The organism is Micromonospora sp. CPCC 206060 (assembly GCF_036906895.1).
GTDB lineage: Bacteria > Actinomycetota > Actinomycetes > Mycobacteriales > Micromonosporaceae > Micromonospora.
The window spans coordinates 1-57,671 of sequence record NZ_JBAKHU010000031.1 but is presented as its reverse complement, the minus strand read 5'-3'; the positions used below and the strand labels follow the sequence as shown (position 1 = coordinate 57,671).

Here is a 57,671-nt window from a genome sequence, read left to right as displayed (position 1 = left end):
GGTGGGGTGCCACTCTACGAGGGTTACGGGCTGAACGAGACCTGCATCGTGTCGAAGAACCATCCGGGCGCTTTCCGCATCGGCAGCGTGGGCCGGGTGCTACCGAACAAGAGGATCCGGTTCGACCGGGACGGCGTTCTGATCGTCGGTAGCAGGGAGCCGGTCAACTGCCGCTACACCTGGTGCGCCCCGGGTGCGAACGAACGGACCTACCTGCCGACCGGCGAGGTGAAGACGTACGACATCGGCTATGTCGACGAGGACGGCTTCCTCTACGTGCAGGGCCGGGTCGACGACATGGTCACGTTGAGCACCGGGTACAACGTGCTGCTCACGCTGGTCGAGGAGAGGATCCGCGAGCATTCCGACGTGCACGACTGCGTGCTCTACGGCAACGCCAGACCGTTCCTGACCGCGGTCATCTCGCCGGCCTCCCCGGATCTGGATGCCCGGTCCCTGGGCCAGCACCTCGGAAAGCTCAACGTGGAACTGCGTAACGAGCAACGTATCCATGCCCTGGTGGTGGCCGACGAGCAGTTCTCACCCGACAACGGCCTGCTCAACGCGCAGTTCAAGCCGATGCGTGGAGACATCTACCGCCGGTATGCCGCGGAGCTTGACAGGATCTACCAGCAGATAGACGGATACCGGGTCGACCCGCAGGCGGCGAATCCGTTTGTGATGAACGCCGGAAAGGCCGCAGGCCAGTGAAGCATTGGAGCGAGAAGTGAGCTGGAACGCCCTGAAGGACCTGACCCTGACCAATGACCGGGTCGTGCTCCGCCGCGTCCGGATCGGGGACCTGGCGGAGTTCGGGCAGATCGCGTACCACGAGGACATCTGGCGTTACTTCGTGAGCCGGATCGCGACGCCCGCAGACCTGGATCAGTTCATCGAAACCGCAGTCCACGACACGCTCAGCGGCAGCCGGATCGTCTTCGCGATCGTCGACCGCGAAACCGGTCGGATCGCCGGCAGCACCGCGTACGGCAACATTTCCGAGTCGGAGCGACGGCTGGAGATCGGCTGGTCATGGGTGGCTCCGGCGGCCCGGCGGACCGGCCTCAACCGGGCCACCAAGCTCGCCCTGCTCGACCACGCCTTCGACGTCCTCGGTTGCGAACGTGTGGAGTTCAAGACCGACGTGCTCAACGTCGCCGCGCGGGCCGGTCTGGCCGGGATCGGGGCGCAGGAGGAGGGCGTACTGAGGAGCTTCAACTACATGCCGGGCGGACGGCGCCGCGACGTCGTCTACTACAGCATCCTGCGGGACGAATGGCCGGCTGTGCGGCGGGAACGGTTCGCTGCCCTGACGGCGGAGCCCGCACGCTGACCGCCCGCCGACAAGCAGAGAGAGCTGGAGTGTTGGAAACCGAGGATTTCGTCTTCACCGTGCACGAGCAGCGACTGGCGGCGACGAAGATCTATCCCCCGGACCGCAGCGAGCCGACCGTGCTCCACCTGCACGGCCTCGGCAACACGGCGAGCCGGCACACCATCCGGTACCTGTTGGAGCCGCTGGCCATGGACGGACACGGGTCCATGACGTTCGAGTTCTCCGGCAACGGCGACAGTACCGGGGTGATGGAGGAGTCCTCCCTGCGCCGACGGCGGGATGAGACCCTCGCCGCGGTCGCGCAACTGGGCACGGATGAGCCACCCGTAATCATCGGCACGAGCATGGGCGCCCACCTGGCCGCCTGGACCGCACCGGAGGTCCGACCTCGGGCGCTGATCCTGTTCTGTCCGGCGGCATATCCGGAACACGCCGACGATCTACGTTTCGACGGCAGTCTCTCCCGTCCCGGAAACTACTCCCATTCACCGGCCTATGCCGGACTCCGGAACTTCACCGGGGACCTGCTGATCATCGCTGCGGAAAACGACACGGTGGCCCCCCGGCAAATCACCGAGGGCTACCTCGAACACGCGCGCCATGCCCGCTCCACAAAGGTTTTGTGGCTCGACTGCTACGATCACTTCGTCCATCGGCGACTACCGGATGACGAAGAACTCAGGACCACGGTACTGGCAGCAATCCTGCATGTGGTCAATTCGAAGCCCGAGAGCCGCTGAGGGGAAGGAACCCGAAATGGCACACGAGGAGAACATCCTGCGTCGGCACGACCTGGCCAGTCTCACACTCGTCGAGCAGGGCTTTCACAGCGGGCCGCTCGCCGAAGCCGCGAAAGCGGCACCGAGCGTCGAACGGCGCAGCGACATCACCCCGGAGCAGTTCAGGCAGGAGTACCGCAGGCAGAACCGGCCGGTGGTCCTGGAAGGTTACGCCGCCGACTGGCCGGCGGTCCGGACCTGGTCCTTCGATCACCTCGCCGAACGCTGCGGATCGGTTCGGGTGATAATTGACAGCTACAACAGCAAGGCGGCCCGTGAGGCAAGCCTGGCCGAGTTCGTGGAGATACTGACGGCGGGGCGGGCGGCAAACCGTTCGCCGGTGTACCTCCAGGAGTGGTACTACAAGACGAGTTGTCCGGAGCTGGCCCGGGACATGCCGGAACTCGATATCGCCCAGTACGACTTCCGCCGCAATCTGTACGGCGATTCGGCATCCACCAACCATCAGCTCTGGCTCGGCCAGCAGGGTGGCATCACCCGACTGCACCAGGACTCGTACATGGTGGATGTCATGCACGCGCAGATCGTCGGCGAGAAGCGTTGGCATGTCATGGGTCCGAAGGCGGTGCTACACAGCGACGACCGTGGTGAGCCGGACCTCGCAGCACTGTGCGAATCGCCGGACACCCAGCTCATGCAGTCCGTGCTGAAGCCCGGCGACGTGCTCTTCCTCCCGGCCATGTGGTTCCACCGCATCGAGCTGCTGACCGACTCGATCGGGCTGGGCAGGAAGTGTCTGGACGAGGCCAATCTCCAGATGCACATGCACCAGCGGATGGCCGAGCTGCTGGCGCTGGCACTGAACTACGACGAGGTGAAGCAGAGCCACCCCGAGCTGGTCGATGTCGTGATGACCCGGAACCGGGTGTGGGCCAACCGGATGAACATCGATCTAGCCAGGCTGCGCCCCTGATCTCGGGCCCACGTCAGGTGTCGTACCAACCGGCCGCCGGGACCCCGTCAACCGATCGGGGTCCGGGCGGCCTCCACCGTCGGATATGAGGACAGGTTCCATGACATCGCAGCACGTTCTGGTGGTCGGCGGGCCGAGCTTTCCCCTGGACAAGGTGGACAGCCTCGGGTTGCGCTACTCCATGGTGCAGATCCCGGAGCTGGTACGGGAGCGCGACCTCAGTGGCGCGGTGCGCTACGCCGTGATCGACTATCGGAAGATCGACGAGGTGTCGGCCATAGCGCGGGCGTGGCACGGCATCGATCCGTTCGACGCGGTCATCTCGTTCACCGAGTACGGCCTGTACCCGGCGGCGCGGTGCGCCGCCGAGCTCGGGATACCGGGCGACAACGTCGAAGCGGTCGTCCTGACCCGCGACAAGCGGAAGACGCGGGACCTGCTCGACCGCCACGGGCTGAGCCCGGTGCGGCACCGCACGTGCGGTGATGTCGAGGAGGCCCGCGCCTTCCTCACCGAACTGAACGGCGCACCCGTCGTGTTGAAGCCCTGCGACGGGGGCCTCAGCGAGGGCGTCTTCATCGTCGAGTCGGAGCACGAGCTCGCCCAGCGCTGGGCCTGGACCCGCGCCGCCACCAGCGGCCCGGTGCTGGTCGAGGAGTTCCTGAGCGGGCCGGAGTACAGCGTCGAGGCGATCTCGATCGACGGCAAGCACGAGATCGTGATGATCACCGAGAAGGTCACCACCGAACTGCCCCGGTTCGTCGAACTCGGCCACCAGGTCCCCGCCCGGCTGACCGACCCGGATCGTGCCCGGATCGAGGAACTGGTGATCCGGTTGCTGGAACTCGTCCGGCAGAAGACCGGGCCGACGCACACCGAGGTCCGCCTCACCCCGTCCGGCCCCCGGATCATCGAGTCGCAGACCCGGATCGGTGGCGACCAGGTGTGGGAGCTGTGCGAGATGGTCAGCGGCGTCGACCTGATGTCCGAGGCCATCGCGGCCATGGTGGGTCTGCCGGCACCGGAACGCGTACCGGTCGCGCAGGCCGCGGCGATCCGCTTCTTTTCGTACGAGAACGTGCGCATCCTCGCGGTCGACAATCTCGCGGCGGCGGCGCAGGCCCGTGGGGTGGTCCGGTTGGAATGCTCCCTGGCGGCCGGGCAGGAGTACGGCGATCTGGCCTCGTCGACGTCCCGCCAGGGCTACGTGCTCTGCACCGGCGCCACGACCGCGGACGCGGTCACCAATGCCGAAGCAGCCCGCGACCTGGTGGCCGTCACCTGGGAACCGATCGCCCGCTAGACCGTCCGGCACGTCGGGTCACGCTCACCCGGCGCACATCCGACCAAGCGCTGAGGAAGCCATGAGCACAGCTACGTCGGCCAGGACCACCGGCTATGTCATCTCGCACTATCTGCTGACCTATCTGGGCTACTACGGCCTGGTCGCCACCCTCGTGGTCACGCTCACCGCGGCTTCCTTCACCGGCCCGCAGGTGGCGCTGCTGGTGATGGTCTTCACCCTGACGAACAAGGTCGCCAACATTCCGCTGGCGCCCTGGCTGGAGCGGATCCCGGCCGCGAACTCGGTACTGCTCGGCTGTCTCATGGCCGCGTCGGGCTTCGTCTGCCTACAGTTCGCCACCGGGATGCCGCTCACCATCTTCTCGCTGGCGTTCGCCGGGGTGGGCATCTCGATCAACGCCCTGGCGAGCAAGCAGTTGGCCGCCGCCGCCAGCGACCGGACCGGTAATCGGGCCCGGCTGTTCTCGCTGGTGAGCATCGCGGTGAACACGGCGGCGGCGGTCGCGGCGCCGGTTGCGCTCATGTTCATCGAGCGGGAACAGCAGGGTTCCGTCCTGTGGGCGGTGGCCGCCGTGTACTGCCTGGCCGGAATCGTGACGTTCTCCCGACGCGCCATCCTGGAACTGGCGGACCGGAAGGGTCCAGCCGCCTCGCCCAGGGTCTTTCTGACCATCCTCCGGCTGCCCGGGGTGCGGTCCTTTCTGATCATCAACTTCTTCTACTGGTTCCTCTACGGCCAGTTGTTCAACGTGCTCGCGGTCCACGTCTCCAAGACGCTCGACTCGCCGGGCCGGCTGGGCTGGCTCTACGCACTGAACGCACTGATGGTGGTCTTCCTGCAACTTTCGGTGACGCATCTCGCCCAGCGCTGGACCAGCGGCCAGGAACTCCTCACCGTGGTCCGGGCATACGCCCTGTTCGTGGTCTCTTTCATGATGGTCTATCTGATCCCCGGATACCTGGGCGCGGTCGTGTTCGTCGTCGTCTTCACGATCGCCGAGATGATGTTCGTGCCCAGTGCGGACGTGCACTTCCTCGGGCTGATCGGCCACGGCAACCGCGCCGTCGGGTACAGCGTCTTCGCCATCAGTACCGCGCTTGGCGAGGCGCTGGGCGGTGGAGCGGGCATCGCCGCCCACCGCTGGCTGACCGATCACGGCTTCGGGCACCAGTTCTGGCTCGGTACGGCCGTGGTGGCTCTGCTCTTCACGCTCCTGACCCAGGGGCTGCGCAGGTCCAGCACCGGCCTGGTGCACGCCGCACCCGGCAGGGTCCGGGTGGGTGACTGACCGGCCACCCGAACAGGCCACCTCACTCTGCGTCAACCACGATCCGCCAACTCCGACACCAATCCCCCCACAAACGGCGGCCCACCCTTCGTTCCGCCGGTCCCCCGCTGCTAATTCGTATTAGTGGCGGGATTTTTCTCGCCCGAAACCTTGACAACACCCGGGTGCAACCGCCAGGCTCCCTCCAACCGCTCCGACTGATACGTATTAGCAGCTCGCGGGAAAGGACCTCTCGTGACCCCACCGGCACCGAGACGAGTTACTCAACGTGACATCGCGCGCCTGGCCGGCGTCAGTCAGGCGACCGTCTCGCTGGTGCTCAACAACCGGTCCGATGCGGACGTGCGGATCGCGCCGGAGACCCGCCGTCGGGTGCTCCGGGCGATCACCGAGACCGGGTACGTCGCCGATCCGGTGGCCCGCCGGCTGGTCTCCCGGTTCAACCGGATCATCGGTGTGTTCACCTACGAGCCGGCCTTCCCCAGCGGCAGCCGGGACTTCTTCCACCCGTTCCTGCTCGGCATCGAGGAGTACGCCGAACGGGTCGGCTGCGACCTGCTGCTGTTCACCAGCGCGCCGGTCGTCGACGGCCGGCGCAGGGTCTTCCACCAGGACAACCGGCTCCGGCTGGCCGACGGGTGCATCCTGCTCGGCCGGGAGATCGACGGTACGGAGCTGCGCCGGCTCAACGAGGACGGCTTCCCGTACGTCGCCGTCGGGCGCCGGGACGACGCGGGCGGACCGGTGCCGTACGTCGGCGCCGACTACGCCACCGCCGTCGGGCAGCTCGTCGAGTTCGCCCTGGCCCGGGGACACCGGCGACTGGCCTACCTGCGCATGGGGCTGGACGCCGAGTCCGCCACCGACCGGCAGGTCGGCTTCGCCCGGTACGCCGGCACCGCGGAAAGCGCCCGGCAGTTCACCACCACCGGGCAGGACGCCGACCTGCTCCTGGACAACCTACGTGCCGACCGGACCACGGTCGCCCTGGTGGAGGACTTCGGCATTGCGGTGGCGCTGGAGCTGGCCGCCCGGCGTCGCGGGCTGACCGTCCCCGGTGACCTGTCCATCGTGACCCTCGGCGACCCGACCGTCCCGGTACCCAGCGACCTCACCTTCACCGGGTTCCTCATCCCCCGCGAGGAGATGGGCCGGCAGGCGGTCGAGGTGCTCACCACCGTCGTCGACGGCAGCGCGGACGACGTCCCGCAACGGCTCCTGCCCTGCGTACTGGTCGAGGGCGAGACCCTCGGCGCCCCCGATCCGGCGGTCGACCGCAGCTGAGCGGCACGACCCCGCAACCTGGAAGGAAACAAGTGGCACAGATGCGTGCGGACGTCCTCGTCGTCGGTGGCGGGCTGGGCGGGGTGGCAGCGGCACTCGCCGCCGCCCGGTCCGGCCGGTCCGTCATCCTCACTGAGGAGTTCGACTGGCTCGGCGGACAGCTCACCAGCCAGGCCGTGCCCCCGGACGAGCACTCCTGGATCGAGCAGTTCGGCGCCACCGCGAGCTACCGGGCCCTGCGCAACGGGATCCGGGACTTCTACCGCCGGCACTACCCGCTGACCGAACGGTCCCGGGACTGGACCGACCTGAACCCGGGCGCCGGCTGGGTGAGCCGGCTCTGCCACGAACCGCGGGTCGCCGTCGCGGTCATCGAGCAGATGCTGGCGCCGTACCGGGGCTCCGGCCGGTTGACCGTGCTCCAGCCGTACCGGCCGGTCGCGGCGGAGACCGACGGGGACCGGGTGGTCGGGGTGACCGTGGCGCACCGCGACCGGGATGTCCGGATCGACATCGTCGCGCCGTACATCCTGGACGCCACCGAGACCGGTGAGCTGCTGCCGCTGACCGGCACCGAGTACGTCACCGGGTTCGAGGCGCAGTCCGAGACCGGTGAGCCGAGCGCCCCGGCCGAGGCCCAGCCGCTGAACATGCAGGCCGTCTCGGTCTGCTTCGCCCTCGACCACGTCGACGGCGACCACACCATCGACCGGCCGGCGAACTACGAGTTCTGGCGGGACTACAAGCCGGACTTCTGGGGTGACCGGCTGCTCTCCTGGCGGTCGCCGCACCCGCGCACCCTGGAGATCGTCGAGCGCAGCTTCACCCCGAACCCGGACGACGATCCGCTGGCCGTCAACGCCGATCAGCGGCTCAACCCGGGGGACGGCAACCTCTGGACGTTCCGCCGGATCGCCGCCCGGCGCAACTTCACCGAGGGTGCGTACGCCAGCGACATCACCCTGGTCAACTGGCCGATGATCGACTATTTCGAGGGTCCGGTCATCGACGTACCGAACGCATCCTGGCACCTGTCGCAGGCCCGGGAGCTGTCGTACTCGGTGCTCTACTGGATGCAGACCGAGGCGCCCCGGCCGGACGGCGGCACCGGCTTCCCCGGCCTGCGGCTACGTGGCGACATCACCGGCAGTGCGGACGGCCTCGCCCAGGCGCCGTACATCCGGGAGTCGCGCCGGATCCGGGCCGAGTACACCGTGGCCGAGCAGGACCTGTCGCTAGCGGTACGTGGGGACCACGGGGCCGTGCACTACCCGGACTCGATCGGGTTGGGGATGTACCGCATAGACCTGCACCCTTCGACCGGCGGGGACAACTATATCGACGTCGGCTCCTGCCCGTTCGAGATCCCGCTCGGCGCGCTCATCCCGCAGCGGGTGGAGAACCTGCTGCCGGCCGGCAAGAACATCGGCACCACACACATCACCAACGGCAGCTACCGGCTGCACCCCGTCGAGTGGAACGTCGGCGAGGTCGCCGGCCTGCTCGCCGACTTCTGCCTGGCCCGGGGCTCCTCGCCCCGGGCGGTCCGGAACGACCCCCGACTCCTGGCCGACTTCCAGGACCGCTGCACGGCGGCCGGCGTAGAACTGCGCTGGCCGGAGATCGCTGGTTACTGAACGACACCTTCCACCATCCCCCGATGAGGAGAACGTTGTGAGAACAGGAAAGGGCGTGCGCGGCCTCGCCGTCGCACTGGCCGGTGTACTCGCACTGACCGCCTGTGGAGGCGGCGAGGAGGCCGGGCAGGACGGTCCGGCCAGCCTGCGGATGACCATCTGGAGCGCCAACGAGGCGCACCTGAAGCTGTTCAACGAGATCGCCGACGAGTACAAGAAGAACAACCCGGACGTCGCTTCCATCACGTTCGACCCGCTGCCGTTCGAGAACTACACCACCACCCTGACCACCCAGATCGCCGGCGGGAACGCACCCGACCTGGCCTGGGTGTTCGAGAACTCGGCCCCCGACTTCGTCGCCTCCGGCGCACTGCTGCCGCTGGACGACAAGCTGAAGAAGGTCGACGGCTACGCCTACGACGACATCTCGCCCGCCACCACCAAGCTGTGGCAGAACGACGGCAAGCTGTTCGCGTACCCCTTCTCCACCTCGCCGTTCGGTGTCTTCGTCAACACCGACCTGCTGAAGAAGGCCGGGCAGAAGACCCCGGCCGAGCTGATCGCCGCGGGGCAGTGGAACTGGGACAACGCGTTGGCCGCCGCCGCCGCGACGCAGAGCGCGACTGGCAAGGCCGGCCTGGTGATCCGCGACTTCGACTACAAGGGCTGGGACAACCTGTCCACCTTCTGGACCGGTTGGGGCGCCCAGGCGTGGAGTGCCGACGGGAAGTCCTGCGGCTTCGCCGCCCCGGAGATGGTCGAGGCGATGACCACCCTGCACAAGGCGATCTTCACCGCGAAGGCGCTGCCCGGCCCCGGTACCACCGCCGACTTCTTCGCCGGTGACGCGGCCATGACGGTCACCCAGATCTCCCGCGCCTCGTTGCTGAAGGACGGCGGCTTCGGCTGGGACCTGGTTCCGCTGCCGGCCGGCCCAAAGGGGAACTACTCGGTGGTCGGTCAGGCCGGTATCGGCGTGATGAAGAAGAGCAAGAACGCCGACGCGGCGGCCGACTTCCTCGCCTTCCTGACCAACCCCACCAACTCGGCGAAGCTCGCCCAGTTCTTCCCGCCGCCGCGGCAGTCGCTGCTGACCGCCGAGACGCTGGCCAAGACGAACCCGAAGCTCAAGCCGGAGCAGTTGCAGAAGGTCGTCATCGACGGCATCACCAACGGTGTGGTCAAGCCCAGCCACGCCGGGCAGGCCGAGCTGAGCCAGCAGGTACGTGCCTCGCTGGACCCGCTGTGGAAGGCGGACGCCGACGTCAAGGCGGTGCTGGAGGGCGTCTGCACCAAGATCCAGCCGCTGCTGGCGAAGTAGGGTAGCGGCGATCATGTCCCAGACCGACACCAGGGTGGGCCGGGTCGAGTCCCGGCCCGCCCTGGGCCGGGCGCGGCCCTACTGGACCACCCATCGCCGCGACCAGCTCACCGGTTACCTGTTCATCGCGCCGCAACTGCTCGGCAGCGCCGTCTTCGTGATCCTGCCGCTGATCCTGGTGGTCTGGTACAGCCTGCACGAGTGGAACGTGCTGGCCGGTACGTTCGACTTCGTCGGCGGCGAGAACTACGCGGCCCTCGCCGAGGACACGAACCTCGGCTCGGTGCTGCGGGCCACCGGCCTCTTCTCGGTCGGCCTGGTGGTCTTCAACCTCACCCTGGCCCTGCTGCTCGCCGTACTGCTCAACCAGAGACTGCGCGGGACGATCCTGTTCCGCACCCTGTTCTTCTCGCCGGTGGTGGTCTCACTGGTCGCCTGGACGATCGTCTGGGGCTTCCTGCTCCAGGACAACGGCGGGCTCAACGGCCTGCTCGACACGATCGGCGTGGACGGGCCGAACTGGCTACGCGGTGAGACCACCGCGATGATCTCGGTCGTCGTGGTGCAGGTGTTCAAGAACGTCGGCCTGAACATGGTGCTCTTCCTGGCCGCGCTCCAGGGCGTACCGGGCGAGCTGTACGAGGCCGCCGAGGTGGACGGGGCGAGTCGGCTGCGCCAGTTCTGGCGGATCACCGTACCGATGATCAGCCCGACCATCCTGCTCACCTCGATCATCACGGTGGTCGGCTCGTTGCAGGTCTTCGCGCAGATCGCGGTGCTCACCCAGGGCGGGCCGGGCACCTCGACCACGGTGCTCGTCTACTACCTCTACCAGCAGGCGTTCCAGTTCCACCACTTCGGCTACGGCGCCACCCTGTCGATCGTGCTGTTCGGCATCGTGCTCGCGCTCACCGTGCTGCAGTGGCAGATGCGTAAGAGGTGGGTCCACCATGAATCGTGACGTGTCGCGCCGGACCAAGCTGGTGCTCTACGGGGTGCTGATGGTCCTGGCGGTCCCGTTCGTCTTCCCGACCTGGTGGATGGTCACCTCGTCGCTGAAGCCGGTGGCGGACATCTTCGCCTTCCCGCCGAAGCTGCTGCCGGTCGACCCGGAGCTGGACGCGTACCGGCGGGTGTTCGAGTTGCAGCCGTTCGGTCAGCAGTACCTGAACAGCCTCTACATCGCGCTGGTGGTCACCGTCGGCACGCTGGCGGTGTCGGCGCTGGCCGGGTACGCCTTCGCCCGGATCCGCTTCCGTGGGCAGAACGTGTTCTTCCTGGTGATCCTCGCCGGTCTGCTCATCCCGAGCGAGGTGACGATCGTGCCGCTGTTCCAGATGTTCTTCAAGCTGGGTCTGGTCGACACCCACTGGCCACTGATCCTGGTGCCGATCCTGGGGGCGCCCAGTGTGCTGGCCACGTTCATCATGCGGCAGTTCTTCATCAGCCTCCCCGGCGAGTTGGAGGAGGCGGCCCGGGTGGACGGGCTGGGCCGGATCGCCACCTTCTGGAAGATCGCCCTGCCGCTGTCCCGGCCCGCGCTGGGTGCGGTGGCCATCTTCACCTTCCTGCACAGCTGGAACCTCTATCTGGAACCGATCGTGTTCATCTCCTCGCCGGACAAGTTCACCCTGCCCCAGGCGCTCACCCAGTTCGTCGACGCGTACGGCGGTCCGATGTGGAACGTCCAGCTCGCCGCCGCCTCGATGACCGCGCTACCGGTGCTGGTGGTCTTCGTGATCGCGCAGAAGCAGTTCGTCGAAGGTCTCGCCCACACCGGTCTGAAGGGGTGACCGGGTCGGCAGTCGGCATCGACATCGGCGGCACCAAGACGGTTGCCGCGCTGGTCGATGCCGCCGGCACCGTGCGGGAGCGGCGGCAGGCGGCCACCCCCGCCGGGGCGGGGCCGGCCGCCGTGCTGGACACCGCCGCCCGGCTCGCCCGGGAGCTGCTCCCGGCAACCGGCGGCGGTGCATCCGGACCGGTCGGCGTCGGGAATTCCGGGTCGGGGCCGGCGCCGGCGGTCGGAGTGGGCACGGCGGGCACCGTCGACCCGGTGGACGGCACCATCCGGTACGCCACGGACAGCCTGCCCGGCTGGGCGGGTACCCGGGTGACGGACGAGCTGGCCGGGCGGCTGGGCCGGCCGGTCCGGGTGGTCAACGACGTGAACGCCGCCGCGCTCGGGGAATGCTGGGTCGGCGCCGCCCGGGGCCGGCGGGACGTGCTGCTGGTGGCGGTCGGCACCGGGCTGGGCGGCGCGCTGGTCCGGCACGGCCGGATCGAGGCCGGTGCCCGGGGTGGTGCCGGCGAGGTGGGGCACCTGCCGGTGCCGGGCGCCGAGCGGCTGCGCTGCGGCTGCGGCCGGTACGGGCACTTGGAGGCGATCGCCTCCGGCACCGGCCTGGCCGCCGGGTACGCGCTGCGGACCGGGGAACGGATCACCGGGCGGGTGGTGGCCGACCGCGCCGCAGCCGGTGACCCGGCGGCCCGGGAGGTGGTGGATGCCGCCGGTACCGCGCTCGGTGCCGCCCTGGCCGGGCTGGTCGCCCTGCTCGACCCGGAACTGGTGCTGGTGGCCGGCGGGGCGGCCGGTGCGCTGCTGCCCGCCGCGGTGCTGGCGTTCGCCGCCGAACTGCCGTCGGCCTGGGCGGACGTACCGCTGCTGCCGGCCGGGCTGGGCACCGACGCGGTGGTGGTGGGTGCGGCCCGACTGGGGATGTCACCGATGGAGGAAGCATGAACGTGCTCGACGAGTTGGCCGGCGGGCTGGTGGTCTCCTGCCAGCCGTTGCCCGACGACCCAGGTGATCCGATGCGGGACGCCTACGTGCAGGCCCGGGTCGCCGCTGCGGCGGTACGCGGTGGGGCGGTGGCGGTCCGGGCCAACGGGCCGGCCGATGTCGCCGCCATCCGTGGCCTGGTGGACGTACCGGTGATCGGGCTCTACAAGCACGGCACGACCGGAGTGATGATCACGCCAACCGCCGGGCACGCCGTGGAGGTGGCCCTGGCCGGCGCGCAGATCGTCGCGGTGGACGCCACCGACCGGCCCCGGCCCGACGGGTGCAGCTTCGCCGACACGGTCCGGGCGGTCCACGACCGGACCGGAGCGCTGGTCCTGGCGGACATCTCGACCGAGGCCGAGGCGGTACGGGCGGTGGCGGCCGGCGCGGACGCGGTGGCCACCACCCTGTCCGGGTACACCCCGGACAGCCCGCCGACCGACGGACCGGACCTGGCGTTGGTGGCCCGGCTCGTTGACGTGCTGGCGGTGCCGGTGATCGCCGAGGGCCGGTACCGCAGCACCGAACACATCGGGCTGGCGTTCGCCGCCGGGGCACACGCGGTGGTGGTGGGCAACGCGGTCACCTCGCCGCTGTGGATCACCCGCCGGCTGGTGCCGGCCACCCCCCGGGACGGTCAGTCGGGCTGAGCCGCGCCACGTCGTCCCACGGGCTGAGCCGCGCCACGTCGTCCCACGGGCTGAGCCGCGCCACGTCGTCCCACGGGCTGAGCCGCGCCACGTCGTCCCCCCGGGCGGTCAGCCGGGCTGTGCGGACCGGCGGCCGGCGGGTACCCGGCCGGGGGCCGGGGGCCCGGCGGTGGTGCCGGGCACGACGGTGCAGGCCAGGGTGCGCTGGAGCGCGGTGGCGCCCAGGGTGGTGGGGCTGACCAGCTGATCGAAGAGGAGCTGGACCGCAGCGGCGCCCATCTGCTCGCGGGGGATCCGGAACCCGGTCCAGTCGATGTCACCAGGGCTGCCGTCCTCGACGTCGCCGAGCTGGGCCAGCGACAGGTCACCGGGTACGGACATCCCCCGGGCCAGCGCTGCCGACCGGATCTGCGGGGCCAGCCCGGACGGCCAGACCACCGCTGCGGTGAGTCCGTTGTCGCCGAGCAGGTCGAGCGCCTCGCCGCCGGTCAGCCCGGTCCCGTCCAGCACGACCGGGCGGCGCCGGGCGGCGCGTACCGCCTGGTGGTAGCCCGACGCCCGGTCTACCGACGGCTCGTCGTGGCGGAGGTCGCCGAGGAAGCCGACCCGTTCGTGGCCGAGCGCGAACAACCGCTCGACCACCTCCCGGGTGGCGGTCACGTAGTCGGCGCCGACGTACGGCACGGTGCCGGCGTCGGACTCCCGGCGGCCGATGAAGGCGAACGGGAAGTCGCGGCTGAGCAGGTCGGCCAGGTCGCGTTTGTCGTCGTGCCGGCCGAGCAGCACACAGCCGTCGGCGATGCCGAGCCGACGGGAGCCGTCACCAAGCAGGCGCCGCCCCTGCGGTGACGGGGTGCCGGTGAAGAAGAGCAGGTCGCAGCCGAGCTGCTCGGCCTGCGCCTCGACCCCGATCAGGAACGGGTGGTAGAAGTCCCGGCTGTCGCGCGGGAAGACCGGCTCGTAGGTGAAGACGCCGATGATCCGGGCCCGTCCCCCGGCCAGCCGCTGGGCGGCCGGGTTCGCGACGTACCCGGTCATCCGGATGGCGTCGAGCACGCGCTGCCGGGTCTGCTCACCGACCCGCCGGCGGCCGGTGTCGCCCCCGTTGAGAATCAGCGAGACAGTCGCCTGGCTGACCCCGGCGAGCCGGGCCACGTCGGCCTGGGTCGCCCGGCCGTTGGCGCCTGGCATGGTTGATCACCTCCGTGTACCGGCCGTGGCCGGTGGCCCGCTCCCGGGCCGTTGCCCCGGCTGGTCATGCGCATGACCACACGATCGCGCACGGCAACGTCTCGGGAGCGGGTTGCCGTGAATGATCGGCCGATGAGCCGAACATGTCAATGTTACGCAGCGGTTTCAGGTTTCTACCGCCCCGGCCCTTGACAGGCCGGGCCTGCGAAAACATTCTGGTTATGCGCATGACTACATGGTCGCCGTCCCGGTCCCGTCAGGGGCAGGAAAGGCGTACCGATGATCGAACCTCCACCCCGGCGGGCAGCCGGCCGCCGACCCGCGCCGGGCCGGACCCGGGTCGGCATGCTGGTCGGTTCCCTCCTCCTGGCCGCCACGGCCGTGGCGCCCGTGGCCACCTCCGGACCGGCGGCGGCCACCACCGCACCCCCCTCGACCTCGGTCTACCGGAACATGCCGACCGACCCGACCGCGGTCGTCCTCGGCAGCGCACAGTTCCCCGTACACGGCGACGGCATCGGGGACGACACCGCCTCGGTGCAGGCCGCCATCGACGAGGCCTCCCGCCGGGGCGGCGAGAACTGGCTGGGCAACATCGTCGGCGGGGCCCGCAACGTCACCGTCGGGGACGGTGGCGGTGTGGTCTTCGTACCCCAGGGGCGTTACCGCCTCACCCGGCAGGTGGACCTGCATGCCTCGGTGCGCCTGGTCGGGTTCGGCGCCACCCGGCCCGAGTTCGTCCTCGGCGCGGCCACCCCCGGCTTCCAGGAGGGCAACCAGTCCTTCCTGTTCGCCGCACTGCGCCGGCCGTACCAGCCGGACACGACCCCCAGCTTCGGCAACAACGACACCTTCGGCACCGGACTGGTCAACCTGGACATCCGGATCGGGCCCGGTAACCCGGCCGCCGTGGCCGTACGCTTCAGCGGCGCGCAGATGTTCGTCCTTGCGGACCTCGACATCCACGTGGGGGACGGGTACGCCGGGATCGACCACAACGCCAACCTGATCCAGCGGGTCAACGTGTACGGCGGCACGGTCGGCATGCTGGCCTTCGCCGCCTCGCCCGGCTGGCAGACGACCCTGCTGGACACCACCTTCAGCGGTCAACGGGAGGCGGCCGTCAAGCTGCACACGGACAGCAAGCTGAGTCTGATCCGCAACCGTTTCGTCGACTCGCCCACCGGCATCGTCGCCACTCCCAACCAGACCCAGCGCCTCTACGTGCAGGACTCGGTCTTCCAGGACATCAGCGGGTCGGCGATCACCCTCAACGACAGCGAATCCGTCGCGGGCGGCAGCGAGCCGGACCTCGTCCGCGCCCAGAACCAGCTCAACGTGGTCAACACCGGGGTCACCGGGACCGGCGCGCTGCTGACCACCGTGCCCAGCGGACGCACCTGGACCGGCCCCGGCCCGTCGTACCTGGTGCAGGACGCCACCCTCGGACTCCGGGTCGACGACGCGCTCGGCGACACCGAGCGGCGGACCGACGGCGTCCTGGTCTCCGCCACACCGGCCGCACCGGCGAGCTTCCAGCGGCTGCTGACCTCCGACGCGCCCCTGCCGCCGGCTACCGGCGACTGGGTCAACGTGGTCGAGTACGCCGCCGCCAGGGGCGTCACCGTCGGCACCGGTACCAGCGACGACCACGCCATCTTCCAGCAGGCCATCGACGAACACGACACCGTGTACGTGCCGATGGGGCAGTACCTCATCGGGGACACCCTGCGGCTGCGGCCCCAGAGCAACCTGATCGGCCTGCACCCCCGGCAGACCTGGCTGAAGCTGCCGGACAACGCCCCCGGGTTCACCGACCCGGAGAAGCCGAAAGCGATGATCCAGACCCCACTCGGCGGGACGAACCAGGTGACCGGCCTCGGCCTGGACTCCGCGCAGCAGACCGCTGGCTCGGTACAGGTGCACTGGCGCTCCGGCGCGCAGAGCTACCTCGCCGACATCGCCACCCAGTTCGTGAAGTGGCACCCGGAGCAGACCGCGCCCGGTGACCCCGGCGCCGGTGATCCCGGCTACCAGTACCGGGGCAGGCACCGGTACAGCTTCTGGGTGCAGGGCGGTGGCGGGACCTTCGCCAACATCTGGAGCGTCACCGGCTGGGCCGACAACGGCTTCCTGATCGAGGACACCTCGGTACGCGGCCGGATGTACGAGGTCTCCGTCGAGCACCACGAGCACCGTGAGGTCGTACTGCGCCGGGTGTGGAACTGGGAACTGCACGCCCTGCAGACCGAGGACCACATCTACGGCTGGCGCTCGCAGGCCGTCGAACTGGACGACGTGCACGACGTGCTGCTCGGCAACACGGTCTTCTTCCGGGTGGCCACCGTGCAGGGCCCCTACCCGTACGCGGTGGGGCTGCACAACAGCAGCGGGATCGTGATCCGGGGTACCCGGGGCTACCGTCCGGACAACGTGGCCAACACCCGATGGGGTGCCACCGTCGCCGACGTGTCGACCGGCCAGACCGTACCCGAGATCGAGGTGGCGTACCTGGGGGTCGGGGTGACCGGCCCGGCACCCGCCCCGGCCGGCGCCCACGTCGCGTTGGACGCCCCGGAGATCCGGGCCCTGCCCGGCCGTACCGGCGGCACCGTGCTGCGGGTACGCAACGACGGCCCCGGACCGGTCACCGGCCTGGCGCTCGACGTCCAGGCACCGGACGGCTGGCAGGTACAGGCGCGCCCGGACGCCACGGTGCTGCCGGCGGGCGGTATCGCCACGGTCTCGGTCGCCGTGCAGGTCGCCGCCGATGCGGTGAGCGACGGCACGGTCGGGTTGACCGTCGCGTTCACCCGGGGCGGTCACCGGCAGGAGATCCCACAGGCCCTCCGGGTACGGGTGGCCGGCGAGAACCTGGCCCGAGGCGCCGCCGTGCAGGCGAGTTCCACGCTCTCCGGCAACATCGCCGGCAACGCGGTCGACGGCGACCGGGCCGGGGCACGCTGGATCTCCGGGTCGGCCGATCCGGCGCCCACGCTCACCGTTGACCTCGGTGCGCCGGCGGACCTGCAACGGCTCGACCTCTACAGCGGAGTCGCCGGCTCGACCGGCCTGCGGGTGCGGGCATTCCGGGTGGAGGCCCTGGTCGGCGGGGCCTGGACGACCATCGGGTCGGTCGAGGCGAACACCGCCAGCCCGGCCCGGGTCGACCTCAGCGGCGCCCCGGCCGGGATCCGGCAGGTCCGCGTGGTGTTCACCGAGCCCAGCCCGACCGACGGGCTGGCCCGGGTCTTCGAGGTGGAGATTCATGGCAGCCGTTGAATCGTGGCAATCGCGCCGGGTGGGCCGGCGGACGGTCGGCCGGGGCCTGCTGGCCGCCGGACTGGTCGCGGGGGCATCGGCGCTGCTGCCAGCGGCGCCGGCCATCGCCGACGGGATCGCGCCGGACCCCGCGCCGGGCGGGTTCGACCCGGCGGGGACCGTTCCAACATCGGTCGACCCGGCGGGGACCGTTCCGGCATCGGTCGACCCGGCGGAGGTGGTTCCGGCGGCGTCGATCGTGCCGGCCGCCGGGGCGCTCTTCGGCGCCTTCGTCAAACATGATCCGGACCGCGACCCGGGGATCTCCGAACCGGAGGCGCTGGAGTCGGTGACCCATGAACTGCTCGGCATCGACCACTCCTTCCAGCACTGGGGGCAGGCGTTCCGCGCCGACCGGCTCACCGACGACATCGCCCGGGGACGTACCCCGTTGCTCTCCTGGGGGGCCGGCCCGCAAAGCGTGCTGGCCGCGACCGCGCAGGGTGCCAACGACGAACTGGTCCGGCAGCAGGCGAGGTGGCTGCGGGCCCTGCGGCGGCCGGTGCTGCTCCGCTTCACCTGGGAGATGGACCTGCCGCAGCGCGGCTACACCCCGGCCGCCTTCAAGGAGGCGTGGCGCCGAGTCCGGACGATCTTCCGGGAGGAACAGGCCGACAACGTCGCGTTCGTCTTCTGCCCGACCTGGTTGGCCTTCCGGACCGGACGGGTCTCGTCCTTCTGGCCGGGCGACTCGATGGTCGACTGGGTCGGCGCGGACGGGTACGCCCGCCCGAGCAACAACCATGCGCCGTTGACCGAACTGTTTCCCTGGTTCTACGACTTCGGCATCCGGCACGACAAGCCGATGATCCTTGCCGAGGTCGGCGTCAACGACACCGCTCCCGGGGTGCAGGCGGACTGGCTGCGCCAGGCCGGTTCGGACCTCCGGACGGAGTTCCCGCTGATCCGGGCGATGGTCTACTTCGATTCCCGGGGCAGTGGCGAGACCGACTGGGTGCTCCCGGGCAACCCGCGCACCGAGGCCGCGCTGCGCCAACTGGTGCACGATCCGTACTTCCTGCCGCACCCGGGCGTCGGCCGGTAACCGGGCCGGGTCCCGCGCTACGGGGCGGCGCCGATGTCGGCGCCGCCCCGTAGCGGCGTTCACGACTGCTGCGCGTCCGGTCCTGCGTGCCCCGGTCGTCGAGTTGGCGCGTACCGCTGACGCCGTCGAGCGTCTTCGGCGGCATCGCCGCCCGCGACCACGGGGAAGCAGTCGTCCTGCTCGACGAGCGGATCGCCGCCAGCGGTCCCGAGTGCCGGTTCACCGTACTGCTCGGGCCGGCCGCCCTGGGACAATTCGGGCGGTCACCACTACCGCGGACCGACGGACTGACCGGGCCGGCAGTGTTAACCGGGGGCCCTTCCTATACCGAAAGCGATAAGAAGGGGCCCTTCCTTACTCGCTAGCCTGGGGTGCGTGGACCGTGACCGTCGCCCCGACCGTGACCGCGACCAGGGTGGGCGGGCGCGGAACGCGCGGCCGAGGGATGCGCTGGGCCGTCCGCTGCCGCACGGGGCGCCGGGGGTACCCACCATGCCGGAGGTGCCCCTGCCGCCGGAGCAGGCGCTGGCCGAGGCGGAACGGCTCCTCGCCGCCGGTCGACCGTTCCATGCGCACGAGGTGCTGGAGGGGGCCTGGAAGGCGGCCCCGGACCCCGAGCGCGAACTGTGGCGCGGGCTCGCCCAGTTGGCGGTGGGACTGACCCACGCCGCACGGGGCAACGGGGTCGGCGCGTCCCGGCTGCTGCTGCGGGCAGCCGACCGGATCGCCCCGTACGCGGGTGCGGCACCGCACGGCGTACCGGTCGCTGCCCTGACCACCTGGGCCCGGGAGCTGGCCGGACGGATCGACCGCGAGGACCCCGCCGGACTGCCGGCGAGCGTGCTGGCCCCCCGGCTGACCGGCTGAGCGGACCCCGGCTGCCCGCTGAGCCGACCCCTGCTGAGCCGCTGAGCTGCCGCAGGGTCGGCCGGTAGACTCGGCCGTTGCAGTGGCGACCTGAGGGGCGACAGCTTGATCAACCTGGACGACGGGCTCTCCGGCCTGCTCGCCGCCGTGGCCGATGCGGTGGGGCTTCAGGAGGGTGAGGTCGGGGTCGAGCGGGTGCTCCGCGCGATCGGACAACTCGAACCGGCCTCCACCAGAGCGGTCAGCCGGCATGTCGGGCTGCCCCTGCCGCTGGTGGCGGCGGTCAACAACGAGCTGCGGGCCCGGGACGTACTGACCCGGGACCGGCCGAGCCGGCTGACCGCGTACGGCCGCCGGCTGCTCGACGATCTGGACGTGGACCCGGTCGAGGTGGGCGGGTGCACCTGCTGCGCGGGCCACTCGGTGGTCGTACCGGCCGAGCTGACCCCGGTGGTCGACCGGCTCGCCCGGCTGATCGAGGCGGGTCCCGAGATCGATCTGACCCTCGACCAGTCCTTCGCCACCGCCGCCACCAAGGTCCGCCGGGTGCTGCTGATGATGCGGTACGGGCTGCTGCCCGGCCGGTCGGTGTTGCTGGTCGGGGACGACGACCTGATGTCGGTCACGATCGCGGCGGTCGGTGCGGCGCTGGGCCGCCGGCTGGTGCACCACCTGGCGGTGGTGGACATCTCCCCCACGCTGCTGGATTTCATCCAGAACCAGCTCGGCGAGCTGGGCCAACCGGCCGAGCTGCGGCAGCACGACCTGCGCCGGCCGCTGCCGGAGCGGTTCCACGGCGCGTTCGAGCTGGCGATGACCGATCCGCCGTACACCACCGACGGGGCGGCGCTCTTCCTCTCCCGGGCGGTGGAGGGGCTGCGGCCGGGGCCCGGCCGGTCGGTGATCTTCTCGTTCGGCCCGAAGGGCCCGGACGACACCCTTGAGGTGCAGCGGACCGTCGCCCAGCTCGGTCTGACCGTGCAGGCGATGCACCGCAACTTCAACGAGTACCTGGGGGCCGGCGTCATCGGTGGGGTGAGCCATCTGCAACACCTGGTCAGCACCGCCGAGACCGCACCGATGCTGGCGGGTGACTACACCGGCCCGCTCTACACCGCCGACCAGCGCACCGCGCCCCGGCAGTACGCCTGCAACGGGTGCGGTAGCCGGTACCTGGTCGGGCAGCACGAGCAGTGGACCACCATCGCCCTGCTCAAGCAGGCCGGATGTGCGCAGTGCGGCGGGGATCGGTTCCGTCCGTTGCAGTTGGTGAAGGGGCGGTGACCGGCGTGACGTACGCCATCCGGACGGCGACCGAACGGGATCTGGACGATCTGGCGGCCTTCGAGGTGACCATCGCGGAGATCTCCTTCGGCGACGAGGCCGTGGTGGACCCGGCGGTGCACCGCAAGAAGCTGGCCAAGGCACTGGACCGCGACGCGGACGGCATGATCGTCGCGGTGGACGACGCGGACCGCCCGGTCGGCTGGCTCTGGCTGGCGGTCAACACCAACTTCCTGACCGGGGACCGGTACATCAACTTCCGTTCCCTGGCGGTGCGACCCGACGCCGACCGGGAGCGGGTGGGTGAGGTGCTGATGGACCACGCCCTCGACTACGCCCACCGGGCCGGGGTCACCGAGATCGTCGGCAAGGTGCACATGGCCAACCAGCAGATGCGGGTGCTCTACCGCCGGTTCGGGTTCGAGCCGGCCCACCTCACGCTCCGCCGCCGGATCGGCGCCGACAGCCGGAACGGCGCCGACGGGTGACGGTCAAGTGCGTGGTCTGGGACCTGGACGGCACGGTCTGGCCCGGGGTGGCGATCGAGAACGCCACCCGGGAACTGCCCGAGCCGTTCCCCCGGGCACTGGCCGCGATGACCGCGCTGGAGGAGCGGGGCGTGGTGAACAGCGTGGCCAGCCGGACCGATCCGAGCATGGCGGAGCTGCTGGCCGCCGATCCCGGGCTGGGAAAACGGTTCGTGGTACCGCAACTGAGCTGGGGCGACAAGGACCGGGCGATCCTGCGGATCGTCGACGAGCTGGGCATCTCCCCCTCGGCGACGGTCTTCGTCGACGACAATCCGTTCGAGCGGGCGCAGGTCGCCGCGCTGCTGCCCGAGGTCCGGGTACTCGCCCCCGACGAGCTGTACGCGCAGCTCGACGCCGGCACCCTGGTCCCCGCGCCGGCCACCGAGGAGGCCCGGCGCCGGGTCGACCGGTACCGGGAGGAGCAGGCCCGCCGGGCTGCGGAGCAGGAGTTCACCGGTTCCCGGGAGGAGTTCCTACGCGCCTGCGGGATGGTACTCACGGTCGGCACCGCCGGGCCGGGTGACCTGCCCCGGATCGGGGAGCTGACCGAGCGGACCCACCGGTTCAACACCACCGGCGAGCAGTGGCCGGCGGACCGGCTGGCCGGACTGATCGACGATCCGCGCTGGTTCGTGCCGGTGGCCCGGTTGACCGACCGGTTCGGCGACTACGGCCTGATCAGTACCGCGCTGGTCGAGCGGGGCGACCCGGCCCGGCCGGGCAACGTCGCGCCGGGCGGGCCGGAGGGCGCCGGGGCCGGGCCGGACCGGGCGGCGGGCGCCGGGTCGGGCGGGAACGGCCGGTCGGACTGGCGGCTGCGGCTGTTCATGTCGTCCTGCCGGGCGGCCGGCCGGGACGTACCCGTGGCGGTGCTGGCCTGGATCATGCGGGAGGCGCGGGCGGCGGGCGCCGCCCGACTGCTCGTGGACATCCGCACCGACCTGGCCAATCTTGAGCTGCGGGTACTGCTCCGGCGTACCGGCTTCGGCCGGGTGGCGGTGACCGGTGAGCACGGGCTGCTGCTCGGCCGGGAACTGGCCGGGGAGCTTCCGGTGGTCCCGCATCTCCAGGTGGTTCCGCAGGATCGGGTGGTTGCGCAGGATCGGGTGGTTGCGCAGGATCGGGTGGTGCAGTGATGGATGTGGTGGAGACCGAGATCCGGGCGATGCTGGCCCGCGTGCTGGACCGCGATCCCGCACTGGTCGCCGGTCTGCCGGCCGGTACCGAGCTCTTCGGTCCGGAGCTGAACCTGACCTCGCTGGCCGGTGCCCGCCTGCTCGCCGGGGTGCAGGAGCGGTTCGGCGTGGACGTGGCCGCCGAGGACTGGGCCCTGGAGTCACTCACGTCGATCGGCACGCTGGCCGACTTCGTCCGGCGGGCCGCCGGCTGAGCTGGCGGTAGACTGGTCGACCGGCACGGGCTGCGCACGGCGGCGCACCTGCCCTCCTCCGCCCCGGCCCCTCCGCCCCGGCTGGGCGGTCTTCCTTCCGAAGGGTTCCCCATGAGCAGCGACAGTGCGGCACCGGCCTGCGTGCCCGTCGCCGACGAGATGTGCTCGTACGCGATCGACATGTGGGTCACCGATCCGGCGATCCTGACCGACGAGGCCGCCCTGCTGGCCGTGATGGACGAGGCGGCCCGGGCCGGGCACGCCGAGGTGCTGGGCCGGTCGACCCACCGCTTCCCCAACGGTGCGGTCACCGCCGTGCTGGTGCTCTCCCAGTCCCACCTGTGCGTGCACACCTGGCCGGAGCACTCGCTGGCCAACTTCGACCTGCTCACCTGCGGTCGACTCAACGGCGAACTGATGATCACCTATCTGGAAAAGGCGCTGGAGACCAGCCGGGTGAACATCACCCGGGTGATCCGGGAGGTACACGCGTAACCGGCGCCGTGCCGGTACGTCCCACCACCGTCCTGCCGGTCTGGCGAACGGTTGCCAGGTTTAGCCCGCTGTCGATCTCTCCGCCCTATCGTGGGCTCGGCCAGCCGTCCAGTGGGTGGCTTCGGCCAGCAGTCCCGGAAGCGCTCCCCAGCCGTCCGGGTAGCCAGCAGGAGCCGGAGGAGAGCCCATGTCACGACGGCGAACCAGATCAACCTTGTTGGCGGTGGCGCTGGCCGCGCTGCTGCCCGTACCACCATTGGTGCTGACCGGTGGCGGCCCGGCCGGCGCCGAGGAACCGGCCGCCCCGACCGGCCACGCCGAGCCGTGGCTGACCCTGGTCACCGGTGACCAGGTCCTGATCCGGCCGGAGGCCCCGGCCAACCAGAGCCTCGTCGTCCGTCCCGCCGCCGGACGGGAGAAGACCCGCTTCCACCGGTACGTCCAGGCCGGTGAGGTGCACGTGGTCCCGGCCGACGCGCGGCCCCTGGTCGCTGCGGGCGTGGTCGACGCGCGGCTGTTCAACGTCAGCCGGCTGCTGGAACTCGGGTACGCCGACCGCGCCGACCGGGACCTGCCGCTGATCGTCACCGCCACCGACCACACCCGCGCGGGAAGCCTGGCCGGAGCCGGGGGCGCGACCGTCGAGACGGCCCTGACCAGCGTCGACGGTGCCGGGGTACGGCTGGACCGGGCGCGCGCCGGGCAGTTCTGGTCCCGCCTGGTGACCGCCCCCGCCGCCCGGGCCGACGGTGCCCCGGCGCTCGCCGGTGGTGCGACCGGCATCTGGTTCGACGCGCCGGTCGGCGCGAAGGCGGCCGGCCCGGCGGCCGGCGCCTCGACCGTCAGCCGGGTCGCCGCCGGTTCCGAGTCCCGGCTGATCGACGCCCTGGAGACCGCCGCCGCCCGGCGGGACCGCATCGTGCAGGTCGACGCCGAGCAGGTGTTCCCGGCGAACGGGCCGGGCCTGGTCCGGTCGGCGCTGGCCGACCTGGGTAACTCGACCGGTCCGCTGTTCCTGACCGCCGACGATCCGGCAGCGGCGGGTCCGGTCGCCACCGCCGGGTCCGCTGCCCGCCGGGCCGACGCCGGGGCGGCCGTCCTGGTCACGCCGGACGTCGCCACGGCCGCCCGGACCGCCGACCGGTTCGCCCAGCGCTACCCCCGGTGGACGGCGACCGACCTGCGGTCGGCGCTGCTCGGCAGCGCCGGCGGGACCGCCGAGGAGACCCTGCGGTACGGGCTGACCACCGCTCCGGCGAGCGTGGACGTCGGCGTGCTGCGCTGGGATGCGCGGAAGTCGGGCGCCCGTGGCACGGTGACGTACCGCAACGCCGCCGCTGCCCCGGTCACCATCGACCTGGCGGTCGCGGGCGGCACCGGCTTCGCCGTCCAGCCCCGCCGGCTCACCGTTCCGGCGGGCGGTACCGCCTCGGCCACGGTGACCGTGGACGGTGCGAAGGTCTCCCCCGGCCGGGTGACCGGCTCGCTGGTCGCCAGCGTCGCCGGCGCGCCCGCCCTGCGTACCCCGGTGGCCGTCGAGGTGGAGGCGGAGAGCTACGACCTGACGATCACCGCGACCGACCACGACGGCGCCCCGGCCGCGAGCTGGAGTGCGCTCATCAACGACCTGGACCGGGAGTACGCGGTCACCGTGACCGACCCGGCCGGTACCGCGGTGCTCCGGCTGCCCCGGGGCAACTACTACCTGGAGTCCCACGTGGACACCGCGCGGGCCGACGGGAACCTGAGCACCTGGGTGGTCGAACCGCTGGTCGTGGTCGACCAGAACCGGACGATCTCGCTGGTGGCGACCGAGGGTCGCCCGGTCGGTGTCACCGTGGACCGGTCGGACGCCGCGTACGGCGAGGTCGCGGCGATCTTCGCCCGGATGACCAACGACGGCCGGTACCTCGGTTCCGACGCCCACGGCCCGAACTTCGACGGCCTGCTGATCCGCCCGTCGACCAGCGCCACCACCGGTGGGGCGTTCACCTTCTACGTCGCCGGCCGGCTGGCGAAGCCGGACGGTCGGGGCGGCTTCGCCGGCAGCCCGTACATGTACCACGTGCAGTGGATCGAACCCGACCGCGTCCCGTCCGACCTGATCCGGCACCTGCCGGACTCGGAACTGGCCTCCGTGCAGGCACGGCTGGCCTCGGCCCGGCCGGGTCGGATCGGGCAGAAGGACTACCTGGTGTACGCCCCGCTGCCGTTCACCATCCAGGAGTACTACATCCCGGACACCCCGTGGCTGGCGGCGATCGGCACCTTCGCCGGCGAGCCGGACGGCAACCCGGAGACCATGCTGAACAGCGCGGACCGGCACTTCACCGTCGGTACGCACACCGTCGAGCGGTGGAACGTGGGGGTCTTCGGGCCGTCGTTCCCGCGGGACTGGCCGTGGAAGTGGACGAACGCGGCCCGCACCGGTGACCAGATCGGCGTCGAGCTGCCGCTCTTCACCGACCAGGGCACCCACCGGGAGGCCCGCTCGGCGGTGACCGGCACGTACACCAGGCTCTACCGCAACGGTCGGCTGGTCGGGCAGAACGACCTGGCGGCGACCGGTACCTTCACCGTCCCGTCCGGTTCGGCCGTGTACCGGCTGGAGAGCCGGGCCACCCGCAGCGCCGAGTTCGCCGGTGCCACCTCGGTGAAGGTGGCGTGGACGTTCTGCTCGGCCACGCCGGCCAACGGGTCTACGGTGCGGCTGCCGCTGGCGGCGGTCCGGTTCGCACCGCAGCTCGACGACCACAACCAGGCGCCGGCCGGTGGCACGTTCGCGGTGCCGGTGTCGGTGCAGTGGCAGGACGGTGCCACGCATGGTACGACCCGCTACCTGTCGGTGGAGGCCTCGTACGACGGGCGGAACTGGCGCCAGGTGCGGCTGACCGGATCCGGGGACGCCACGGTGGCGCACATCCCGCACCCGCACGGTGTGCAGGAGGTGTCGCTGCGGGCGCGGCACGTGGACTCGACGGGCAACGTGGTCGAGCAGACCATCACCCGGGCGTACCAGGTCCGCCGCTGACCGTACCGGCGGGTTGAGCAACGGGTCCGCGTCACCGGGGTTGTGCCCGGTGACGCGGACCCTGGTCGTCGGTGGATCAGAGCCGGGCGAGGATCTTGTTCATCGTGTCGATCTCCGCCTGCTGGCTGGTGATGATCGTCTGCGCCAGTGCCTTCGCCTCGGTGTTCTCCCCCGAGGAGATCTCGTCCCGGGCCATGGTGAGCGCGCCCTTGTGGTGCGCGACCATCATGGTCAGGAACCGCCGGTCGAAGTCCGTGCCGGAGGCCGCCGCCAGCTCGGCCATCTCGGCGTCGGTCATCATGCCCGGCATCCCACCGTGGTGCATGCCCGGTCCGCCGCTCATGCCCGGCATCGCGGTGGGTCCGCCGCTCATGCCCGGCATCGCGGTGGGCCGGCCCCAGGCGGTCAGCCAGCCGGTCATCTTGTCGATCTCCGGCTGCTGGGCGGCCTTGATCTGGGCGGCCAACTGCTTGACCTCCGGGTCGGTGGCCCGGGTTTCGGCCAGCGTGGACATCTCCACCGCCTGCTGGTGGTGCGGGATCATCATCTGGGCGAACATCACGTCCGGGCCGTTGAACCGGGCCGTTCCGGTCGGGGTGTCGGCGGTCGACGCGCCGGCCGGGGTGCCGTGGCCGTCACCGGTGCCGTGCATCGGATCGTCGGAGCCGCAGCCGGCCAGGGCGACGGCGGCGGCCAGGGCGGTGCCGGCCAGGGCGGCGCGGCGCAGGATCGTACGGGTGCTCACAACTGGTACCTCTCGTGTTCGGTACGAACGTGGACGGGAAGCGTCGGCGGGACACCGGGTACCGGCGCCCGCTGGGCGTCCTATCTCCGTCGCACCGACACCCGGGCCAGGGTGAGCCCGATCGGCCCGGCCGGTGGTGGGGCACGGGAGCCGGCCGGCAGGGTCCGACCGGACGGACCGGCCCCCGGACCGACGAGGGCGGCGAGCAGCAGAACGGCGAGGAGCGCGACTGCGGCGAACGCGCCGAGCACGGCGGCGCAGACGCTCCACCCTGACGGGTGACCGCCCCGGCCACCATCGGCCGGGGACGCCACCGGTAGGTGGCCGCCGGGTCTGTCCGTCGCGTGCCGACCGGCAGCCGCCGGCACCGGGCCGGCAGCCGGGACAGCCACGTGCGGGTCCGCGGCCATCGCAGGCTGGTCCGCAGCCGCCGCCGGATGCGGCTCGCTGGTCATCGCCATCGCCATCGCGTGCGGGTCGGCGGACATCGCCACCGGGTGCGGACCGCCGCCGTGGCCCAGGCTGTGCATCATGGCCAGCCCGAACAGGGTGGCGGCGAGCAGCGCCAACCGGGCCAGTCGCCCGGTCAGCGCCGCTCCCATCGTCCGCACGGTCCCACGCTAGCCGGTCACCGGGTGGCGACCGGGCGGAAGCCCCGCAACCGCAGGCTGTTGCCGACCACGAAGACCGAGGAGAAGGCCATCGCGGCACCGGCGATCATCGGGTTGAGCAGCCCGGCCGCCGCCAGTGGCAGGGCGGCCACGTTGTAGGCGAAGGCCCAGAACAGGTTGCTCCGGATGATCCGCAGGGTCCGCCGGGACAGCGCGATCGCATCGACGACGGCGGTCAGGTCACCGCGGACCAGGGTCAGGTCGGACGCCTCGATCGCGACGTCGGTGCCGGTGCCCATGGCCAGGCCCAGGTCGGCCCGGGCGAGGGCGGCGGCGTCGTTCACCCCGTCGCCGACCATGGCCACGGTACGACCCTCGTCCTGCAACCGCCGGACCACGTCGACCTTCTCCGCCGGCAGCACCCCGGCGATCACCTGGCCCGGATCGATGCCCACCTCGGCGGCGACCCTGCCGGCGACCGTGGCGTTGTCCCCGGTGAGCAGCATCGGGGTGAGCCCGAGGGCCCGCAGCCGGGCGATGGCGGCCCGGCTCTCCGGCTTGACCACGTCGGCGACGACCAGCGCGCCACGTACCTGGCCGTCCCAGCCGACCAGGACCGCGGTACGCCCGCCCGCCTCGGCGTCGGCGACCGCGCGGCGCAGTTCCTCGGGCAGTTCCAACCCTCGGTCGGTGAGCAGCCGTTCCCGGCCGACGGTGACGGTCCGGCCGTCGGCCGTACCGCTCACCCCGAGCCCTTCGACGTTCGCGAACCCGGTGACCGGCGGCAGCGCCCCGGTTCCGCCAATGGCCTGGGCGGCACCGGTGGCGATGGCCCGGGCGATCGGGTGCTCGGAGGCGTGTTCCAGCGCACCGGCCAGTCGGAGCAGCTCGTCCCGGTCCTGGCCGGCGGCGGGCAGCACGTCGACCAGGGTCATCCGGCCGGTGGTGACCGTGCCGGTCTTGTCCAGCACGACGGTGTCCACCCGCTTCGTCGATTCGAGCACCTCGGGGCCCTTGATCAGGATGCCGAGCTGGGCGCCCCGGCCGGTACCCACCAGCAGGGCGGTGGGGGTGGCCAGCCCGAGGGCACACGGGCAGGCGATGATGAGCACCGCCACGGCTGCGGTGAACGCGGCGGTCAGCTCGGCGCCGGTACCGATCCAGTAGCCCAGCGTGCCGACGGCGAGGACCATGACGACCGGGACGAAGATCCCGGAGACCCGGTCGGCGAGCCGCTGGACGGCGGCCTTGCCGGTCTGGGCCGCCTCGACCAGGCGGGCCATCTGGGCGAGCTGGGTGTCGGCGCCGACCCGGGTCGCGGTCACCACCAGCCGGCCCCCGGCGTTGACGGTGGCCCCGACCACCCGGTCGCCCGGGGAGACCTCGACCGGTACCGACTCGCCGGTGAGCATGCTGTTGTCGACCGCCGAGGAGCCGTCCTCGACGATCCCGTCGGTGGCGATCTTCTCGCCCGGCCGGACCACGAACCGGTCCCCGACGGCGAGCTGGTCGACCGGGATCTGGACCTCCGCGCCGTCCCGCAGCACCGCAACGTCCCGGGCGCCGAGTTCGAGCAGGGCACGCAGCGCGGCCCCGGCGGTCCGCTTGGAGCGGGCCTCGAAGTACCGGCCGGCGAGGATGAACGTGGTGACCCCGGCGGCGGCCTCAAGGTAGATGTTGCCGGCACCGTCGGTACGGGTGATGGCGAGCGTGAACGGGTGCGTCATGCCGGGCATCCCGGCGGTGCCAAGGAAGAGCGCCCAGACCGACCAGCCGAACGCCGCGACGGTACCGAGGGAGACCAGGGTGTCCATGGTCGCGGCACCGTGCCGCAGGTTGACCCAGGCCGCCCGGTGGAACGGCAGTCCACCATAGACGACGACCGGGGCGGCCAGGGTGAGGGAGAGCCACTGCCAGTAATCGAACTGCCAGGCGGGCACCATGGCCAGCGCGATCACCGGCACGGTCAGGACCAGCGAGACGAGCAGCCGGGTACGTGCTGCCCGCAGCTCGTCGACCGGCTCGGCGGTCTCCGCCGGGGTGGCTGCCGACCGTGGCGGTGGCGGCAGCGCGGCGGTGTACCCGGTCTTCTCGACCGTGCCGATCAGGTCGGCCGGGGTGAGGGTGTCCGGGTAGTGGACGGTCGCCTTCTCGGTGGCGTAGTTGACCGTGGCGGTCACCCCGTCCAGGCGGTTCAGTTTCTTCTCGATCCGGGCGGCACAGGAGGCGCAGGTCATGCCGCCGATGTTCAGCTCGATCAGGTTCGGTGCCGTCTGCAACGGCCGGGTGTCGGATGCCATGGGACGCCTCCTGGGTCAGCTGTGCCCGTGACCGGGCTCGCCGTGGTCCGGCGTGGCCGGGACGGAGGTCGGGGCGCTCGGGTGGGTCGCCGGGGTCGGGCGGGTGGCCGGGCCACCGGCCGTGGTGGACGCCCCGGTGGGCGGTCCGGCGACGGCGGTGAACTCGGCGGTGCGGACCTGCCCGGCGTGCTGGAAGTCGAGGTAGAGCCGGTAGGTGCCGGCCGACGGGACCTCGGCGAAGAAAGTGATCTGCGGCCCGGCCGGGGTCTTCCCGTCACCGGGTACGCCGTCCGGGTGCACGTGCAGGTAGGCCAGGTCCCCCTGGCGCAGGGCGACCAGGTGGCCGTACGCGCCGAGGTAGGGGGCCAGGTCGGTGACCGGGGTGCCGTTCCGGCTGACGGTCAGGGTCAGCCGGGAGGCGGCCCCCGGCGTCAGGTCCCCGGCGAGGGTCACGGTGTACCCGTCGACGGTGGCGGTCCGGGTCGGCGTGGGCAGCGGCTCGGGGGTGAACGAGCCCGGCACGGCGATGTCCACACCGAGGGTCAGCGCCTCGGCGCCGGTCGGTTTGAAGTCGGCGAACGCCCGCCAACTGCCGGGGTCACCCAGCGGCGAGGTGACCCGCCAGGTGCCGTCCGGGTCCATCTCCGGGTGGACGTGCCGGAATCCGGAGAGGTCGCGGCGGGCCACGATCAGGTGCATCCGCTTGTCGTGCTCGACGTCGTACCCGGTGACCGGGTTGCCGTCCGGGCCGGTGATCCGGAAGGCGAACTGCCCGGCCGGGGCGGGGGTGGGGACCAGGGTGTAGCCCTGGTCGGAGACCAGCAGGCCACCGGGCAGGTAGCCGTCGGTCGATTCGTCGTGGCCACCGGCATCGTGCCCACCGGCGGCGTTGTCGTGGCTGGCTTCGACTGCGGGAGCGCCGGGGCCGGCCACCTGGCCGACCCCCCACGCCGCGCCGAACACCGCCACGAGCCCGAGCGCGAACCCGCCCAGCTTCGTCGCCACGTTCATCGCGTTTCCTCTTTTCCGTCCGGTGGGCCGCCGGGCTCAGGCGTCGACGAGTTCATAGCCGGCCTCGTCGACGGCCGCCCGGACCGCCGCCGGGTCCAGCGCGTCGGCGCTGGTCACGGAGACCTGCCCGGAGGCAAGCTCGACCTGTACGTCACTGACCCCCGGCAGGGCGCTGAGCTCGCTGCTGACCGCGCTGACGCAGTGGCCGCAGGTCATGCCCTTGACGTGGTAGGTGCTGGTGACCATGGGGTGGCTCCCTCTCGTAATACCGATACCCAGTGGGGGTATCTCTCAGTCCGGACCCTAGCATACCCCTCGGGGGTAAGCTACCCTTGCCCTCATGACGACGCCCACCCCTACCCCGACCAGGGGCTACACCGCCAGCAAGGATCAGCTGCTCGCCCGGCTCCGTCGGGTCGAGGGGCAGGTACGCGGCATCAGCCGGATGGTCGAGGACGACCGCTACTGCATCGACGTGCTCACCCAGATCTCGGCGATCCAGGCCGCTCTGGACAAGGTGGCACTGGGGCTGCTCGACGGGCACGCCCGGCACTGCATGCACGAGGGCGCCGCCGAGGGCCGGGCCGACGAGATGGCCACCGAAATGATGGCCGCCGTCGGCCGGCTGATGAAGCGCGGCTGACCGAGCAGGGCTGACCGAGCAGGGCTGACAGCGCACGGCTGACAGCGCACGGCTGACGGAACACGGCCAGAGGTGCGGACAGCCGCAGTTCCCGGCGCCGCAGAAGGAAGACACCGACACGGACGTGCGGACCGACGCTCGCCGGTCCGCACAGTCATCGTCGCCGCGTGGACGACCGCCAACCCGTCAGAGGCGTACCGCCTCGACCGCCCAGGCCGGCAGCGCGACGCGCCCCTGGTCGTCGAAGTCGACCGCCAGACCCTGCTCGCGGAAGAAGTTGCCGGCGTACTGATTGACGAGGAAGGTGTCCCGGCGCAGGTCGGTGATCCGCCAGCCACCCCCGCCGATGTCGTCGCGAAGTATCTGCTCATCGATCCGGTACACCCCCGGGAGATCACCGGGCACCAAATCGGAGAGGCAGTAGAGGGTGAATCTGGCACCCGGCCGGGCGGCCCGGCACAACGCCGCGATGTAGCGTTTCCGGAGTTCCGCGTCGAAGCAGTCGTAGACCCCGCTGTCGAGGATCGAGTCGAAGCTGTCCTCGTAGCCGTCGAGTCGGGTCACGTCGGCGACGGCGAACTCCGCCGGCACCCCCTGCGCCCGTGCCCGCTTCCGGGCCCAGTCGATCGCCGTGGGCGCACCATCCACGCCGAGCACGTCGTGGCCGAGGCCGGTCAGGTAAATGGTGTTGTCACCGAGACCACAGCCGGAATCCAACACCCTGCCGGCGAACCGCCCGGCCCGCGCGCTGTCCACGACCCGTGGCTGCGGCTCCCCGATGTCCCAGGGCAGGGCGGCGAAGGTCATTCCATCCACCGGTGACCTGCCGTTGTAGAACGCCTCGAAACCCGCGATCAGGCTTTCATCTTGATTGATGCTGGTCATAGCCGCTCCTTATCTGGAATTCGACTTCCTTCTTTTAGCGTTGTACCGCAGCCAGACAGTCCAAAAGGGATGGTTGACAGAATTACGTTGAGCAGGGGGAATCCATCCGCTGCACAACCACCGCTACGGCGCCATCCGGGCGAAAGGATGGGTTTTCCACCACCGCGCATTCCCCGGAATGATCGCGGCCAGAAGATCGAATTGAGCTCAGAATGATCGGAGAACCTCGTAACAGCTCAGAATCTGAATCATGGGGAGAGCTGCCGGCAATGCGGGCCCGATTCTCGATCTTCGAATCCCTGGCCTGGAATCCGGATCGGAGAATCAGGGCGTCAGGCGTACCCGGCGGAGCAGTTGGGCGTTGAGCGCCACCACGATGGTCGAGGCCGACATCAGCACCGCGGCGGCGGCCGGGCTCAGCGCCACCCCCGCGCCGGCCAGCACCCCGGCGGCCAACGGCAACGCGACCACGTTGTAGCCGGCCGCCCAGCCCAGGTTCTGGAGCATCTTGCGGTAGGACGCGCGGGAGAGCCGGATCACCCCGGCCACCCCGCGCGGGTCGGACGAGGCGAGCACCACCCCGGCGGACTCGATGGCCACATCCGTACCGGCGCCGATGGCGATGCCGACGTCGGCCCGGGCCAGTGCCGGGGCGTCGTTGACCCCGTCGCCCACCATCGCCACCCGCAGGCCACGCCGTTGCAGGTCGGCCACCGCCCCGTCCTTGTCCGCCGGCAGCACCTCGGCGAAGACCTCGTCCACGCCGGAGATGAAGCCCAGGTCCGCGGCGACCGCCTCGGCCACCGGCCGGGCGTCCCCGGTGATCATCACGATCTTGGGTACGCCCTGCGCCCGCAGCTCGTCGACCGCCTTTCGCGCCTCGGGGCGTACCTGGTCGGCCAGGGCGATGACCCCGCGTACCTCGGCGGCCCCGCGCCCGTCGTAGCGGAGCAGGTGGAGCACGGCGGCACCCCGCCCGGACCACTCCCGTACCCGCGCGTCGAGATCGTCGGGGACCCGGGCGCCGGCCTCCCGCAGCAGCGCCGGCCCACCGACCGCGTACCCGGTGCCGTCGACACTGGCCCGGACCCCCTGGCCCGGCATGGTCCGGAACCCGGTGGCGGTCAGCGGCGCGCCCCGCCCGGCCGCCGCCGCGACGATCGCCCGGGCCAGCGGATGCTCGCTGTCCGCCTCCACCGCGGCGGCCAGCCGCAGCACCCCGTCCCCGTCCGTCTCCGGGGCGACCCCGACGACCGTGTGCTCGCCCCGGGTCAGCGTGCCGGTCTTGTCGAAGAGCACCGCGTCCACGGTGCGCATCCGCTCCACCGCCAGCCGGTCCCGGATCAGGATGCCGGACTTCGCGGCGAGCGCGGTGGAAAGCGCGATGACCAGCGGGATCGCCAGCCCCAGGGCGTGCGGGCAGGCGATCACCAGCACGGTGACCGTCCGCACCACCGCCTGGTCCGGGTCACCCAGGACCCACCACACCAGCAGGGTGACCGCCGCCGTTGCGGTGGCGATGTAGAACAGCCAGGCCGCGAAGCGGTCCGCCAGTACCTGCGCCCGACCCCGGGAGCGCTGCGCCTCGGCGACCAGCCGTTGGATGCCGGCGAGCGCGGTGTCCCCGCCGACCGCCTCGACGCGTACCCGGATCGCCGAGTCGGTGGCGACGGTCCCGGCCACCACCCGGTCGTCGACGCCCCGGGACACCGGGCGGGACTCCCCGGTGACCATCGACTCGTCCAACTCGGCGATGCCGTCGACGATCCGCCCGTCGGCCGGTACCCGGGCACCGGGGCGGACCAGCACGACGTCGCCGACCTGCAACTCACCGATCCGCACCCGGGCCGTCGATCCGTCCCCGGTCACCCGTTCGGCGTCGTCGGGCAGGAGCGCGGCCAGCGCGGAGAGCGCCCCCCGGGCCTGCCCGATGGCCTTCATCTCCTGCCAGTGGCCGAGCAGCATGATGGTGACCAGGGCGGCGAGCTCCCACCAGAAGTCCAGGTCGAACAGGCCGACGCTGGTCGCCACCGAGGCCACGTACGCCACCGTGATCGCCATGGCGACCAGCAGCATCATGCCCGGCGCCCGGCCCCGTACCTCCCGGACCGCGCCGACCAGGAACGGCCAGCCGCCCCAGAGGTAGACCACCGATCCGAGTACCGGTCCGACCAGTTGCCGGCCCGGGAAGTCGGGCAGCCCGCCGAACCACTGACCGACCAGCTGGCTGGTGGCCACGATCGGCACGGTCAGTACCAGGCAGACCCAGAACCTGCGCCGGAACATCGCGGGATCGTGGCCAGCGTGCTTGTCCTGGCTGTGCTGCTGGTGGTCCATGCCGGCCTCCTCCCGGCGACGGTACCCCCGCCAGGTATCCGACACGGCCGGATCGACCCGAGAGGCAGCCCATCCCGGCCTGCCTGACTCATCCTGTTTGCGCAGCTCGGCGTGGGGTACCGAAGGCGGTTGACGCACCGATCAGGGAGGTTCCCGTGTCGACCGATGCCATTGTCCTGCTCAAGGAGGACCACAAGGAGATCCGGCGCCTGTTCAAGGAGTTCCAGGGTGCCGGTGAGAACGCCACCGCGCAGAAGCGGAAGCTCGTGGCGCAGATCCTGGAGGCCCTCACCGTGCACACGTACCTGGAGAACGAGTGCATGTACCCGGAGATCCGCCGGCTCCTGCCGGACCTTGAGGACGACGTGCTGGAATCCTACGAGGAGCACCACGTCGCCGACGTGCTCTGCTTCGAACTGGCCGCGATGGAGCCCGACGACGAGCGGTACGACGCCAAGGTCACCGTGCTGATGGAGAACGTCCTGCACCACGTCGAGGAGGAGGAGCAGGAGTGGTTCCCCAAGGTCCGCGACGGCCTGGGCCGTAACGAGTTGCAGGAGATCGGTGCCCGCATGATCGAGATGCGGAGGGACGCGCCGCGTACCCCGACGGAGCCGCTCGCCCTGAAGAAGGCACTCGACGCCGTCACCGCCTGACCCACCCCGCCCCGGCGACCGCCGGTCCGGCCGGATCACGTCGTCACCGAGCGACGTTCCGGACCGGACCGGCGGGGAGTCCGGATGGTCGGCGCCCCACCATGCGGCCCCTGTCGAGCTGCCCCGGATACGCGCTCAGCTCCCGCCACAGCACCGTGTGCCGATCCGTTCCGAACATCCGGGAATCTGCCGGCACCCCCTCCGGCCGGACACCCTCATCGGCAGGGACACCGTTCGTGCGGACAGGAGGTCACCATGACAGGAGAACGTCTACCCTGGGCCGGCCCGACAGCGCCCGCCCCGACCGACCGGCCACAGTGACCCGCCGCCCCACCGGACCACCCGCTGCCGCCGCCAAGGGGTCGCTCCCGGCGCGTCGTACGCGGGGACCCCTCACGGCTCCGGGGCGATCAACCGGTGGTCGTCGGCGTCCCGCACGGTGATCGCCTCCATCGGACACGAGTCCGCCGCGTCGATCACCGGGCCGGCCGGATCGACCACGTTCAGCACCGGCCGGGAGAGCCCGTCGACGAGGACGAAGTGGTCGGGTGCGGCGCCGGCGCAGATCCCCGTCCCGATACAGCGACGGGGGTCGACGTCGACCCGCCAGGTCCCGCTCACCAGGTCACCGGCAGCATGGTCAGGCCCCGCACGATCAGGCCGCTCTTCCAGGTCAGCTCCTCCTCGGGTACCGCGATCCGCAGGCCGGGGGTGCGCTGGAGCAGGGCCCGCAGAGCGACCTGGAGTTCCATCCTGGCGAGTTGCGCGCCGATGCAGTGGTGGACGCCGTGGCCGAAGCCGAGATGCGGGTTGACCGGACGGTTGAAGTCCAACCGGTCCGGATCCGCGAAGACCGACTCGTCCCGGTTGGCGGAGGAGATCGAGCCGATCACCGGCTCGCCGGCCCGGATCAGGACACCACCGAGTTCCAGGTCCTCGGTGGCGTACCGGGCGAAAGCGGAGGCCACCCCGAGCGGGATGTACCGCATCAGCTCCTCGACCGCCGACGGCACCAGCCCGGGATCGTCCCGTAGCCGGTCCCACGCCCCAGGTGTGGTCAGCAGGACGTACACGAAGTTGGGCAACTGGGTGACGGTGGTCTCGTGCCCGGCGGCGAGCAGCCCGGCGGCGAGCTGCACCACCTCCAGCTCGGTGAGCCGGTCGGCGTTCTCGTCCCGGGCCCGGACCATGGCGCTGAGCAGGTCGTCGGTCGGTTCCCGGCGGCGCCGCGCGATCAGCTCCCCCATGTACGCGTACAGGTTGTCGATGTACTCGTCGATCCGCTCGGGAGGCAGGGAGGTGGTCGAGACGATCGCCTCCGACCAGGCGTGGAACCGGTCCTGGTCGGCGACGGGCACCCCGAGCAGCTCACAGATCACCCGGATCGGCAGCGGCGTGGCGACGTACTCGACGAAGTCAGCCGGCGCCCCGGCGGCCAGCATGGCGTCGAGCAGCTCGTCGGCGATCCCGGTGGCCCTGGGACGCAACTGCTCGACCCGGCGCGCGGTGAACGCCTTGGCCGCGAGCCGGCGCAGCCGGGTGTGCTCCGGCGGGTCCATGGCCAGAATGCCCGCGTCGAGCTGGCGGGGCGTGATCCGGGGCTCGTCGCGACCGACGGCGGCGGCCCGGCTGAACCGGGGGTCGCCCAGCACGGTCCGCACGTCGGCGTACCGGGTGGCCAGCCAGGCCGGCTCGCCGTACGGCAACCGGACCCGGGTCACCGGTTGCTCGTGCCGCAGCCGGGCGTAGAGCGGATCGAGTTCGAGCCGGTCGGGGGCGTGGAACGGGTAGCTGCGCGTGGTCGTGACGGGGGGATTGTTCGACACCGGAACTCCCTGTCGTAGGCAGACGCGGGGTGGCCGGATCGGGTCGGCGGCCAGCGGTGAATCCGCTCGGGCGCGACACCGGACCGAGCCAGGAGTCATGCGCTGATTGCGGATCGTAGCGAACCCGTTCGATCCTGACCACCCGCATCCATCCGCCTACATCCGGTGACAGTTCCGGTTCGACGGTGCTGAAGTGTTAGGAAGGGCCCCCTCCGCTACCGAAAACGATAAGAGGGGGCCCTTCCGTGCACCTGGGTGTCAGCGGGGTGACTGGTCACCCTCGCCGGTACGTCGCTGGGCCATGTCGACGCCCTTGTCGATCTGCTCGTCGTACCTGCCGCCGGTCCGCCGGTCGGCCGCCTCGCCGCCCTTCTCCAGCCCCTGGTCGACCTGCTTCTCGTGCTGGTCGGCGAACTCCTTGGCCTTGTTCATGAAGTCGCTCATCCGTACCCTCCTCGGCTCGTCTCCCGTTAGTCCCTCGGCTCGTCTCCCGTTAGTCGTTCCCGTCGGCCGGATGGGCAAACGGAGCAGCCCGGGGCGGCCCCCGGACCCACCCCGGCCCGGGCGCCGGCGGGCCGGAACAGGCCGGCACACCGCCAGTGCCGGGCCGGGACAGGCCCGGGGCGGGTGTCGCGCTCGATGCCTTCGGGTACGACCCGGACACGGGGACCATCCGGTGAGCGGAGGCAGTGACGATGACGGAGCCGACGGCGGTGACACCGCCCCCAGCGGGGATACGGCAGACCTGGGAACGGATTCCCTGGCTGGTGCGGTCGGCGGTGGTCTGGAGCGCCTGCCTGGTGGTCGTCGTCGCCGGGCTGTACGTGCTGGGCAGGATCGCGATGCTGCTGGCACCGCTGGCCATCGCGCTGGCGGTGACCCTCTTCCTGACCGCGCTGCTCGACCCGGTGACCCTCGCCCTGCGCCGGCTACGGCTGCCGGCCGCGCTGGCCGCGCTCGTCTCGGTGCTGCTCCTGCTCGCGGTACTGGCCGGGGCGGTGACGCTCTTCTGGACCCTCACCGCCGACCAGTTCGCCGACCTGTCCCGGGAACTGGACGAAGGACTGAAGCGGACCCGGGAGTTCCTGACCTCGGGCGGCCTGCCGATCACCGCCGAGCAACTCGACGAGTGGACCCGCCGCGCCACCGAAGGGCTGCGGCAGGGCTCCCCCGATCCGGTCGCCGGCGCTCGCACCGCAGCCGAGGTGCTGGGTTCGGTGCTGCTGGTCGTGGTGCTGCTCTTCTTCCTGCTCAAGGACGGCCGCTCGATGTGGCGCTGGGCGTTGGGCCGTACCGCTGAAGGCTCCCGGCCGTTGCTGGCCGCCGCCGGTCGTAACGGCTGGCACACGCTGACCGCGTACAGTCGGGGCACGATGATCATCGCGGCGATCGACGCGATCGGCATCGGTGCCGCGTTGCTGCTGCTCGGCGTACCGCTGGCGTTCCCCCTCGCCCTGATCACCTTCCTCGGCGCGTTCATCCCGATCATCGGGGCCACCGTGGCCGGGAGCGTCGCCGTACTGGTCGCCCTCGCCGCCAACGGCCCGACCACCGCCCTGCTCGCCCTCGCCTCGGTGATCGCGGTGCAGCAGATCGAGGGGAACCTGCTGGAGCCGCTGGTGATGAAGCGGCAGGTCCGGCTGCACCCGGTGGTGGTACTGGTGGCGGTGACCGCCGGCACCCTGCTCGCCGGGATCGCCGGCGCGTTCGTCTCGGTGCCGGTCGTGGCCGTGTTGTACCGGATGGTGGACACGGTCTGGCGGGCCCGCCGGGCGGCCCGGGACCGGACGACCGGGGCCCAGACGTCAGCGGTACGCGGGAACCCCGAGTCGGGCCCGTAACGCCGGACCGGGCAGGTCGGCCAGCCAGGCCGGTCCGCCCGGCTGCTGCCGGCGCCCACCGCCGGCCAGGTCGCCCGAGTCGACCGGATCGAACCCGAACTGTTCCATCAGGTCCTCGACGGCCCGCTTGGCGTCGTTGTCGTCCGAGGCCAGTGGCATCCCGTACCGCTGGAGGGCGCCCGCCTCGTGCCCGTAGTCGCGCAGATGGTCCCAGCGCATCGTGTTGAACGCCTTGACCAGCCGTACCCCGCCGAGCCGGTCCCGGACCAGTTCGCTGGAGGTGGTCCGGCCGGTCTCCAGCTCCGGCCACGGGCCGTCCACCGCCGGCAGGTAGTTCATCGCATCCACCACGATTTTGCCGGCCAGTCCCCCGCTGGGCAGCTCCGGGTGCCGGTGGAACGGTACGGCGAGCAGGACCAGCCGGTCCGCCAACTGGGCCACCTCACCGGCCCGGACCGCCACCGCCCCGTCGACCAATGACCGGACCAGCGGGGTGAGCGTCCCGGGATCCCGGGAGTTGGCGATGACCACCTCGTGCCCGGCGGACGCGCAGTGCCGGGCCAGGGCGCCACCGAGTCGGCCGGCGCCGATGATGCCGATGCGCATGGGTCCGGCTACCCGTACCGGCAACCGGCAAACCGGCGGGCGTACCGGCAACCGGCAAACCGGCGGTCGGCGAGCGAACCGGCGGCGGGCGACCGCAGCGGGTCACCGGCCGGGCATCAGCTGCCCGGGGACGAGATGTCCCGCGAACCAGGTCGAGGCGGCGTGCGCGACCTCCTCCAGAGCGCCGGGCTCCTCGAACAGGTGGGTGGCGCCGGGCACCACCCGCAGCTCGGCGGTGTCGGGCAGCGACCGTAGCGCCTGCTCGTTGAGTTGGCGGACCTGCTCGTCCCGGCCGCCGACGAGCAACAGGGTCGGCGCCCGTACCTGGCCGAGCGCCGGGCCGGCGAGGTCCGGCCGGCCACCCCGGGAGACCACGGCGGTCACCTTGCCGGGCCGGGCCGCGGCGGCGGCCAGGGCCCCCGCCGCACCGGTGCTGGCCCCGAAGATGCCGATCCGGGCGTCCCGCAGCGAGGGTTGTGCGTTCATCCAGTCGACGATCCCGACCAGTCGACCGGTGAGCAGTCCGATGTCGAAGCGCAGCTCGGCGGTGCGCGCGTCGATCTCCTCCTCGGCCGGGGTGAGCAGGTCGACCAGTACGGTCGCCAGGCTGTCCCGGTTCAGCACGTGCGCGACGGCCATGTTGCGGGGACTGCGTCGGGAACTGCCGCTGCCGTGGGCGAAGAGGACCACCCCGGTGGCCTCCTCCGGTACGGACAGGTCGGCGGGGAGTTCCGCCCCGTCGACCGGGATCAGCATTTCACTGCTCTCTGCCCGTATCACCGCAAACCTCCCGTCGGTGGCTGCCCGCCACCCGGGCGACCCCGGCGCGGACCCATGTGATCGTTCCGCCCCGGTTTACCCTTCCCGGACTCCGGCATGCCGCCGACCGGCGGCCGGACCGGAACCGGACCACCGACCGGCACGGTTTGCCGGACCGGGGTCCGGGTAGCCGGGCGGTGACCGGACGACGCCGCACCGCCCTGGCCGGCGGGGGCGTCGACACCCCGCTGCCCGCCGGCAGCGTCGATCCGTCACTGGTCGGCAGCAGCGACCGACACCGATCGCGAGGTGCGTCATGGCCCGTCAGGACCGTACCCGGAAGTCGACCACGAACAACACGTCGGCCACCAACAACGCCGAGCGCCGCGCGGAACAGGACCGTCAGCGCGGGGACTGGGCCGACGAGGCGGCCATGGCCCGCACCGCGGACGACCCGCGCGCGATGGCGCCCCGGGACCGGGCGGGTCGTCCGTCCACCGGCGACACCCGCTGACCGCCGTCCGTGGTGGGCCCACCCCGTGCCGGGCCCACCACGGATGCCGGGTCAGCCAACCGGGGTGGCGTTCCGGGCGAACGCCTCCGCGAGCGGGCCGTGAGGCCGGCCCAGTCACCAGCACCACCCGCTGTTGGGCGGGAAGCGCGCGGAGCGCGTCGAGCACGAGACGCGCGGTGTCGTCAGGCCTCCGATGCAGGTGGTGTCACCCCTGCAAGGACATCGACCGCCCGGACGGGTTCCACAGCCTAGGGTTCGATTTCCTCCACCCTGCGCAACGGGGCCCGCCCGGGTGGCTGCTCAGGCGGCGGGCCGACCGACCGGGCCGGTGGGTTCGGCAGGGTCACCGGTTCACCCCAGACCACCTGGACCGTCTCCCCGTGGTGGAGCAGTTCCAGGCTGGCGCTGTCGGGGCCGTCACGCAGTTCGTACCTCGTCTCGTGCGGCCGGACCTCGACCCGCAGCCGCATGCCCCGCCAGGTCAACGAGAACTCCAGCCGGCCCAGGCGGCTCGGCAACCGGGGACAGAACAACGGAATGTCGCCGTGGTCCCGGAAGCCCCCGAACCCGGCCACCAGGGCGATCCAGGCACCGGCGAGGGAGGCGACGTGCACACCGTCCCGGGTGTTCTCGTTCAGGTCGTGCAGGTCCATCAGCGCGGCTTCGCGCAGATAGTCGTGGGCCAGTTCGAGGTAGCCCACCTCGGCGGCGATCACCGACGCGGTGCAGGCCGACAGCGACGAGTCCCGGACGGTACGCCGCTCGTAGTAGAGGAAGTTGCGGCGCTTCTCGTCGGCGTCGAACGCGTCGCCCCGCCAGTGCATGGCCAGCACCAGGTCGGGCTGCTTGACCACCTGCTTGCGGTACAGGTCGAAGTAGGGGTAGTGCAGCAGCAGCGGGTACCGGTCCGGCGGGGTGTCCCGGAACTCCCACTCCTGGAGCCGGGTGAAGCCCTCCGCCTGCTGGTGCACCCCGAGTTCGGGGTCGTACGGGATGTTCATCGCGTGGGCCGCGTCCCGCCAGGCCGCCGCCTCCTCGTCGGTCACCCCGAGGTGGAACGCCTCGTCGCGGTAGCGCGTCACCGCGTCGGCGGCGGTCAGCAGGTTCCGTTGGGCCATCAGGTTGGTGTAGATGTTGTCGTTCTTCACCGCGGTGTACTCGTCCGGGCCGGTCACCCCGTCCAGATGGAAGACGCCGTGCCGGTCGTGGTGGCCCAGCGACCGCCACAGCCGCGCGGTCTCCACCAGGAGTTCCAGCCCGACCTCCCGCTCGAACTGGGTGTCCTCAGTGGCCTGGACGTAGCGCCGGACCGCGTCGGCGATGTCCGCCGCGATGTGGAAGGCCGCCGTGCCCGCCGGCCAGTACGCCGACGACTCCTGGCCCCGGATGCTCCGCCAGGGGAAGGCCGCTCCGGACAGGTTGAGGAGCTGGGCCCGCTCGCGGGCCAGGTCGAGGGTGGAGTGCCGCCAGTGCAGGGCATCGGCGACCGCCGCCGGCAGGGTGTACGTCAGCACCGGCAGCACGAACGTCTCGGTGTCCCAGAAGGCGTGCCCGTCGTACCCCGGTCCGGTGAGCCCCTTGGCGGCGATCGGCCGACGCTCGGCCCGGGCACCGGCCTGGAGGACCTGGAACAGGCCGAACCGGACCGCCTGCTGTACCTCGGGATCACCCTCGACCCGCACGTCGGACGCGTCCCAGAAGGCGTCGAGGTACTCGCGCTGCGCCCGCCGCAGTCCGGTGAAGCCGTCCAGCCGGGCGGCGGTCAGTGCCCCGCCGACCTGGTCCCGCAACGCCGGCAGGGACCGTTTGCTGGACCAGCCGTACGCCAGCAGTTTGGCCACCCGTAGTTCCTCGCCGGGACGCAGGACGCAGCCGATGCTGGTCCGGATCCAGTCCTGGTACCCCTCGGTGGTGATGGTGGTGCGGTCCGGGCCGTGCACCTCGTGGTCCATCGCGGCGGCCACCCGCAGGCCACTGACCTTGGTCCGGTGGATGAGCAGGCCGCCCGCCTCCCGGCTCAGCTCCTCCTCGGGCTGGAGCGGGGACTCCAGGACAGCCGCCACCCGGGGGTCCCGGCTCTGCGGCGGCAGGGCCTCGTTGGCCACCAGTTCGGACTGGACGATCACCCGGAGCGGCCCGTTGACCGGTTCCACCTCGTAGCTGATCGCGGCGACCGCCCGCTGGGTGAAGGAGACCAGCCGGGTACTCACCACCCGGACCTCCCGGCCGGCGGGCGAACGCCAGTGCAGCGTCCGCCGCAGGGTGCCGGACCGCAGGTCGAGTACCCGCTCGTGGGCGAGCACCTCGCCGTAGCGGACGTCCAGCGGCTCGTCGTCGACCAGCAGCCGGATCAGCTTGCCGTTGGTCACGTTGACCACGGTCTGGCCGGACTCGGGGAACCCGAACCCGGCCTCGGCGTACGGCAGGGGACGCAGCTCGAAGAAGGAGTTCAGATAGGTGCCGGGCAGTCCGTGCGGCTCACCCTCGTCGAGGTTGCCGCGCAGGCCGATATGGCCGTTGGAGAGCGCGAAGACGGACTCCGACTGGGCCAGGACGTCCAGGTCGAGGCGGGTCTCGCGGATCCGCCAGGGTTCGACGGGATAGGCCCGTTCCCGGATCACCGGTCGGCTCCGTCGAGCAGTTCGGCCAGGTCCCGGACCACCACGTCGGCGCCGTGCGCCCGCAGGTCGTCGGCCTGCCCGACCCGGTCCACCCCCACCACGTACCCGAACCCGCCGGCCCGGCCCGCCTCGACCCCGGCGAGCGCGTCCTCGAAGACCACCGCCCGGGACGGGTCCACACCGAGCCGGGCCGCACCGGCCAGGAAGGTGTCCGGGTACGGCTTGCCGCGCAGTCCCTCGGCCCGCGCGACGAGGCCGTCGACCCGTACCTCCAGCAGGTCGGTGAGGCCGGCGGCGTCGACCACGTCCCGGCAGTTGGCGCTCGCCGAGACGACCGCCCGGCGCAGTCCGGCCGCAGCGGCGGCCTTCAGGTAGGTCACCGAGCCGGGGTAGACGTCGACCCCGTCGGTGTGGATCCGCTCCAGCAGGATGACGTTCTTCCGGTTGCCGATGCCGTTGACCGTCTCCGCGGCCGGCGGGTCGTCGGGGGCACCCTCCGGCAGGACGATGCCGCGGGAGGCGAGGAAGGAGCGTACGCCGTCGGCGCGGACCTTGCCGTCGACGTAGCGGTGGTAGTCGGGCCCGGGGTCGAACGGCCGGTAGGGCTCACCGGTGGCGACGGAGCGTTCCCGCAGGTACGCGTTGAACGTCTCGGTCCAGGCGGCGTTGTGCACCCGGGCGGTCTGGGTCAGCACACCGTCCAGGTCGAAGAGACAGGCGGTCACATGAGCAGGTAGGCCCAGCACCTCCTGAATCTAACCACCGGGGCGTCGGGTCAAACCCCTTTCAACCCGGGTGCCCGGCTCGGCTCAGGTCTTCCGCAGCGTCCAGACCACGGTCATCCGGCCGGTGACCGTGCCGTCGGTGGTGGTGATCTCGATCAGCACCGGGAACTCCGGCCGGCTGCCGCCGTCGAACTCCGCCTGCACGTCGGCGGGCGGACGGGCCAGTCGCGCGGTCGCCCGCACCGGCCCCATGGCGAGCTTCAGGTACGCGATCTCGGCGCGGACGGCCAGTGGGACGGCCCGGTCGAGGAGGTGCCCGAAGGCCGCCAGGACCACCGCCCCGGAGGCGGTCTCGCCGAGGGTGAACATGGCTCCGGCGTGCGGCCCACCGACGTGGTTGTGGGTGGGTGGGCTGTCGGGCAGTTCGACAACCGCGCGTACCCCGCCGTCCGCCTCGGGAGCGACCTCGATGAACTGGATGTCGAGGGTCCGGGCGAACGGCACCGCTTCGAGCATCCCGACAGCTATCTGCCGTGAGTCAATGGACATGCCCGACACGTTACTAGCGGGTAACTTAAAGGGCAACCGTCCCCGCCGTGCCCGGTGGACGCCCCGGTGGTCAGGCGGTCAGCGCCAGCCCACGTCGATCCGGTCACCCCGCTCGTCGAAGAAGTGCAGCGCGTCCATCCGTACCGACAGGGCCAGCGAGTGCCCGGCGGCCACCGCCGGATAGGGGGCGAGCCGTACCGACAGTTCGGCGGGGCGGCGGGCGTGCCGCCCGGGATCGTTGAGGATGCTGGTCGGGGTATCGGTCGCCGGCTGCTCGCTCTCCGCCGACCGGCCGGTGAGCCGCTGTACCGCGTGGCCGAACCGGCGCAGCCGGCCCGGCCCACCGGACGCGTCGTCCACCGGCTTGTTCAGCTCGTCCACCACGATCGCGGTGGCGCCGATGTCGACGAAGGCCAGCGACTCGTGCCCGTGGTGTTCCAGGTACCGGATCCGCCCCTGGAGTACGTCACCCGGGGAGCCCGGGGCCACCGGGGTCAACGCCTCGGCCCGCATCCCGACCACGATCCGCTCCCCGTGGTAGTGCGCCACCGCCCGGCTCCGGATGTCGTCCCAGGGCAGGTAGAGCGACTGCTCACCGACGTTAAGGGCGACGTACCGGTCGAGGTGGACGTAGACCGACGCCTCCAGCAGGTTCATCCGGGGGCTGCCCAGGAAGGCCGCGACGTAGAGCGTGGCCGGCCGGCCGTACACCTGGGTGGGGGTGCCGACGTCCTGGAGCACGCCCTTGCGCATGATCGCCACCCGGTCCGCCATGGTCAGCGCCTCGGCCTGGTCGTGCGTGACGTAGATGGTGCTGACTCCCAGCTCACGGACCAGGCTGGAGATCTCCGCCCGCAGTTCCGCGCGGAGCCCGCTGTCCAGGTTCGACAGCGGCTCGTCCATCAGGAAGAGACCCGGCCGGCGGATGATCGCCCGGCCCATCGCCACCCGCTGCCGCTGGCCGCCGGAGAGCTGGCTCGGCTTGCGGGCGAGCACGTCGCCGATACCGAGCGCGCTGGCCACGTCGGCGACCCGCTCACCGCGCGGCTCCGGCTCGACGCCGGCCAGCCGCAGCGGGAAGCCGATGTTGTCCCCCACGCTCATGTGCGGGTACAGCGCGAAGTCCTGGAAGACCATGGCGATTCGCCGTTCCCGGGGAGACAGGTCGTTGGCCAGCTCGCCGTCGAGCATGATCGCGCCCCGGGTCGGGTCCTCCAGCCCGGCGAGCATCCGCAGCACGGTGGACTTCCCGCAGCCCGAGGGCCCGAGCAACACCATGAACTCGCCGTCGTTGACGTCGAGGTTGATGTTGTCGACCGCGACTGTCCCGTCCGGGAACACCTTGGTGACATCCTTCAGTGCGACGGTCGTCACCGTCACCTCCCCGCAGCTCCGTTGCCAGCCGGCCCCGGAATGACTGTGACCAGCATCATCGAATCCGCCCATCGGGTAAACGTGCCATGTTCCCGCCGTGACAGCCCTGTTACGGCGGGAATGAGAGATTTAAGAGCCTCCCCCGTGGGTACCGCCCACCGCTGGACCGGCCAGCAGCACCCGGCGGACCACCCGCTCGGCGGCCCGGCCGTCGTCCATCGCGCAGAACCGCTCCCGGAACCGGCGCCGGGCCGCCGATGCCTCCCCGGCGGCCTCCGTACCGCTGCGGAACACCGCCACCAGCTCGGCGAAATCCCGGGCCACCGCCCCCGGCGGCTCCGCCGTCACGTCGAGGTAGACCCCCCGGGCCAGCCGGTACACCTCCCAGTCCGGGGCGTAGACGACGATCGGGCGGTCCAGCACCGCGTAGTCGAACATCGCCGAGGAGTAGTCGGTGACCAGCACGTCCGCCGCCAGGTAGAGGTCCTCCACACAGCCGTACCCGGTCACGTCGCTCACCCGGGCAGCACCCCACCCGCGTCGGTCACCCGGCCGGTCGTCGAAGTAGTGCCCGCGCACCAGCAGCCGGCCGGTGGGACCGAGTACGGCCAGGAACTCGTCCGGGTCGAACGGTGGCCGGTACCCGGGCAGATACTCACGGTGCGTCGGCGCGTACAGCACCACCCGGTCCCCGGGGGCAATGCCGAGCCGGGCCCGCACCCCGGCCACCTCGTCCGGTCCGGCGGCGACCAGCCGGTCGTTGCGCGGGTACCCGACCTCCAGCCGGGCATAGTCCGCCGGGTACGCCCGGTCCCACATCTGGGTGGAGAAGGCGTTGGAGGTGATGCTGAAGTCCCACCGGTCGACCCGGCGCAGCAGCGCGGCGAAGTCCATCCCCGGTGCACCGAGCGGGTACCGCTGCTGGTCAAGTCCCATCACTTTGACCGGGGTGCCGTGGTGGGTCTGCACGTGCACCGAGCCGGGCCGTTTCACCACGAAATCGGGGAAGTTGACGTTGTTGACCAACCACCGCGCCCTGGCCAGCACCCGGTAGTACGCCGGGGTGCCGGCGACGACGTACTCCACCCCGGGCGGCAGGTCGGCCACCCGGTCCCGCCGGACGATCCACACCCCCCGGATCCTGGGGGCCAGTTCCCGGGCCTTCGCGTAGATCGCCGCCGGGTTGCAGGCGTACCCCCGGTACCAGTAGGCGGCGTACACCGCCAGCGTCGGGTCGATCGGGCGTCGGAGCTGCGCCCGGTAGTACCCGTGCAGCAGCGCGTCCCGCCCCCACCCGGCGGACCGGCGGACCGGGGGCACCGTCCGGCCGACGGCCCGCCGGGCGGTACGCGTCACCACCTGACCGGTCCGGCCGGCCATCCGGAGGGCGCTGAAGGTGCCCCAGCGGTCGGCGGCCACCAGCCGGTGCTTCAGTCCCTCGATCCCACCCGGTACCGGGTAACCGCCGGGCGGTCGCCACCGCCGGTAGTCGGCGGTCAGCTGGGCGAAGAACGCCGGACGCAGGGCCGGTGGCAGCCGCCGACCGTTGCCCAGCACGGTCAGGTAGTGCCAGATCATCCGTTCGAAGAGCACCGTGCCCAGGCCGGCGGCCCGGTCCGTCCGGCCGCCTTCGCCCGTGGTCGGACCGTCGATCAGGTCGAAGACCCGGTGCCACTGGTCGAAGACCTCGAAGTGTCGGGCGTCGACGGTACGGGTGATCGCCCCGGACCGGCGCTGGCGGTAGTTGACGCAGACCCGGTGGAGCACGCCGATCCGCTCCGCCGCCACCAGTACCGGGTAGCTGAACGACACGTCCTCGTACCAGCCGGGGGCGAAGCGCAGCCCCGAGGAGAGCAGGAACTCCCGCCGGATGAGCTTGTTCCAGGCGGTGTGCAGCAGCCGGAGCACCGCCGGCCGGTCCCGGGCCCGGAACACCTCCGGCGTGCCGTCGGCGGGCAGTACCCCGGCCAGGGCGCTACGGCTCGCCCGCCCGGTCCAGTGCACCCGGACGTGGTCGACGAGCAGCACGTCGGGTCGGGTCTCCGTCAGCCGCCGGGCCACCGCCGGCAGGCAGTCCGGTGCGAGCCAGTCGTCCCCGTCGAGGAACCAGACGTACTCGCCGGTGGCCCGGTCCAGCCCGGCGTTGCGGGCCGGACCGAGCCCGGCGTTCTCGGCCAGTTGCACGGCCCGGACCCGGGGGTCGCGGGCGGCGTACTCGGCGATGATCTGGCCACAGCCGTCCGGGGAGCAGTCGTCGACCCCGATCACCTCGACGTCGCCGAACGGCTGGTCCAGGATCGAGTCGAGGCACTCCCGCAGGTAGCCCTGCACCTGGTAGGCCGGTACGACGAAACTGATCAGGGTCATCGTCCGGCCTCCCGGTCACCGACCCCCGGTGGCTCCCTCCGCCGCACCCGCCGCGGGTCGGCCGGCACGGGCGGGCACGGTCACCCAGGCGAGGGTCACACTCGCCAGGAGGACCACGAGCAGGTACGCCGCCAGTGTAGGCAGAGCAATACTCGCGAATCCGGCTATTGCCGCAGCCGACAGCACCAGCAGCCGGCCGTCCCAACCCAGCGTCCAGTCGTGCAGCGGCGGCGCGGCCTGCCGCTTCTCCAGCCGCGCGGTCAGGTCGTAGTGGTGCAACGCCAGCACCAGCAGCAGCGCGAACACCAGCGGTGGCGACACCGCCGCCCCGACCCCCACCGCGATCACGAAGAGGTACTCGGCTGCCCGCAGCGCCGCCGGGACCAGCCAGTCCAGCGCCCCGGCGTGCGGTCGGGCACTCGCCAGGCCGGCGGCCAGCACCACCAGCACGGCAGCGGCCACCGCCACCCGGAAGGCGGTCCCGTCCAGCCCGGCCAGTGCCGCACCGAGCAGCCCGGCGGCGGCCAGCGCGGCGAGCACCGCCAGCGGCAGCGGCCGGGCCGCCCAGCCCAGCCGACGCACCAGCGGCCCGTCGTCGCGGTACAGCACCGCGTCGACCGTGGTCAGCACCGGAACCCGCATCGACCGGGCCCGCAGGGTACGCAGGGCCAGGGTGTACGCGAACGCCAGCACCCCCCAGGCCAGCACCGCGACCAGGCTGACCAGCGGGTTGAACAGCGCCACGGTCAGCGAGATCAGCGCCCACCGCTCACCGATCGGGAAGACCACGGTCCGCTTCAGCCAGTACGACACCGAGCCGGTGTCCGCCTGTACCCGGTTCGACGCCTGGCTCAGCTTCGCCCCCAGGCCACCCGAGGGGGCGGCGCCGGCGGGACGGCGGGCCGCCTCGTCGTGCAGGACGCCGTACCAGGTGTCGGTCATGTGCCGGACGGTCTGGAGGGTGATCGCGGCGATGGCCAGCGCCCAGCCGTACTCGTAGCCGCCCAGGGTCGCCCCGGCACCGAGACCGGCGTAGACGACGTACTCCTTGGCCCGGTCGGCCATGGTGTCCAGCCAGCCGCCCCAGGCACTGAAGTGCCGGGTGTACCGGGCCACCTGCCCGTCCACGCAGTCGAGCATGAAACCCAGGTAGAGCAGCACCGCGCCGACCACCCAGGGCAGCCGGGCGTCACCGTAGGCGAAGAGCCAGGCGGCGGCGAACGCGAAGAGCACCGAGACCGCCGTCACCCCGGTCGGGCCGAGACCGATCCGGGCGCAGAACTTCGTCACGTACGGCGACCAGGTGCTGACGAAGAACGTGGTGAAGAAGTCGTCCCGCTCCTTCACCGACAGCTTCAGCTCCGCCCGGTCCTCCTCGACCGCCGCGACCGCCGCCTCCGCGGCGGTCAGCCCGGCGGCGTCGGTCACCCGGTGCGCCACGAGCAGGCGTACCCGGTGGGCGAAGACCGTGGTGCCGGTGGCGGCGAGGGCCGCGAAGAGCCGGTCCACCGCCGGCCCCGGCCCGTCCGGCACGGTCCGCGCGACAGCGGCCAGGGCCGGCAGATCGGGTACGCCCACCCGCAGCGCCCCGCCGAACCCGCCGGTCGGGTTGGCCGGGGGTGTGCTGCCGGACTCGACCACCTGCCCCCGGTCCTCCCGGACCGCGACCCGGTCGGGGTGGACCGGATCGGTGAGCACCAGCGCCACCGTGGGCCCGACCGGGCTGGTGGCCAGATGCCGCAGTACGGCGGTGTGTGCGACCAGGTCGGTGCCGCTGACCAGGACCGGTTCGGTGGCGGCGGCGGCCAGCGCGGACAGTTCGTCGGGGTCGGCGACGACCCGGACCTCCCGGGCCCCGGCCGCACGCCACTGCTCGACGAGACGCTCGGGGGGCATCGCCGCGGGATCACCGGCGGCGAGCACGACGGCCAGGGTCACCTCGGGACCGCGGCGTGGTACGCGTCGAGTGCCTCGTGCACCGTCCCGTCGACGGTCAACCGGCCGCCGTCCAGATAGAGACCCCGGTTGCAGAACCGGGTCAGGTCGTTCTCGTTGTGTGACACCAGCACCAGTGTGCGCCCCTCCGCGAGCAGTCCGTCAATGGTCGCGTAGCACTTCCTACGGAACTCCGCGTCGCCCACCGCCGTCACCTCGTCCATCAGCAGGATCGGGTGGGGCAACCGGGAGATGATCGCAAAACCGAGCCGGACCTTCATCCCCGAGGAGTAGTGCCGTACCGGCGTGTCGATGGCCCGCGCCACCTGTTCCCCGGCGAAGGCCACGATCTCGTCGCCGTGCCGGCGCAGGTAGGCCGCGGAGAGCCCGTGCAGCGCACCGACCAGATGCAGGTTCTCCCGGCCGGTCAGGTCGTTGGAGAAACCCGCGGAGAGTTCCAGCAGCGGCGCCACCGCGCCCCGGACGCTGATCCGCCCCTCGTCCGGGATCAGCACCCCGGCGATCAGCCGGAGCAGGGTGCTCTTTCCGGTGCCGTTGCGGCCGATCACGCCGACGGTGTCCCCCGGCATGATCTGGAACGACACGTCCCGCAACGGCCAGAACTGGCCGGCGGTGGCCCGCCGGGCGCCCCGGTGGATGACCAGTTCGCGGAGGCGGAGCTGCCGGCGCCGGTTACGGACGAACCGGATGCCCAACCGCTCGGCGCTGATGATCGCCTCCGGCACTACAGCTCCTTGAGCACGGCGGGTTCGAGGCGGCGGAACACCCACCACCCCACCAGCAGCACTCCGACGCTGCCGGCCACCGTGCCCACGAGCAGCCGGGCGTCCGGGAACTCGTCCGGGTACCAGACCGCGTGGTGCAGCTGGAAGATGCCGACCAGCGGGTTCAGCTCGTAGACCACCTTGACCCAGCCGGGCAGCGCCGAGTCCCGGACCAGGGTCAGCGGGTAGATGATCGGGGTGGCGTAGAAGAGCACCCGGATCACCAGCCGCATGAACCGTTCGATGTCGCGCATCAGCACGTTGAGCGCGGAGAGCAGCAGCGCCACCCCGGTCAGCAGGACCGCCTGCACGGTGACCGCGAGCGGCAGCGACAGCAGCGACCAGCCCGGGTCGATCCGGCCCTGCATTGCGTAGACCGCCGCGACGGTCGCCAGTACCGGCAGCCCGGCCAGGTACTCGGCGAACCGGCCGGTGACCCGGCCGATCGGGAAGACCTGCCGGGGCAGGTTCATGGTGGTGATCAGCCGGGCCTGGCCGGTGAGCGCGTTGGTCGCCTCGGCGATCGCCGCGTTCGTCCACATCCAGGCGAAGATCCCGGTGGCCAGGAAGAGCGGGTACGACCGCGATGCGTCACCGAGATGCCGGGTGGTGTCCCCGGAGTAGAGCAGGCCGAAGACGAACCAGTAGATGGCCCCCATGCCGAGCGGCTCGATGAGCGACCAGAGGTAGCCGAGCGTGGACTGCTGGTACTTCACCGCGAGGTCCCGCTTGACCAGGATCCGCAGCGAGTTGCGGTGCGACCAGATCGCCGCGACGCCAGCCGTCACCGCCGCCTCCGCCCCGCTGGTTCAGCACTCGATCACGTTGACCGCGAGTCCGCCGCGCGCCGTCTCCTTGTACTTGACCTTCATGTCGGCGCCCGTCTCCCGCATGGTCTTGATGACCTTGTCCAACGAGACGGCGTGCACCCCGTCGCCACGCAACGCCAGCCGGGCGGCCGTGATCGCCTTGATGCTAGCCACCGCGTTCCGCTCGATGCAGGGAATCTGCACGAGTCCCCCGACCGGGTCGCAGGTCAGGCCGAGGTTGTGCTCCATACCGATCTCGGCCGCGTTCTCCACCTGGGCCGGCGTACCGCCCAGCGCCTCGGCCAGCCCGGCGGCGGCCATCGAGCAGGCCGAACCGACCTCGCCCTGGCAGCCGACCTCGGCCCCGGAGATCGAGGCGTTCTCCTTGAACAGCACCCCGATCGCGCCGGCCGCGAGCAGGAAGCGGACCACTCCGTCCTCGTCGGCGGAGGGGATGAACCGGGTGTAGTAGTGCAGGACGGCGGGGATGATGCCGGCCGCGCCGTTGGTGGGGGCGGTGACCACCCGGCCGCCGGCCGCGTTCTCCTCGTTGACCGCCAGCGCGAACAGGGTCACCCAGTCCATCACCCGCAGCGGGTCGGCGGGACCGCCGCCGGTGTCGTCGGCCGTCAACTGCCGGTGCAGTTCGGCCGCCCGGCGCCGTACCTTCAGCCCGCCCGGGAGCACCCCGTCCCGGCTGCACCCGGCGTCGACGCACTCCCGCATCACCCGCCAGATGTCCAGCAGCCCGGCGCGTACCTCGGCCTCGCTGCGCCAGGAGAGTTCGTTGGCGAGCATCACCTCGCTGATCGACAGCCCGGTCTGTTCGGTGACCGCGAGCAGCTCCACACCGGTGAGGAACGGGTACCGTACCCGGGTGGTGTCCGGCTTGATCCGGTCTGCGCCGGCCGCCGCCTCGTCCACCACGAAGCCGCCGCCGACCGAGTAGTAGGTCCGGGTGCGCAGCAGCTCACCGGTGTCGTCGTACGCCGCGAAGGTCATCCCGTTCGGGTGGTACGGCAGCGACCGGCGGCGGTGCAGCACCAGGTCCCGCTCGGGGTCGAAGGCCACCTCGTGCACGCCGAGCAGGTCGAGCCGGCCGGTCGCGCGGACCTGTGCCACCCGCTCGTCGACGGTGTCGGTGTCGACGGTCTCCGGCGCTTCGCCGGCCAGTCCGAGCAGCACGGCCCGGTCGCTGCCGTGCCCGTGTCCGGTGGCCCCGAGGGAGCCGAAGAGTTCGGCCTGTACCCGCACCGTGGTGGCGAGCAGCCCGTCGGCCTTGAGCCCGCCGACGAAGGTACGGGCGGCCCGCATCGGGCCGACGGTGTGCGAGCTGGACGGTCCGATACCCACGCTGAAGAGGTCGAAAACGCTGATCATGCCGCACTTCCCCGGTCCGGAGGGCCACCGACCGGCGAGCCTACCCGCTGACCCGTGGCGGTAACCCCCGCCGCTGCCACCAGCCCGACATTCGGACAGGGCCGAAATAGGGCGGCTTCCGGATCAGCGGTCCGGGGTACTCCCTAGTGGTGCCCGGGGTCGGGATCCGCCTTCGGACCGAGGGCGGGCACCCGGCCCGTTCGTACCGTCGAAGTTAAGCGGCGTGGCGCCGCAGAGTTGGAGACGACGATGAGTCGCAAACTGGTCCGCCCCCGGGAAAACCGCATGATCGCCGGTGTCTGTGCCGGCCTGGCCCGCCGGTTCGGGATGTCCCCCGGCTTCGTCCGCTTCCTATTCATCCTCTCGCTGCTGCTGCCGGGCACCCAGGTCGTCATCTACCTGGCGCTCTGGATCATCATGCCGAACGAGGACCGGTACCTGGCCAACGTCCGCTGACCCGACGGCAGCGAAGTGCCCGACCCGGTCGGCCGGGGCGGGCACTGTGCCTGCCGGGTCAGGGCGCGGTGTACGTGATGGTGACGGTCTGGTAGCCGAGCGAGCGGAGCAGCCCCTCCAGCATCTTGCGGGTGTTCTCCCGGGCCCGTTCGGCGAGCCCGCTGTCCCGCGCGGCGGCGGCGATCCGCTCCTCGGCGAGCTGGTAGACCTCGCGTTGCCGGTTCGGGTCCGAGCCGAAAAGATCACCGAGCCGGTTCAGCAGACCCCGCTTCTCGGCGAAGACGTAGCTCTTCTCCAGGTCGAGGTTGGGCTTGCCGAGCTGCGGTGCCGGCAGCTTCATCTCCACCGACTTCCGGTCCGCCGACTCCACCACCGCGCCCTCGGCGATCGTCGAGAAATCGACGTACGACTCCACGCTGCCCGCCCCGACGAAGAGCGTCCGGTCGTTGAGCAGGAAGTCCGGCACGTACTTCCGGTCGGCCTGGAGATCGATCACCACCTGGAAGTTCCCCTCGGCGGCGACGTAACGGCTCAGATCCTGGATCGACTTGAGCAGTGGCGGTTGACTACGGTCGGTCCGCTGCTCGGCGAACGGGTTACGCCAGCTCGGCCAGAGACCTGCGCTGTTCAGCCCGAGACCGACGACCAGGGCCAGGGCCAGCAGCCCGGCCAGCCAGAAGAAGCCGAAACCGGCCCGTCGGCCGCCACCCGACCCACCGGGCGGCGGTGCCACCGACCCGTCGTCGACCGGCCCGCCGACGTCCTTTCCCGCCGACGTCGCCGCCGGATCGGCCTGCCCCCGCGCGTACTCCGGGAACTCCCGGGTGGGCTGGTTGACATCACCGTGCTGGGACATCGCCCTCACCATCCTCGACAGACATATCGCCTGCTGATGACGGTACGTCCCCACTACGACACGCGCTCGTCGAGCGACCCCGGTGGCGGCGGGCCCCGTCGCGCCGGCCGCCAGGGACCCGCGTTGGCGCACTGTCGAGCTGCACCGGATGCGCTACCAGTGGCGGGGAACGGCGGCACTGCCCCGTCTACGCCAGCAGCTCGACAGGCGGCGCAGAACCGGGCGCCGCCCCGTCCCCGTCAGCAGCCCGACAGGCGTCCCGACAACGGCCGCCGGTCAGGCGAAGGCGGAGATGCCGGTGAGCTTCTGCCCGATCACCAACTGGTGGATCTCCGACGTGCCCTCGTAGGTCAGCACGCTCTCCAGGTTGTTGGCGTGCCGCATGATCGGATACTCACCGGAGACGCCGTTGGCACCGAGGATCGTCCGGCACTGCCGGGCGATGGCCAGCGCCTCGCGTACGTTGTTGAGCTTGCCCACGCTGACCTGCTCGGGCCGCAACCGGCCGGCGTCGGCCAGCCGACCCAGGTGCAGCGCCAGCAGGAAGCCCTTCTGCAACTCGACCGCCATGTCCGCCAGCTTGGCCTGGGTGAGCTGGAAGCCGGCAATCGGCCGACCGAACTGCTCCCGGGTCGCGGCGTAGTCGAGTGCCGTCTCCAGGCAGTCCCGGGCCGCACCCAGCGCGCCCCAGACGATCCCGTGCCGGGCCTCGGTCAGGCAGCTCAACGGCGCCTTCAACCCGGACGCCCCGGGCAGCAGGGCCGCCGCCGGGAGCCGGACGTCGTCCAGCACGATCTCGCCGGTGACCGAGGCGCGCAGCGACATCTTGCGGGTGATCTCCCGCGCCGTCACCCCCGGTGTGTCCATCGGTACCGCGAACCCGCGCACCCCGTCCCCGGTACGCGCCCAGATCACGCCGACATCGGCGATCGGCGCGTTGGTGATCCACATCTTGCCGCCGGTCAGCACCCAGTCGGTGCCGTCCCGCCACGCCCGGGTGGCCATCGAGGCGGGATCGGAGCCGTGGTCCGGTTCGGTCAGCCCGAAACAGCCGATCGCCTCGCCGGCCGCCATGGTCGGCAGCCAGCGCTGCTTCTGCTCCTCGCTGCCGTACCGCCAGATCGCGTACATGGCCAGCGAACCCTGCACCGAGACCAGGGACCGGATGCCCGAGTCCCCGGCCTCCAGCTCCAGGCAGGCCAACCCGTACGCCACCGCCGAGGCACCGGCACAGCCGTACCCGGTCAGGTGCATGCCGAGCAGGCCGAGCCGGCCGAACTCACGGGCCAGCTCGCGGGCCGGGACGGTGCCCTCCTCGTACCAGCCGGCCACGTGCGGGCGAACCCGGTCGTCCACCAGCCGGCGGACGACGGCACGGATCTCGCGCTCCTCGTCGGTCAGCGACGAGTCGAGGTCGAGCAGTTCGAGCGGAGCGGTCCCGGGCAGGCTCATGCCGGCCACCTTAACGACCCGTCAGTCGAGCTGCCCGCTCAGCACCAGCACCCGGGCGTGGATCTGGTTGCGCTGCTGCAACGCGGCCCGCAGCGCCCGGTGCAGCCCGTCCTCCAGGTAGAGCCCGCCGTTCCACTGCACCACATGCGGGAACAGGTCGCCGTAGAAGGTCGAGTCCTCGGCCAGCAGTTTGTCGAGGGCGAGCTCCCGCTTGGTCGTGATGAGCTGGTCCAGCCGCACCGGTCGCGGCGGGATCTCCGCCCACTGCTTGAGCGTGAGGTTGTGCTCCGGGTACGGCCGCCCGTCCCGAACCGCTCTGAAAATCACGACGGCGCGCTCCCCTCCCCATGACCGAGCCGACCCGTGGTGTCGTGCCGTGTCAGCCTAGCGACCATCGCCGACATCGCGGTTTGTTCGCTCATGTCAGTTTCGTTACTCTGATCGACCGGTGCCCGTCTGGGATCAATCACCCCACCGTCCCCGGTGCACCACCTGGTCGACCGGCCGGCGTCCCCGTCGCAACGACGGTGAGCGATGGTCAGGAGCCCGGTAACCGATGGTGAGCGCACCGATCGGCATGAAGTCCTCCGGCACCCCGAACGCCTCGCGGTACGCGTCGGTGCGCTGCGGCGGGATGCCGAAGAAGCAGGCGCCCAGCCCCTCGTCCACGGCGGTGAGCAGCATCAGCAGGGTGGCGAACCCGGTGTCGACGTACCAGTAGGGCACCGGCCAGCGGTCCGGGGAGCGGTCCGCCCAGCCCTTGTCCGGCTCGGCGTACCGCTCCAGGTAGGTCGACCGGTTCGCGTGCGGTACGACGATCAGCGGCGCCCGGCTCATCCCGGCCAGCCAGCGCTGCCGGCCGGAACCACCGGGACTGGCCGCGGACCAGAACCGCTCCCGGTCCTCCGGCGACTCCAGCACCAGGAACCCCCAGCCCTGGGCGAACCCGGCGGACGGCGCCCGGACCGCGTGGTCGAGCAGCCGCTCGACCACCTCGGGCGGGACGGGGCGGTCCGGGTCGTAGCTGCGTACCATCCGGCGCCGCCGGACGACCTCACGGAACTCCATACGCCGCCCCTAGGCCGTGTTTCGTATGGGCTGAAGGTGCCCGGTTGTGATGGATGTCCGGCGTGGTGGTGATCGGTAAAAGTTGA

53 protein-coding genes (1 of these 53 running past the window's edge) are annotated in these 57,671 nt (G+C 71.4%); 27 read left to right on the top strand and 26 right to left on the bottom strand.

What is annotated here, in order from left to right; all coding sequences use genetic code 11:
* The 13 genes from V6U90_RS19710 to V6U90_RS19650 all read left to right on the top strand — a co-directional run.
* Positions 1-711, top strand: partial view of an AMP-binding protein gene (locus V6U90_RS19710; protein WP_334438518.1) — the final stretch only. The gene continues 900 nt to the left of window position 1, outside the view; only the last 711 of its 1,611 coding nucleotides appear in the window; its start codon lies off the left edge, out of view; its stop codon occupies positions 709-711.
* A gap of 16 nt (positions 712-727) precedes the next feature.
* The gene (locus tag V6U90_RS19705) at positions 728-1,333 is read left to right on the top strand and encodes a GNAT family N-acetyltransferase (protein WP_334438515.1); all 606 of its coding nucleotides are present in this window, start codon (positions 728-730) and stop codon (positions 1,331-1,333) included.
* A gap of 29 nt (positions 1,334-1,362) precedes the next feature.
* Positions 1,363-2,076, top strand: a complete 714-nt coding sequence (locus tag V6U90_RS19700; RefSeq protein WP_334438512.1) for an alpha/beta hydrolase — start codon at positions 1,363-1,365, stop codon at positions 2,074-2,076.
* A 16-nt stretch (positions 2,077-2,092) separates the two neighbouring features.
* Complete coding sequence (locus V6U90_RS19695) at positions 2,093-3,049, top strand: cupin-like domain-containing protein (protein WP_334438509.1); 957 nt, start codon at positions 2,093-2,095, stop codon at positions 3,047-3,049.
* A gap of 100 nt (positions 3,050-3,149) precedes the next feature.
* Entirely contained in the window at positions 3,150-4,352 is a 1,203-nt protein-coding gene (locus tag V6U90_RS19690; RefSeq protein WP_334438506.1) for an ATP-grasp domain-containing protein, read from the top strand.
* Positions 4,353-4,413: 61 nt separating this feature from the next.
* Entirely contained in the window at positions 4,414-5,643 is a 1,230-nt protein-coding gene (locus tag V6U90_RS19685) for an MFS transporter (RefSeq protein WP_334438502.1), read from the top strand.
* Positions 5,644-5,877: 234 nt separating this feature from the next.
* Positions 5,878-6,927, top strand: coding sequence for a LacI family DNA-binding transcriptional regulator (locus tag V6U90_RS19680; protein WP_334438499.1), 1,050 nt, complete (start codon positions 5,878-5,880; stop codon positions 6,925-6,927).
* A 41-nt stretch (positions 6,928-6,968) separates the two neighbouring features.
* Positions 6,969-8,564 carry an FAD-dependent oxidoreductase gene (locus V6U90_RS19675; RefSeq protein WP_334438553.1) on the top strand — a complete coding sequence of 532 codons (1,596 nt, stop codon included), beginning with the start codon at positions 6,969-6,971 and terminating at the stop codon, positions 8,562-8,564.
* 37 nt (positions 8,565-8,601) lie between these two features.
* A complete protein-coding gene (locus V6U90_RS19670) occupies positions 8,602-9,885 on the top strand; it encodes an ABC transporter substrate-binding protein (RefSeq protein ID WP_334438496.1) in 1,284 nt (427 codons plus the stop codon).
* A gap of 13 nt (positions 9,886-9,898) precedes the next feature.
* The gene (locus V6U90_RS19665) at positions 9,899-10,846 is read left to right on the top strand and encodes a carbohydrate ABC transporter permease (RefSeq protein WP_334438493.1); all 948 of its coding nucleotides are present in this window, start codon (positions 9,899-9,901) and stop codon (positions 10,844-10,846) included.
* On the top strand, positions 10,836-11,678 hold the full coding sequence (locus V6U90_RS19660; RefSeq protein WP_334438490.1) for a carbohydrate ABC transporter permease: 843 nt from the start codon (positions 10,836-10,838) through the stop codon (positions 11,676-11,678). Before V6U90_RS19665 ends, V6U90_RS19660 begins: the two co-directional genes overlap by 11 nt.
* Entirely contained in the window at positions 11,675-12,628 is a 954-nt protein-coding gene (locus V6U90_RS19655; RefSeq protein WP_334438487.1) for an ROK family protein, read from the top strand. The genes V6U90_RS19660 and V6U90_RS19655 overlap by 4 nt, the downstream gene beginning before the upstream one ends.
* Positions 12,625-13,320, top strand: coding sequence for an N-acetylmannosamine-6-phosphate 2-epimerase (locus V6U90_RS19650; protein ID WP_334438484.1), 696 nt, complete (start codon positions 12,625-12,627; stop codon positions 13,318-13,320). Before V6U90_RS19655 ends, V6U90_RS19650 begins: the two co-directional genes overlap by 4 nt.
* 108 nt (positions 13,321-13,428) lie before the next feature.
* Here V6U90_RS19650 and V6U90_RS19645 read toward each other — a convergent pair whose 3' ends face one another.
* Positions 13,429-14,511: a LacI family DNA-binding transcriptional regulator gene (locus tag V6U90_RS19645; protein ID WP_334438482.1), complete on the bottom strand. Its 1,083-nt coding sequence runs from the start codon at positions 14,509-14,511 to the stop codon at positions 13,429-13,431.
* Positions 14,512-14,790: 279 nt separating this feature from the next.
* Here V6U90_RS19645 and V6U90_RS19640 point away from each other — a divergent pair, with 279 nt between their 5' ends.
* From V6U90_RS19640 to V6U90_RS19600, 9 genes are all read left to right on the top strand, one after another.
* A complete protein-coding gene (locus V6U90_RS19640) occupies positions 14,791-17,793 on the top strand; it encodes a glycosyl hydrolase family 28-related protein (RefSeq protein ID WP_334438479.1) in 3,003 nt (1,000 codons plus the stop codon).
* Positions 17,780-18,877 (top strand): glycoside hydrolase family 26 protein, encoded by a 1,098-nt coding sequence (locus V6U90_RS19635; protein WP_334438477.1) that lies wholly within the window; start codon positions 17,780-17,782, stop codon positions 18,875-18,877. The genes V6U90_RS19640 and V6U90_RS19635 overlap by 14 nt, the downstream gene beginning before the upstream one ends.
* 375 nt (positions 18,878-19,252) lie before the next feature.
* Complete coding sequence (locus tag V6U90_RS19630) at positions 19,253-19,744, top strand: DUF309 domain-containing protein (RefSeq protein ID WP_334438475.1); 492 nt, start codon at positions 19,253-19,255, stop codon at positions 19,742-19,744.
* 105 nt (positions 19,745-19,849) lie between these two features.
* Positions 19,850-21,028: a bis-aminopropyl spermidine synthase family protein gene (locus V6U90_RS19625; protein ID WP_334438472.1), complete on the top strand. Its 1,179-nt coding sequence runs from the start codon at positions 19,850-19,852 to the stop codon at positions 21,026-21,028.
* A gap of 5 nt (positions 21,029-21,033) precedes the next feature.
* On the top strand, positions 21,034-21,516 hold the full coding sequence (locus V6U90_RS19620; protein ID WP_334438469.1) for a GNAT family N-acetyltransferase: 483 nt from the start codon (positions 21,034-21,036) through the stop codon (positions 21,514-21,516).
* On the top strand, positions 21,513-22,694 hold the full coding sequence (locus V6U90_RS19615; protein ID WP_334438466.1) for a hypothetical protein: 1,182 nt from the start codon (positions 21,513-21,515) through the stop codon (positions 22,692-22,694). Before V6U90_RS19620 ends, V6U90_RS19615 begins: the two co-directional genes overlap by 4 nt.
* Entirely contained in the window at positions 22,694-22,948 is a 255-nt protein-coding gene (locus V6U90_RS19610; protein ID WP_334438464.1) for an acyl carrier protein, read from the top strand. The genes V6U90_RS19615 and V6U90_RS19610 overlap by 1 nt, the downstream gene beginning before the upstream one ends.
* A gap of 111 nt (positions 22,949-23,059) precedes the next feature.
* Positions 23,060-23,443, top strand: coding sequence for an adenosylmethionine decarboxylase (gene speD, locus V6U90_RS19605; RefSeq protein WP_334438461.1), 384 nt, complete (start codon positions 23,060-23,062; stop codon positions 23,441-23,443).
* Positions 23,444-23,630: 187 nt separating this feature from the next.
* Positions 23,631-26,474 (top strand): hypothetical protein, encoded by a 2,844-nt coding sequence (locus V6U90_RS19600; RefSeq protein WP_334438458.1) that lies wholly within the window; start codon positions 23,631-23,633, stop codon positions 26,472-26,474.
* Between the two features lie 76 nt (positions 26,475-26,550).
* Here V6U90_RS19600 and V6U90_RS19595 read toward each other — a convergent pair whose 3' ends face one another.
* From V6U90_RS19595 to V6U90_RS19575, 5 genes are all read right to left on the bottom strand, one after another.
* Positions 26,551-27,219, bottom strand: a complete 669-nt coding sequence (locus tag V6U90_RS19595) for a DUF305 domain-containing protein (protein ID WP_334438456.1) — start codon at positions 27,217-27,219, stop codon at positions 26,551-26,553.
* Positions 27,220-27,299: 80 nt separating this feature from the next.
* Positions 27,300-27,830, bottom strand: a complete 531-nt coding sequence (locus V6U90_RS19590; protein WP_334438454.1) for a hypothetical protein — start codon at positions 27,828-27,830, stop codon at positions 27,300-27,302.
* 17 nt (positions 27,831-27,847) lie between these two features.
* Entirely contained in the window at positions 27,848-30,130 is a 2,283-nt protein-coding gene (locus V6U90_RS19585; protein ID WP_334438452.1) for a heavy metal translocating P-type ATPase, read from the bottom strand.
* Between the two features lie 15 nt (positions 30,131-30,145).
* Positions 30,146-31,141 (bottom strand): hypothetical protein, encoded by a 996-nt coding sequence (locus V6U90_RS19580; protein WP_334438449.1) that lies wholly within the window; start codon positions 31,139-31,141, stop codon positions 30,146-30,148.
* A gap of 36 nt (positions 31,142-31,177) precedes the next feature.
* A complete protein-coding gene (locus V6U90_RS19575; protein WP_334438446.1) occupies positions 31,178-31,387 on the bottom strand; it encodes a heavy-metal-associated domain-containing protein in 210 nt (69 codons plus the stop codon).
* A 94-nt stretch (positions 31,388-31,481) separates the two neighbouring features.
* Here V6U90_RS19575 and V6U90_RS19570 point away from each other — a divergent pair, with 94 nt between their 5' ends.
* Entirely contained in the window at positions 31,482-31,784 is a 303-nt protein-coding gene (locus tag V6U90_RS19570) for a metal-sensitive transcriptional regulator (RefSeq protein ID WP_208817765.1), read from the top strand.
* Positions 31,785-31,970: 186 nt separating this feature from the next.
* Here V6U90_RS19570 and V6U90_RS19565 read toward each other — a convergent pair whose 3' ends face one another.
* Positions 31,971-32,669: a class I SAM-dependent methyltransferase gene (locus V6U90_RS19565; protein ID WP_334438441.1), complete on the bottom strand. Its 699-nt coding sequence runs from the start codon at positions 32,667-32,669 to the stop codon at positions 31,971-31,973.
* Positions 32,670-32,993: 324 nt separating this feature from the next.
* The gene (locus V6U90_RS19560) at positions 32,994-35,006 is read right to left on the bottom strand and encodes a heavy metal translocating P-type ATPase (protein ID WP_334438438.1); all 2,013 of its coding nucleotides are present in this window, start codon (positions 35,004-35,006) and stop codon (positions 32,994-32,996) included.
* Between the two features lie 155 nt (positions 35,007-35,161).
* Between V6U90_RS19560 and V6U90_RS19555 the strand changes: the two genes are divergently transcribed.
* On the top strand, positions 35,162-35,662 hold the full coding sequence (locus tag V6U90_RS19555) for a hemerythrin domain-containing protein (protein ID WP_334438436.1): 501 nt from the start codon (positions 35,162-35,164) through the stop codon (positions 35,660-35,662).
* A gap of 393 nt (positions 35,663-36,055) precedes the next feature.
* Here V6U90_RS19555 and V6U90_RS19550 read toward each other — a convergent pair whose 3' ends face one another.
* The 3 genes from V6U90_RS19550 to V6U90_RS19540 form a co-directional block, all read right to left on the bottom strand.
* Positions 36,056-36,283, bottom strand: a complete 228-nt coding sequence (locus V6U90_RS19550) for a ferredoxin (protein ID WP_208815778.1) — start codon at positions 36,281-36,283, stop codon at positions 36,056-36,058.
* Complete coding sequence (locus V6U90_RS19545) at positions 36,280-37,488, bottom strand: cytochrome P450 (protein ID WP_334438433.1); 1,209 nt, start codon at positions 37,486-37,488, stop codon at positions 36,280-36,282. Before V6U90_RS19545 ends, V6U90_RS19550 begins: the two co-directional genes overlap by 4 nt.
* A gap of 258 nt (positions 37,489-37,746) precedes the next feature.
* On the bottom strand, positions 37,747-37,932 hold the full coding sequence (locus V6U90_RS19540) for an antitoxin (RefSeq protein WP_334438430.1): 186 nt from the start codon (positions 37,930-37,932) through the stop codon (positions 37,747-37,749).
* 251 nt (positions 37,933-38,183) lie between these two features.
* Between V6U90_RS19540 and V6U90_RS19535 the strand changes: the two genes are divergently transcribed.
* Entirely contained in the window at positions 38,184-39,329 is a 1,146-nt protein-coding gene (locus V6U90_RS19535; RefSeq protein WP_334438428.1) for an AI-2E family transporter, read from the top strand.
* On the opposite strand, the gene V6U90_RS19530 is transcribed toward V6U90_RS19535, so the two are convergent.
* Positions 39,294-39,935 carry an NADPH-dependent F420 reductase gene (locus tag V6U90_RS19530; protein ID WP_334438426.1) on the bottom strand — a complete coding sequence of 214 codons (642 nt, stop codon included), beginning with the start codon at positions 39,933-39,935 and terminating at the stop codon, positions 39,294-39,296. The genes V6U90_RS19535 and V6U90_RS19530 overlap by 36 nt on opposite strands.
* 102 nt (positions 39,936-40,037) lie before the next feature.
* Positions 40,038-40,691: a dienelactone hydrolase family protein gene (locus tag V6U90_RS19525; RefSeq protein ID WP_334438424.1), complete on the bottom strand. Its 654-nt coding sequence runs from the start codon at positions 40,689-40,691 to the stop codon at positions 40,038-40,040.
* A gap of 319 nt (positions 40,692-41,010) precedes the next feature.
* Between V6U90_RS19525 and V6U90_RS19520 the strand changes: the two genes are divergently transcribed.
* Positions 41,011-41,208, top strand: coding sequence for a hypothetical protein (locus tag V6U90_RS19520; RefSeq protein WP_334438421.1), 198 nt, complete (start codon positions 41,011-41,013; stop codon positions 41,206-41,208).
* Positions 41,209-41,456: 248 nt separating this feature from the next.
* Here the strand turns inward: V6U90_RS19520 and V6U90_RS19515 are convergent, their stop codons facing one another.
* The 9 genes from V6U90_RS19515 to V6U90_RS19475 all read right to left on the bottom strand — a co-directional run bounded on the left by V6U90_RS19515 (position 41,457) and on the right by V6U90_RS19475 (position 53,753).
* Positions 41,457-43,829: a glycoside hydrolase family 65 protein gene (locus tag V6U90_RS19515; protein WP_334438419.1), complete on the bottom strand. Its 2,373-nt coding sequence runs from the start codon at positions 43,827-43,829 to the stop codon at positions 41,457-41,459.
* Positions 43,826-44,575: an HAD family hydrolase gene (locus V6U90_RS19510; protein ID WP_334438418.1), complete on the bottom strand. Its 750-nt coding sequence runs from the start codon at positions 44,573-44,575 to the stop codon at positions 43,826-43,828. The genes V6U90_RS19515 and V6U90_RS19510 overlap by 4 nt, the downstream gene beginning before the upstream one ends.
* A gap of 63 nt (positions 44,576-44,638) precedes the next feature.
* Positions 44,639-45,103, bottom strand: a complete 465-nt coding sequence (locus V6U90_RS19505; protein WP_334438416.1) for a DUF4442 domain-containing protein — start codon at positions 45,101-45,103, stop codon at positions 44,639-44,641.
* A 78-nt stretch (positions 45,104-45,181) separates the two neighbouring features.
* A complete protein-coding gene (locus tag V6U90_RS19500; RefSeq protein ID WP_334438413.1) occupies positions 45,182-46,477 on the bottom strand; it encodes an ABC transporter ATP-binding protein in 1,296 nt (431 codons plus the stop codon).
* 129 nt (positions 46,478-46,606) lie between these two features.
* Entirely contained in the window at positions 46,607-48,844 is a 2,238-nt protein-coding gene (locus tag V6U90_RS19495; RefSeq protein ID WP_334438410.1) for a bifunctional glycosyltransferase/CDP-glycerol:glycerophosphate glycerophosphotransferase, read from the bottom strand.
* A gap of 15 nt (positions 48,845-48,859) precedes the next feature.
* On the bottom strand, positions 48,860-50,782 hold the full coding sequence (locus V6U90_RS19490) for a DUF5941 domain-containing protein (RefSeq protein ID WP_334438407.1): 1,923 nt from the start codon (positions 50,780-50,782) through the stop codon (positions 48,860-48,862).
* A complete protein-coding gene (locus V6U90_RS19485) occupies positions 50,779-51,525 on the bottom strand; it encodes an ABC transporter ATP-binding protein (protein WP_334438404.1) in 747 nt (248 codons plus the stop codon). The genes V6U90_RS19490 and V6U90_RS19485 overlap by 4 nt, the downstream gene beginning before the upstream one ends.
* Positions 51,525-52,352 (bottom strand): ABC transporter permease, encoded by an 828-nt coding sequence (locus V6U90_RS19480; protein WP_334438402.1) that lies wholly within the window; start codon positions 52,350-52,352, stop codon positions 51,525-51,527. Before V6U90_RS19480 ends, V6U90_RS19485 begins: the two co-directional genes overlap by 1 nt.
* A gap of 21 nt (positions 52,353-52,373) precedes the next feature.
* Complete coding sequence (locus V6U90_RS19475) at positions 52,374-53,753, bottom strand: L-serine ammonia-lyase (RefSeq protein ID WP_334438399.1); 1,380 nt, start codon at positions 53,751-53,753, stop codon at positions 52,374-52,376.
* 249 nt (positions 53,754-54,002) lie between these two features.
* On the opposite strand from V6U90_RS19475, the gene V6U90_RS19470 reads away from it, so the two are divergent.
* Positions 54,003-54,209 (top strand): PspC domain-containing protein, encoded by a 207-nt coding sequence (locus V6U90_RS19470; protein WP_334438396.1) that lies wholly within the window; start codon positions 54,003-54,005, stop codon positions 54,207-54,209.
* Between the two features lie 58 nt (positions 54,210-54,267).
* Here the strand turns inward: V6U90_RS19470 and V6U90_RS19465 are convergent, their stop codons facing one another.
* From V6U90_RS19465 to V6U90_RS19450, 4 genes are all read right to left on the bottom strand, one after another.
* A complete protein-coding gene (locus V6U90_RS19465; protein WP_334438394.1) occupies positions 54,268-55,065 on the bottom strand; it encodes a DUF4230 domain-containing protein in 798 nt (265 codons plus the stop codon).
* 276 nt (positions 55,066-55,341) lie between these two features.
* Positions 55,342-56,517, bottom strand: coding sequence for an acyl-CoA dehydrogenase family protein (locus V6U90_RS19460; RefSeq protein WP_334438391.1), 1,176 nt, complete (start codon positions 56,515-56,517; stop codon positions 55,342-55,344).
* Positions 56,518-56,538: 21 nt separating this feature from the next.
* Positions 56,539-56,844 (bottom strand): type II toxin-antitoxin system VapB family antitoxin, encoded by a 306-nt coding sequence (locus V6U90_RS19455; protein ID WP_334438388.1) that lies wholly within the window; start codon positions 56,842-56,844, stop codon positions 56,539-56,541.
* Between the two features lie 135 nt (positions 56,845-56,979).
* Positions 56,980-57,585, bottom strand: a complete 606-nt coding sequence (locus V6U90_RS19450; RefSeq protein ID WP_334438386.1) for a nitroreductase family protein — start codon at positions 57,583-57,585, stop codon at positions 56,980-56,982.
* Between the last annotated feature and the right edge of the window lie 86 nt (positions 57,586-57,671).

Bases quoted from the DNA above. Each gene is read 5' to 3' on its own strand.
- V6U90_RS19520 (WP_334438421.1), top strand. From the start codon at position 41,011: ATGGCCCGTCAGGACCGTACCCGGAAGTCGACCACGAACAACACGTCG.
- V6U90_RS19450 (WP_334438386.1), bottom strand. From the start codon at position 57,585: ATGGAGTTCCGTGAGGTCGTCCGGCGGCGCCGGATGGTACGCAGCTAC.
- V6U90_RS19495 (WP_334438410.1), bottom strand. From the start codon at position 48,844: ATGACCCTGATCAGTTTCGTCGTACCGGCCTACCAGGTGCAGGGCTAC.
- V6U90_RS19660 (WP_334438490.1), top strand. From the start codon at position 10,836: ATGAATCGTGACGTGTCGCGCCGGACCAAGCTGGTGCTCTACGGGGTG.
- V6U90_RS19525 (WP_334438424.1), bottom strand. From the start codon at position 40,691: ATGCTGATCCCGGTCGACGGGGCGGAACTCCCCGCCGACCTGTCCGTA.
- V6U90_RS19570 (WP_208817765.1), top strand. From the start codon at position 31,482: ATGACGACGCCCACCCCTACCCCGACCAGGGGCTACACCGCCAGCAAG.
- V6U90_RS19695 (WP_334438509.1), top strand. From the start codon at position 2,093: ATGGCACACGAGGAGAACATCCTGCGTCGGCACGACCTGGCCAGTCTC.
- V6U90_RS19650 (WP_334438484.1), top strand. From the start codon at position 12,625: ATGAACGTGCTCGACGAGTTGGCCGGCGGGCTGGTGGTCTCCTGCCAG.
- V6U90_RS19530 (WP_334438426.1), bottom strand. From the start codon at position 39,935: ATGCGCATCGGCATCATCGGCGCCGGCCGACTCGGTGGCGCCCTGGCC.
- V6U90_RS19465 (WP_334438394.1), bottom strand. From the start codon at position 55,065: ATGTCCCAGCACGGTGATGTCAACCAGCCCACCCGGGAGTTCCCGGAG.
- V6U90_RS19645 (WP_334438482.1), bottom strand. From the start codon at position 14,511: ATGCCAGGCGCCAACGGCCGGGCGACCCAGGCCGACGTGGCCCGGCTC.
- V6U90_RS19640 (WP_334438479.1), top strand. From the start codon at position 14,791: ATGATCGAACCTCCACCCCGGCGGGCAGCCGGCCGCCGACCCGCGCCG.
- V6U90_RS19470 (WP_334438396.1), top strand. From the start codon at position 54,003: ATGAGTCGCAAACTGGTCCGCCCCCGGGAAAACCGCATGATCGCCGGT.
- V6U90_RS19580 (WP_334438449.1), bottom strand. From the start codon at position 31,141: ATGAACGTGGCGACGAAGCTGGGCGGGTTCGCGCTCGGGCTCGTGGCG.
- V6U90_RS19540 (WP_334438430.1), bottom strand. From the start codon at position 37,932: ATGAGCGACTTCATGAACAAGGCCAAGGAGTTCGCCGACCAGCACGAG.
- V6U90_RS19635 (WP_334438477.1), top strand. From the start codon at position 17,780: ATGGCAGCCGTTGAATCGTGGCAATCGCGCCGGGTGGGCCGGCGGACG.
- V6U90_RS19560 (WP_334438438.1), bottom strand. From the start codon at position 35,006: ATGGACCACCAGCAGCACAGCCAGGACAAGCACGCTGGCCACGATCCC.
- V6U90_RS19575 (WP_334438446.1), bottom strand. From the start codon at position 31,387: ATGGTCACCAGCACCTACCACGTCAAGGGCATGACCTGCGGCCACTGC.
- V6U90_RS19460 (WP_334438391.1), bottom strand. From the start codon at position 56,517: ATGAGCCTGCCCGGGACCGCTCCGCTCGAACTGCTCGACCTCGACTCG.
- speD (WP_334438461.1), top strand. From the start codon at position 23,060: ATGAGCAGCGACAGTGCGGCACCGGCCTGCGTGCCCGTCGCCGACGAG.
- V6U90_RS19690 (WP_334438506.1), top strand. From the start codon at position 3,150: ATGACATCGCAGCACGTTCTGGTGGTCGGCGGGCCGAGCTTTCCCCTG.
- V6U90_RS19665 (WP_334438493.1), top strand. From the start codon at position 9,899: ATGTCCCAGACCGACACCAGGGTGGGCCGGGTCGAGTCCCGGCCCGCC.
- V6U90_RS19610 (WP_334438464.1), top strand. From the start codon at position 22,694: ATGGATGTGGTGGAGACCGAGATCCGGGCGATGCTGGCCCGCGTGCTG.
- V6U90_RS19685 (WP_334438502.1), top strand. From the start codon at position 4,414: ATGAGCACAGCTACGTCGGCCAGGACCACCGGCTATGTCATCTCGCAC.
- V6U90_RS19475 (WP_334438399.1), bottom strand. From the start codon at position 53,753: ATGATCAGCGTTTTCGACCTCTTCAGCGTGGGTATCGGACCGTCCAGC.
- V6U90_RS19505 (WP_334438416.1), bottom strand. From the start codon at position 45,103: ATGTCCATTGACTCACGGCAGATAGCTGTCGGGATGCTCGAAGCGGTG.
- V6U90_RS19675 (WP_334438553.1), top strand. From the start codon at position 6,969: ATGCGTGCGGACGTCCTCGTCGTCGGTGGCGGGCTGGGCGGGGTGGCA.
- V6U90_RS19600 (WP_334438458.1), top strand. From the start codon at position 23,631: ATGTCACGACGGCGAACCAGATCAACCTTGTTGGCGGTGGCGCTGGCC.
- V6U90_RS19565 (WP_334438441.1), bottom strand. From the start codon at position 32,669: ATGACCAGCATCAATCAAGATGAAAGCCTGATCGCGGGTTTCGAGGCG.
- V6U90_RS19535 (WP_334438428.1), top strand. From the start codon at position 38,184: ATGACGGAGCCGACGGCGGTGACACCGCCCCCAGCGGGGATACGGCAG.
- V6U90_RS19585 (WP_334438452.1), bottom strand. From the start codon at position 30,130: ATGGCATCCGACACCCGGCCGTTGCAGACGGCACCGAACCTGATCGAG.